Source organism: Micromonospora sp. WMMD734, from assembly GCF_049178975.1.
Classification (GTDB): domain Bacteria; phylum Actinomycetota; class Actinomycetes; order Mycobacteriales; family Micromonosporaceae; genus Micromonospora; species Micromonospora wenchangensis.
On sequence record NZ_JBMHMK010000001.1, the window covers coordinates 5,349,259 to 5,405,141 of the forward strand.

The following is a 55,883-nucleotide window of genomic DNA, read 5'->3' on the forward strand; positions in this document are numbered from 1 at the left end:
GGGTGGTTGACCAGCAGCAGCTCCATCACCCCCTCCTGCGCCTTCTTGGCGACCGGGGAGGTGAGCTGGGTACGGACCACCATGCCCTCGGCGACGGTCTGGGTGCAGGAGGCGACCGGCTTGCGCTGCCCCTCCACCTCGACCAGGCACTGCCGGCAGGCGCCGGCCGGGGCCAGCAGCGGGTGGTCACAGAACCGGGGGATCTCGGTGCCCAACTGCTCGGCGACCCGGATCAGCAGCGCCCCCTTGGGGGCGGTGACCTCGACGCCGTCGATGGTGAGCGTGACCGTCTCGGTCTGCTTGGCTACGTCGGTCATCAGAGTCGCCTTCCCTTCGCGACTACAGGACTCGCGTTCATCAGTGCGCCCCCACCAGCTGCTTGTCCGACAGCTTCGGCGCGGTACGCCCCTCGATGTAGTCGAGGTAGTCCTGCTTGAAGTACTGCAACGACGAGGTCACCGAGCTGGTCGCGCCGTCACCCAGACCGCAGAACGAGCGGCCGAGGATGTTGTCGCAGGTGTCGAGCAGAGTGTCCAGGTCCTCGTGGGTACCCTGGCCGGCCAGGATGCGCCGGTAGACCCGGACCATCCAGTAGTTGCCCTCCCGGCACGGGGTGCACTTGCCGCACGACTCGTGGTGGTAGAACTCCAGCCACCGGTAGGTCGCGTAGACCGGGCAGTCCTGGTCGGAGAAGATCTGGGTGGCCGTGGTGCCCAGGATCGAGCCGGCCGCCGCCACCCCCTCGAAGTCCAGCGGCACGTCCAGGTGCTCGGCGGTGAGCAGCGGGGTGGACGATCCGCCGGGCGTCCAGAACCTGAGCTGGTGACCGGGCTGCATCCCGCCGGCCAGCTCGATCAGCTCGCGCAGGGTGACGCCCAGGCCGCACTCGAACTGGCCCGGGTTGACGATCCGCCCGGAGAGCGAGTAGATCATCGGTCCGGACGACTTTTCGGTGCCCATGGACTTCCACCAGTCCGCGCCGCCCAGCACGATGTACGGGACGCTGGCGATGGTGCCGACGTTGTTGACCACCGTCGGGCTGGCGTACAGGCCGTGGGTGGCCGGGAACGGCGGGCGGAGCCGGGGCTGACCCCGGAACCCCTCCAGCGAGTCCAGCAGCGCCGTCTCCTCGCCGCAGATGTATGCCCCGGCACCGGAGTGCACGACCAGTTCCAGGTCGAACCCGGTGCCCAGGATGTTGCGCCCGAGGTAGCCCTTGGCCTGTGCCTCGGCCACCGCGTTGCGCAGCCGGCGGGCGGCGTGCACCGCCTCACCCCGGATGTAGATGTAGGCCCGGCTGGCCCGGATCGCGTACGAGGCGATGATGACCCCCTCGACCAGCGAGTGCGGGTCGTGGGTCATCAGCGGCAGGTCCTTGCAGGTGCCCGGCTCGCCCTCGTCGGCGTTGACCACCAGGTAGTGCGGCTTGCCGTCGCCCTGCGGGATGAAGCCCCACTTCAGGCCGGTGGGGAAGCCCGCGCCACCCCGGCCACGCAGGCCGGAGTCCTTGATCAGCTGGATCAGGTCGTCCGGGTGGGCCCTGAGGGCCTTGCGCAGCGCGGCGTAGCCGTCGAGCTTCTCGTAGCCGCCGATCCGCCAGGCGTCCGGGGACAGCCAGCGGCGGGTCAGCACCGGGGTCAGCTTGGCCAGGGTCTCCGGCCGGGGAGTGGTCACTTCTGGGCCCCCGTCTCGCTCGCGACGGCGGAGCCCGCGCCGGCAGCGCCCGTTTCCGCCTCGGCTTCCTTGAGGTTGCGCTCCTGCGCACCGGCCTCGTCGCCGGCGGGCTTGCCGTCACCGGCGGGGGCGTTCGCGGCCACCCCGGCCGCCTGCGCCGCCTGCGCGTCGCGGGACGCCGGTGGCGTGCCGTCGGCCGGGACCCTGGTGCCGGGGGCGTCCGGCACGGCGGTGGCCGCGTCGGGCTGCCGGGTCTCGGCGGTACGCACCTGCGGCGACTTGTCGTCCGGGGCCTTCACGTCCGGCGCGGTGCTGCCGGTGACCTGCTCCGGCTTCGCCGCCGGAGCGGCCGGGGCGGGGGCCTTGGCGGCCTCGGCCTTCGCCTTGGCCTCGGCGGCGGCCCGGTCGGCCTCGGCCTTGCTGCGGATCGGGGTCTTCGGGTCGTAGCCCGGTGCCGTGATGCCGTGCTGCTCGGCCAGGCGCAGGCCACGCAGGGTGGCCTCGCCCGGCCCGCCGTCGGCCACCGCGCCGTCGCGCTCGTCGGCGAAGCCGGCGAGCTGGACCGCCATCTCCTTGAGCGTGCAGAGCCGGGCACCCCGGGTCGGCATCGGCCGGCCCCCGGCGCGCAGCTCGTCCACCACACCGACCGCGCCCTGCGGGTCGACGCCGTCGAAGAAGTCGTAGTTGACGGTCATGACCGGGCCGTAGTCGCACGCCGCCAGGCACTCGGCGTGCTCCAGGGTGATCTTCCCGTCGGCGGTGGTCTCGTCGTGCCCGACGCCCAGGTGCTCGACGAGCGTGTCGTAGACCTCCTGCCCGCCGAGCACGTTGCACATCGTGTTGGTGCAGACGCTGACCAGGTAGTCACCGGTGGGCCGGCGCTTGTACATGGTGTAGAAGGTGGCCACCGCGCCGACCTGGGCCTTGTTCAGTCCCAGCACCTCGGCGCAGAACGCCACCCCGGCCGGGGAGACGTAGCCCTCCTCGGCCTGCACCAGGTGCAGCAGCGGCAGCAGCGCCGAGCGGGACCGGTCGGCCGGGTAGCGGGCGATGATCTCCCGCGCCCGGACCCGGGTCTCTTCAGTAAACGTCGTCATCAGAGTCGCCTTCCGTTCGCGACTGCGGGGCTCCGCTTCGCTGCACTCCTCGCGCTCACCGGTCACAACCACCCATCACGGGGTCCAGCGAGGCGCCACCGGCGATCACGTCGGCGATCAGGCCGCCCTCGGCCATCGCCGGAAGGGCCTGGAGGTTGACGAAGCTCGGCTCCCGGTAGTGCACCCGGTACGGCCGGGTGCCACCGTCGGAGACCGCGTGCACGCCCAGCTCGCCCCGGGGCGACTCGATGCCGACGTACACCTGGCCCGGCGGGACCCGGAAGCCCTCGGTGACCAGCTTGAAGTGATGGATCAGCGACTCCATCGACTGACCCATGATCTTGGCGACGTGCTCCAGCGAGTTGCCCATGCCGTCCACGCCGATGGCGAGCTGCGCCGGCCAGGCGATCTTGCGGTCGGCGACCATCACCGGGCCCGGCTTCAACCGGTCCAACGCCTGCTCGACCAGCTTGAGCGACTCCCGGATCTCGGCGAGCCGGACCAGGTAGCGGCCCCAGACGTCACCGTCCGGGTGGGTCGGCACGTCGAACTCGTACGTCTCGTAGCCGCAGTACGGCATGGTCTTGCGCAGATCCCAGGCCAGGCCGGCGGAGCGCAACACCGGGCCGGTGACGCCGAGCGCGACACAGGCGGTCACGTCGAGCACCGCGACGCCCTGGGTGCGCTCGGTCCAGATCGGCTGACCGGAGAGGAGGTCCTCGTACTCCTTGAGCTTCTTCGGCATCATCGCGAGGAAGTCGCGGATCTTGGCGATCGCCGCGTCCGGGACGTCCTGCGCCACCCCGCCCGGCCGGACGTACGCGTGGTTCATCCGCAGGCCGGTGATGGTCTCGAAGATGTCGAGGATGTACTCCCGCTCGCGGAAGCCGTACAGCATGATCGAGATCGCGCCCAGCTCCATGCCGGTGGTGGCCAGCCAGACCAGGTGCGAGGAGATCCGGTTCAGCTCCATCATCAGGACCCGGATCGTGGTGGCCCGCTCGGTGATGTCGTCGGTGATGCCGAGCAGCTTCTCCACCGCGAGGCTGTACGCCGTCTCGTTGAAGATCGGGGAGAGGTAGTCCATCCGGGTCACGAACGTCGAACCCTGCACCCAGTTGCGGTATTCGAGGTTCTTCTCGATGCCGGTGTGCAGGTAGCCGACGACCGAGCGGGCCTCGCGGACCGTCTCGCCCTCCAGCTCCAGGATCAGCCGGAGCACGCCGTGCGTCGACGGGTGCTGCGGACCCATGTTCACGACGATCCGCTCGTCGTTGATCGGGTCGGTGCCGGAGACGACCTGGTCCCAGTCCCCACCGGTGACGGTGAAGACCCGCCCCTCGGTGGTCTCCCGTTCGGTCGCGTAGTTGGACGTGGTCACTGGTATGACCTCCTACGGTCCGGCGGCGGGATCTCCGCGCCCTTGTACTCGACGGGGACGCCGCCGAGCGGGTAGTCCTTGCGCTGCGGGTGGCCCTCCCAGTCGTCCGGCATCAGGACCCGGGTCAGGTTGGGGTGGCCGTCGAAGATGACCCCGAACATGTCGTACGCCTCGCGCTCCTGCCAGTCGGCCGTCGGGTAGACGGCGGTGACGCTGGGCAGGTGCGGGTGCTCGGCGGAGACGGCCGCCTCCAGCCGGACCCGCCGCCGGTAGGTCATCGAGGTGAGCTGGTAGACCACGTGCAGCCGGCGCTCGTCGGCACCGAGGTAGTCCACCCCGGACACCGAGGAACACAGCTCGAAGCGCAGCGCGAGGTCGTCCCGCATCACCTGGCACACCTCGGCGATCCGCTCCGGGCGTACGTGCAGGGTCAGCTCGCCCCGGTCGACGACGACCTTCTCGATCGCGTCGCCGAACTGCGGGTACGCCTCCTCCAGCGCGTCGCGCACCTCGTCGAAGTAGCCCCCGTACGGCCGGGGCGCCTCCTCGATCGGGGTGCGGTGGCGGACCAGGCCGCCGTAGCCGGAGACGTCGCCGGTGCCCTGCATGCCGAACATGCCGCGCCCGGCCGGGCTGGACGGCGGCAGCTCGGCGGGAGCACCGCTGGTCGCACCGGCCGGGGTGACCGGCACCGGCACCCCGCCGTCGTTCTTCCTATCGTTGCTCATTTGGGGCCAGCCTGGGTCTGGAGGTGGTTCTGGGCGTTCATCCAGTTCTCGATCCGCAACTGCTCCTCGCGCCCCTCACGGACCGCCTTCGTCCATTCGGCACGGCGGGCCTTGTCGTTGCGGTACGACGACGGCATCGAGCCGTACGGCACCACGGGCACGTCACCGCGCTCCAGCCGGGCCGCCTGCATCTTGCGGCCGTTCGGGCCCAGCGGCTCGTACATGATCTTCTCGCGGAGCTTGAGGATCGCGTCGATGAGCATCTCGGGGCGGGGCGGGCAGCCCGGCAGGTACATGTCGACCGGGACGACGTGGTCGACGCCCTGGACGATCGCGTAGTTGTTGAACATGCCGCCGCTGCTGGCGCAGACGCCCATGGAGAGCACCCAGCGGGGCTCGGCCATCTGGTCGTAGATCTGGCGCAGCACCGGGGCCATCTTCTGGCTCACCCGGCCGGCCACGATCATCAGGTCGGCCTGGCGCGGCGAGGCGCGGAAGACCTCCATGCCCCAGCGGCCCATGTCGTAGTGCGGGCCACCGGCCGCCATCATCTCGATGGCGCAGCAGGCCAGGCCGAAGGTGGCGCCCCAGACGGACGACTTCCGCGACCAGTTGACCAGCTTCTCCACGGAGGTGAGCAGGACGCCGGCGGGGAGTTTCTCCTCGATGCCCATCTGACGTTCCTCCCTCAGTCCCAGTCCAGCCCGCCGCGCCGCCACACGTAGGCGTACGCGACGAAGACCGCGACGATGAACAGGACCATCTCCACGAAGCCGAAGATCGGCAGGGCGTCGAAGGAGACCGCCCAGGGGTAGAGGAAGATGATCTCGATGTCGAAGACGATGAAGAGCATCGCCGTCAGGTAGAACTTGATCGGGAACCGTCCCCCGCCCACGGGCTGCGGGCTGGGCTCGATCCCACACTCGTACGCCTCGAGCTTGGCCTTGTTGTAGCGCCGGGGACCGGCGAAGCGGGCGGCGGCCACGGAGAACAGCGAGAACGCCGCGGCGAGGGCGAACAGCCCGATGATCGGTGCGTAAGGCGAGAGCGACATCTTTTCTCCTGCTCGTCCTTCCCCTGCCCCAGGTGCTTGACAAAATTCACACTATTCACGTCCCTCGTGACTGCCGTCAGCGGGGGTCGATCCCTGTCCGTGCCGGTGCCGCCGTTGGCCCTGGCCCGGTCACGCCTCACACGGCCGGGGCCGCCTTCGTCATCGCGTTGATGACCCGGTCCATCGCGTCCCCGCCGCGCGGGTCGGTCAGGTTGGCCAGCAGCTTGAGCACGAAGCGCATCAGCATCGGGTGCGGCATGCCGTGCTTGGTCGCCATCCGCATCACCTCGGGCCGGCCGATCAGCTTGACGAAGATCCCGCCGAGCCGGTAATAGCCACCGAAGCGGGCCTTCAGCTCCTGCGGGTACGCGGTCAGCGCCCGCTCCCGCTCCGGGCCGGCCGGCCGGGCCAGCGCCTGCACGATGACCTCGGCGGCCAGTTCACCGGACTCCATCGCGTACGCGATGCCCTCGCCGTTGAACGGGTTGACCATGCCGCCGGAGTCGCCGACCAGCAGGACCCCCCGGGTGTAGTGCGGCACCCGGTTGAAGCCCATCGGCAGCGCCGCGCCGAGGATCGGGCCGTCGGCGTTGGTCTCGTCGGTCATCCCCCAGTCCGCCGGGGTGTTGGCCAGCCAGTCGGTCAGCAGCCGCCGGTAGTTCGTCTTGCCGAACGCGGAGGAGGAGTTGAGCACGCCGAGGCCGACGTTGACCCGGCCGTCACCGAGGCCGAAGATCCAGCCGTAGCCGGGCAGCAACGCGTCGCTGCCCTTGCTGCGCAGCTCCAGCCAGGACTCCAGATAGTCGTCGTCGTGCCGGGCCGGCGAGCGGTAGTAGCGGCGGACGGCCACGCCGATCGGCCGGTCCTCCCGCTTGGCCAGGCCCAGGGCGAGCGGGAACCGGCCGGAGACGCCGTCCGCGGCGACCACCAGCGGGGCGTGGAAGGTGGCCGGTTCCCGGTCCGGGCCGACCTCGGCGGTCACCCCGACCACCCGGTCGGCCGCGTCGAGCACCGGGCCGATGACGTTGACGTTGGTCCGCAGTTCGACACCGGCGGAGACCGCCCGCTGGGCGAGCAGGTCGTCGAAGTCCAGCCGGGTGCGGACCAGGCCGTAGTTGGGGAAGCTGGCCAGGTCGGGCCAGTCCAGTTCGAGGCGTACCCCGCCGCCGATCACCCGCAGGCCCTTGTTGTGCAGCCAGCCGGCCTCGGGCGAGGTGTCCACGCCCATCCGGATGAGCTGCCGGGTCGCCCGGGGGGTGAGCCCGTCCCCGCACACCTTCTCGCGGGGGAACTCGGTCTTCTCCAGCAGCAGCACGCGTACGCCGTGCCGCGCCAGGTGGTACGCCGTCGCCGATCCACCGGGACCGGCGCCCACCACGATCACGTCGGCGTCGTTCTCCACCGATGTCATCTGCGCCTCCTCCCGCACGCTCGTGAAATGCTTCACAAGCCGATCGGGTTGGAGTCTATGACCGTGGTTACACAGCTGCCGGGTGAGGGGTACCTAACTTCCTGGAAACAGGCCGGTCGGGGTGGGTTCGTCCCTCAGTTCCGGGCGACGTCGAGCCCGTCACCGGTCCGGATCGCCCCCGCCAGGTGGTCACGCAGCGCTCCACCGGCCGCCTTGTCGAGGGCACCCAGCACCTCGGCCACCACCTGACGGACCTCGGCCGGGTCCGCACCGGCCAGCTCCCTGAGCTGGGCGACCAGCTCGGCGGCATCGTCGTCGGCGGGGATCGCGGGGTCGGTGGGCACTACTCCGGTCATGCCGGGGAGCTTACGCCCCAATTTAGACCAAAGGCAGACATTAAGGAAAAAGCGGCTTCACCCTCGGTCACGTCCGGGTGGCCCGGTGCAGGGCCACCACCCCGCCGGTCAGGTTGCGCCACGCCACCCGGCCCCAGCCGGCCGCGCCGACCCGCGCCGCCAGGGCCGCCTGGTCCGGCCAGGCCCGGATCGACTCGGCCAGGTAGACGTACGCGTCGGGGTTGCTGGACACCGTCCGGGCCACCACCGGCAACGACCGCATCAGGTACGACAGGTAGACGGTACGGAAGGCCGGGTGCACCGGCGTGCTGAACTCGCAGACCACCAGCCGGCCCCCCGGCCGGGTCACCCGGGCCAGTTCCCCCAGCGCCGCATCGGGATCGTTGACGTTGCGCAGGGCGAAGGAGATCGTCACCGCGTCGAACGAGGCGTCGGCGAAGGGCAGCCGCAGCGCGTCCCCGGCCAGCAGCGGCACCTCCGGCCGGACCCGCTTGCCGGCGTGCAGCATCCCCTGCGACAGGTCAGCCCCCACCGCGTACGCCCCGGAGCGGGCCAGTTCCTGCGTCGACACCCCGGTGCCGGCGCCCACGTCCAGCACCCGCTCACCGGGGAGCAGCCCGAGCGCCGCCCGGGTGGCCCGTCGCCACGACCGGTCCTGCCCGAAGGACAGCACCGTGTTGGTCAGGTCGTAGCGGGCGGCCACCCCGTCGAACATCGCGGTGACCTCGTGCGGGGACTTGTCCAGGCCGGCGCGCTGGCCCTGCGGGGTACGGCTCACCCCTCCACTCTGCCAGCCTGACCCCACCCACCCGCCGGTGGGTCCGACCGACCCGGGGGTCGGCGACGGGCGGCACGCAAGGCGGGGCGGACGCGCGGCGGGCGGGGTGGTCGCCCACCCCGCCCGCCGTCCTGCCGTGGTGCGGAAAACCTGCCTCCGGTCAGCTCTGCGGCTTCTCGTCGCCCGGTGCCACCAGCACCAGCCGACGCCGACGGGCGAGCATCAGCATCGCGCCGCCCGCGAGCAGCACGACGACGCCGATGCCACCGATCAGGGTGGCCTGCGCACCGGTCACCGGCAGACCGCCGTCGCCGCCACCCGTGCCGCCACCGGTCGTCGGGCTGACGCTGGTGCTCGGGCTCGGCTGACCGCTGGTGCTCGGGCTCGGCTCACCGGTCGGGCTGGGGCTCGGGCTCGGGCCGGTGCTCAGGTCGACGAACACGTCGAACAACGAGGTGTTGTCCCCGTCGTCGGTCTCGGTGAAGACCTTGCGCTGCGCCTTGCTGGCGACCTGCGGCTCCTCCTCCGGGGTGCCCTCGGCCTCGGTCAGCCCGGCGGCGAACAGGACGCCCGGGGTGAGCACCTTCTCGGTGACGCCCGTGCCGACCTTGATCCGGACGTCGGCCGTGTAGAACTCGCCCGGCCGCAGCACCGCGCCGGAGTCCTCGCAGTACGCCACCACGCCGCCCAGGTCCTGCGTGACGCAGCTCTCCGGCAGGTCGACGAAGCTGGCGCCCTCCGGCAGGGCGATCCCGTAGAAGACGCCGGTCGCGCGGCGGCTGCCGCCGTTGTAGACCGCCCAGTCCAGCGGGGCGGTCCCGCCGGGCTTGACGCCGGTCAGTCCGCTCTCGCCGGCCTCGTCGCCGTCGACCACCACGTCGGCGTAGACGTCCTGCACCCAGGTGGTCAGGTCGTAGCCGGGCTTGACGACCATGATGTCGTGGTCGACCGAGTCCGACGTGGTGTTGGACCCGCTCACGGTCACCTTCAGCACGCCCGCCTTGCCGCGCGAGTCGGTGCCGAACAGCGGGATGCCGAACTCCTCGGTGGTGCCGGCGGCGATGTCGTCGGTGGTGCCCCCCAGGTCGGACAGGGAGCAGGTGAAGGCGGTGCCGCTGACGTCGCAGGCGTCCGGTTTGAGCACCCCGACCTTGTTGGGCTTCAGGCCCGCGGTCTCGACGGTGACCTTCACGTTCTTGGCGTCGACCGTGCCGCGGACGTTCTGCACGGAGAACTTGAACGGCTTGGCCTTGGCCTCCTTGACGCCCAGGGCCAGCTGGGAGCTGAGCGGGACGAGGTCGAGCTGCGCCTGGTCGGCGGCGCTGGCCGGGGCGGCGACGGTGGCCAGGCCACCGACGGCGAGCAGGGCCACGGCGCCGAGGCGGGCCAGGGCCGAGCGGTGGAACAGAGTCATCGATCCCCCGGGGGGCTAGGGACTGCTGGGAAAGGTGGGGCTGATGTGGCGAACCGAGCGGACGTTATCCGAGATCGACGCCGGTACGCCAGCCGTGACGTGCGTTTTTGTCCGAGACGGGGCCGAACGGAGGAGGAGCGGGGGCGGGACGGTCACCCGTCCCGCCCCCGTTTTATATGAACGGCCCTCCCGGGCCGATGGAGGACGTACGACACTCGTCATCCGCTCGCCGCAGGCGGTCAGCGGAGGTACGTCGGGCGCACGTTAGCGGGCACCGCCGCGCCGCGCCAACCCCCGCGCCGTAGCGCCGGCTGCGGAATATCCGCCCAGCGTGCCGCACGCCGCCCCAATTGCCGCGTCTTGTGGGGGCTGGTCCCGCGCCGCCTCGGCCGAACGGCGACCACGAATATCCCCTGGGCCGACACCCGGACCCGTTCAGCCAGTCACGATTCCAGCCCGACCGGTGACTCCCCGCGACAATCGGCCGGGCTCAGCGTGCCTCGACGAGCGGCAGCGTACGGCCGGCGCCCCCGCCGGGCATGGCGATCGAGGAGAAGTGCGACACCACCCGGTCGTCGGTCGGGTCGTCGGCGGGGGTGTGGTGCACCGCCAGCCGCCGGTAGAGGGTGTCCCGCTGGGCCGGGATCCGGTCCGCCGAGCGGATCATGCCGATCAGCTCGTGCAGGTTGGACCGGTGCCGCGCGCCGGCCGAGGAGATGACGTTCTCCTCCAGCATGATCGAACCGAGGTCGTCGACGCCCATGTGCAGGGCGAGCTGGCCGACGTCCTTGCCGGTGGTCAGCCAGGACGCCTGCAGGTGCGGCACGGTCTCGAAGAACAGCCGGGCCACCGCCACCAGGCGCAGGTACTCCAGGGTGGTGGCCTGGGTGCGGCCCTTGAGGTGGTTGTTCTCCGGCTGGTACGTCCACGGGATGAACGCCCGGAACCCCCGGGTGCGGTCCTGCACGTCGCGGATCATCCGCAGGTGCTCGATCCGCTCGGCGTTGGTCTCGCCGGTGCCCATCATCATCGTGGCGGTGGACTCCAGACCCTGCCGGTGGGCCAACTCCATGACCTCCAGCCAGCGCGCGCCGGACTCCTTGAGCGGGGCGATCGCCTTACGCGGGCGGTCCGGCAGCATCTCGGCCCCGGCGCCGGCGATCGAGTCCAGCCCGGCGGCCTTGATCCGGGCGATGGCCTCGTCCAGGCTCACGCCGGAGACCTTCGCCATGTGCAGGATCTCGCTCGGCCCGATCGAGTGGATCGCGAGCTGCGGGTACGCCGTCTTGACCGAGGAGAACAGCTCCTCGTAGTACTCCACGCCGTAGTCCGGGTGGTGGCCGCCCTGGAGCATGACCTGGGTGGCGCCCAACTCGACCGCCTCGCCGCAGCGACGCAGGATCTCCTCGGTCGGGTGGGTCCAGCCCTCGGCGTGCTTGGGGGCCCGGTAGAAGGCGCAGAACTTGCACGCCGTCACGCAGACGTTGGTGTAGTTGATGTTGCGGTCGATCAGGTAGGTGACGATGTTGTCCGGGTAGCGCCGCCGGCGTACCGCGTCCGCCGCCTCGCCCAAGGCGTGGAAGGGCGCCTCGGTGTAGAGCAGCAGCGCCTCCTCGGGCGTGATCCGCCCGCCGTCAGCGCCGCGTTGCAGGATGTCGTCGATCTCCCGGTTCGCCGTCACAACCCGAGCGTACGCCGGACAGCCCTCCGGTTCCGCACAGCACCGGCGACGGGTGACAAGCACCCCACCGGCGCCCGGTGCGCGCCGGGAGGCCCCCCACCTCGCCCGGCGCTGGCCGACGGGCCCGTCCGGGTGACCTGCCCGTGGCTCCGCACGCCATCAGGCGGCGAGATGACTTCTCAGCGCCATCAACCTGCCACGCATCTCCTCGATGTCGAAGGTGCGCCGACCCACCCGCGCCGGCACTGTCTCGGTGGTGTCCACCAGGACCGACGACCAGTCACGCGACAGCCGTCCCTGGAGCATGAGGGTGACGGTGGTGGTCGACGCCGCCTCCACCCGGTGCAGCAGGTCGTACGGCATCGAGTAGGACGAGCCCGGTGTGAGTTGGACTGCCAGGGTCTCCCGTACGGACACCACGTCCACGAGGTCGAAACGCCAGGCCGACTCGCCATCCCGGCTCGACTCCCGGTAGCGGGTGAGGACCGCTCCGCTCCTGGCCGGGTGGTAGTAGCGGCAGTCGAGTCGACCGGCGACCACCACCGAGGAAAAGTCGAAGCGGTGATCGTGGACATGTTCGCGCATCCTGGGCCGCCCAGGCCACCAGACGTGCATGCGCAACTGGCCGAATTCACCGAAGGTAGCCAGAATGAACTTGTCGAAGCCGAGAGCATGCGGATGCGAACGAGCGGCCACCGCGTCCGCGCGGGAGTCGTCGTCCAGCAACTCGGTGAGCAGGGCACTCAACCGTTCCGGCCGTCCCAGCCCTCGCAGGATGCTGATGGCGGACCCGGACGGCTGCCCCGCACTGTCGGCGAGTGCCGCCATGATCTGCCGCTCAACAGCCGACATCGAGTTTGTGCCCAGCACGAGCGACGACATGTCACCACCTCGACACGAGATCCACCACACATAGTTCGTGATCCGAGAAATTGGTCACCAGCTTTGGCTCGGCACCTCGCGACAGGTCGGCCGAGAAGAGAATGTCGTCGATCGCCATCCCGTTGTGCGTCGCCATCTCGCCGAACGCCCGCACCATCGGGCTCGCCATCGAGCCCAGCACCAGGTCGCGATCCTCCGTGTTGAAGTCACCACAGATGACCACCTGCCCCCCGACAGACCGGGGCAGTGCTGCCGACACCGACTTCCATATTCCGGAGAACGCCGGCTCGCGAGCGTCCCGACCAAACCGGTGGAAGGGGAATGAATGCAGCGAGGCGACGGTCACCTCGGTAAACCCGAAATCGAGCGTGCAGGACACCATTCCCTTGTCGTGCAGCGCCATGACGGTGCGGCCCCTGGTGGCGGAAAGCTGCGGGTTGGGCAGCACGACTCCACCGATCCGGCTGACCGGGTAGCGGCTGGCGATGGCGACACCCGCCCGCTTGCCCTGCTCGAACGACGACTCGGAGAGCGGCAGGGTGGCCGCATACTGCAACGCCGTTCTGGTGAGCAGCGCCGACAGGACCTCCGACTCGCCCTCAGTCGTGAAGTCCACCTCCTGCAGGGCAAGCACGTCGATGTCGAACTCGTTGACGAGATCGACCATCTCGGCCAGCGCCTCCGGCCGACGGGTCACGTCGTCACTGGCGGCGGGCAATCCCTCCCGGACGTTCCAGGTCGCAACCCGGATCCGATCGGTCAAGGTGGCCAGGGCAGATTCAGCATCGAGTAGTCCCGTACGACCAGCACCCCCTGATAGGTCATCCACGTGGGCTCCTTTCGCTCCTCTTTCCACTTCCACACCCCATTCTCTTGAAGGTCGAGCACTGCCCTGACCGCCTGCTGCAGGTGCGGCAGGCGCCGCTCATCGACCGCGCGACACATGAGCGCCCGCGCCACCCAGGCCGGCGTGAAGTGGCCGACGATGATGGTGTCCATCGCGTCGCCCGCACTGGTCAACCGCCGTAGCTGCTCGTCAGTGACGTCGTAGTGGGAGTTTCGGATCAGCCATTCGATGCCCGCGTCCACACACTCGTCGAGCTTCTCCCGTCGGTCACCGCGAACCGCCTGAGCGGCCTTGCGGAGAGCCACCACGGCTCTCGCGGTGTGCGGTACGGATGGCGCACTTCCGTGGTTCACCGTCATGCCCCAGGCCATGCAGGCCGGCTCCCCCTCCGCCTGCTGCCGGACGGCGCCCTCCACCAGGTGGGTCGTCAACTCATCGAGCTTGGCCGAGGCGGGCGCAACCTCGGCGAGCGCCGAGATCGCCGAGCTGAGAACCGTCACGCGCTGCCAGCCGACACCGTCGACCTCCGGCGTCATCATGCGTTCGAGTTGTCCCACCAACTCGGAGCGGATGGCGGGATCCAGGCCGGTTCGTACGAGTGCGGTGAGCACCCATGCCGTGACTTCCGGTCGGGCGACATCCTGTTGGGAGCGGGCGACCCAACCCCCTGCCGGCCGTTGTAGCGCCACCACGTTGTCCACCAACCGCCGGCGGTCGAGCCGCGCCTCCCTGAGGTCCAGTGCGAGGGCGATACGAAGGCCGTACGACGTCCCGATGGCGCTCGGCGGGACCTGCTCCCCCATGAACTGCGACCACCCGAAAACCTCACCCCGGGTCCCGCTGGCGGTACGCAGATCGGCCATCAGCCGGCTCCGGGTGCCCTCCATGATCTGCCGTGCGGAGACGAACGACCTCGGCCGCGGTTCCCGGGCCCCGGGCAGCATCGTGCCGGCAGCCAACGAGGGGCCCACGAATCTCTGCAGCCCCGGTCGCTGGACGAGCCATTTGAGGGTGATCCCCATACAGAGGGCGGCCAGCACGGCAAAGGCATAACGCACCCAGTCCTGGCTGAACCACTGATTGGGCAGGTGATCGACCAGAAGGCTGTACGTCGCGAAGATGAGCGCGAAGGGACCCAGATCGGCTATCCGCCGTCCGAGGCTCCGCAGCCGGCCACGAGTCGGGCCTGCGGTCTCACGCTGAGGTTCAAGCGCCGACAACGGCTCGTTGCCACGGGCCGTCTTCTCACTCAGCGTCACGCGCTCTCCGATCACATCGCCCAGAGTGTGCGCCTTGGGACACAGCGTTTGATTGCCGGAGAACCCTAGCGAGACGCGTCAATGAAAAACATCGTGCGAGGGTACGGGGCAGGAATGGCCGAACGGGCATGGTTCTTCACCACTGTTGACATGTGTACGCCGATCTGATTTTCGCCGCCGGAGACCGGACACGCCGGCTCTCCCGTCCCGGCCCGTTACGCCGGCAGACCATTCCCGATCAGCGGCAATGGGCGCGACGGCCGTCCCTCAGTCGTACACCCGACTGCCACATCCATGGCCCGGCTGACCCACCAGACGCCTGGGTTGTCTCCAAACCGACACCCGGCTGGCTCCGTCAATCCCAGGATCCGAGCCCGGTCACCACTGCGTTGGGCGGCGGCACAGTCCGCCCACCGGGACCCGATACCGACCTACCCACCGTCACCCGCCGTAGTCGACCGTCAGCGCTTCGGTCACCGGGCTGGCCTGGCAGGTCAGCACGTAGCCGGCTGCCACCTGCCCACCACCCCGTCGAGGATGACCATCAACCGGGTGCACAGAAGTCAAAGAACGCGAACGGTTCGCCCGAACCGATGCCCGCGCCGCGACTCCGGTCGGCCGGCTTCGCCTCGGTCGCGTCGACCGGCGGCCGGCAGTTCCCACGATCAGTTCGACCGCCCGGAACGGCGCACCATCCACCCGACCTTCGTCCGCCGACACCGCCGCCGCGCCCCGACCCAGAACTCAAGATCCGATTGGGAAATAGGGAGAAGACACGCCGATGAAGATGCCCAAAAAGGCAATGTGATCACGCACCCCCACCCCTCAACCGCCCACAGCCGCCGTCAGAACCCGGAACGCACCGGCGGATGGGCGACGAACGCGCCCCAGGACCGGCGGTCGAAGGCCAGCACCGGCCCGGCCGGATCCTTCGAATCGCGTACGCCCACCACCTGAGCCACCTCGGCCACCTCGACACAGTTGGCGTTGGAGCCGCTGCGGGTCGACTTGCGCCAGGCCACACCGGAGAAGTCGGGGATGATCATCCGAGGCTCACTCTCGCTCGTGCTCCGTTGCGTACCGCGCAACGAGTTCCACCGAATCGACGGGGCTCAGTGCCACCTCCGCCAGCCTATCCACCTCCCGCCGGAAGTGCGCCACCTGCGCGGCCTCTTCCAGGAACAGCCCGGTCAGCTTGTGGTCGAGGAAGACCACCGACCGGTTGCGCGGAAAGTCGAAGAGCGCGAACGACCCGTCCAGCCCGGTGTGCCCGCCCACGGCCAGCGGCACCACCCGCAGGGTCAGGCCCGGCCGGTCGGTCGCCTCCACCAGATGCCGCAGTTGCCGGGCCATCACCCGGGACCCGCCGAGCGCCCGGCGCAACACCATCTCGTCGAGCAGCACGTGCAGGGTCGGCGGGGTGGGCCGGGTCAGGACCGCCTGCCGGCCGAGCCGGGCGGCCACCCGCCCCTGCGCCTCGTCGGCCGGCACCCCGCAGCCGACCATCACCGCCTGGGCGTAGTCCGCCGTCTGCAACAGGCCGGGCACCAGCATCGGCTCCCAGTTGACGATGGCGGTCGCCTCCGCCTCCAGCCGGATCAGGGTGCGCGACTCCTCGGAGAGCCCGCCGATCGCCTCCCACCAGCCGACCTCGGCCGACCGCTCGGCCATCCCGAGCAGCCGCTTGCGCGCGTCCCCGGTGACCCCGTAGATCACCAGCAGGGACGCGACGTCGGCGGCTGAGACGCCCTGGATGCCGTTCTCGATCCGCGACAGTTTGGACGGTTGCCAGCCGAGCCGGATGGCCACCCGCCGTTGCGCCAGGCGACGAGCGTCCCGCAACTCACGCAGTTCTCCACCGAGCCCCCGGCCGACCACCGTGGGCTGACCCGCCTTGGCCATGCTGATCCTTCCGATCGCACCGTGACCCGCCCGACCGACGGTCTCGGCGGCAACATGCGGCCGTGTCGCCACACCATCACCGTGGCGACATGGGCAGTGACGTTGAGTATTGACTCTCGACCGATCTCGCGCACGCATGAGCAGCAACGTTGCTATCGACCGTGCACAGCTTGGAGGCCGTCATGCAGATTCCACAGCCCGCCTGGCTACGGCCGTACGATCCGGCTGACTCGCCCGGCCCGATCCCGTCGGTGGTGGAGCGGTTCCGGCGGCGCAGGCGGGACGAGCCGGAGCCGCCCAGCGAGGCCGAGCGGGAGGCCGCCCGCTACACAGTGGTGCTGGTGTCACCCGAGGGCGCGCAGGCCCTCGGTGACGACCGGGGCGAGGTCGGGCTGCAACTGTTCCGTGACGACGACTGGGACGGCAACCCGCCACACCTGGACGAGGCGGTCAAGCTGATCGAGGAGGCCTGCGGCGAGCGGGTCGCCCTCACCGAGCACCACTCCGACCTCACCTACTGGACCGCCCACCTCCGCCCCGGCTGACCGGTCGCGGGAACAGCGAAACCGGTGCAGATCGGTCGATCCCGGGTGAGTCGCTGACGTCATCAGCTCCATAGGACCCGCAACAGACAACAGGCCCGCCCGCCGGGGCGGGGCGGGGCGCGGCCGGCGACGCTATCCGTCGTAGTCGACCGTCAGGGTGTCGGTGGTCGGGCTGGACTGGCAGGTCAACACGTACCCGGCGGCCACCTCGTCCGGCTCCAGAGCGTAGTTGCGGGCCATCGTCACCGCGCCGGAGACCACCTTCGCCCGGCAGGTCGAGCAGACCCCACCCTTGCACGCGTACGGCAGTTCGCCGCGCACCTTCAGCGCCGCGTCCAGCACCCGCTCGTCGCGGCCCATCGTGAACCGGGACGACCGGCCGTCCAGCACGATGGTCACTTCCGCGCCGCCGGTCGACTCGCCGCTGCGGCGGACCGGCTCCGGTGGGGTGTCGACGTGGAACAGCTCGGTGTGCACCGCCGACTCGGGCAGGCCCCGGCCGGTCAGCACCGCCTTCGCGTCCAGCACCAACTGGTAGGGGCCGCAGAGGAACCACTCGGCGATCGCGTCGCCGGGCACGATGGTGTCCAGCAGCCGGGTCAGCCGGTCGACGTCGATCCGGCCGGACAGCAGCGGCGACTCGCCCGGCTCCCGGGACAGCACGTGCACCAGGTGCAGCCGGGTCGGGTAGCGGTCCTTCAGGTCGGCCAGCTCCTCGGCGAACATCACCGTGCCGGCCGTGCGGTTGCCGTACACCAGGGTGAAGGTGCTGGCCGGCTCGACGGCCAGGGCGGTCGCGGCCAGCGCGAGCACCGGGGTGATGCCGGAACCGGCGGCCACCGCGCCGTAGTGCCGCACCCGGTCCGGCGCGAACGCGCTGGTGAAGTGCCCCAGCGGGGGCAGCACGTCGACGGTGTCGCCGTGCCGCAGCGCGCCGCAGGCGTAGCTGGAGAAAGCGCCGCCGGGGATCTCCCGCACCCCGATCCGCAGCCGGCCGTGCCGGGCCAGGTCGTCCGGCGTCGAGCAGATCGAGTACGACCGCCGCACGTCCGCACCGGCCCCGGGCCCGCCGCCGGTGCCGGCCGCGTCCGACGGCGGCGCGGGCAGCCGTACGGTCAGGTGCTGGCCGGCGGAGAACGCGAAGGTCGCCCGCAGCTCCTCGGGCACCGCGAAGGTGATCGCCACGGCGTCGTCGGTGAGCCGGTCCACGGCGGCGACCGCAAGCGGGTGGAAGGACGGCCGGCGACGGACCGGGCGGGTGATCGTGACAGTCACAGCGCCTTCAGGTGGTCGAAGGGTTCGGAACAGGACCGGCAGCGCCACAGAGCCTTGCACGCGGTGGAGCCGAACCGGCTGAGCTGTGCGGTCTCCGGCGACCCGCAGCGCGGGCAGCGCACCGCCAGGGTCACCGGCACCGCCGTGCCGTCGCCGCGCGGGGCGGGCGGGGCGATGCCGGCGGCGGCGAGCTTGGCCCGGCCGTCGGCGGAGATCCAGTCGGTGCTCCAGGCGGGGCTGAAGACCGTGCGGACCTCGGCGTCGGGATACCCGGCGACCGCCAGCGCCCGCCGGATGTCGTCCCGGATCACGTCCATCGCCGGACAGCCGGTGTAGGTGGGGGTGATCGTGACGACCACCCGGCCGGTCTCCCGGTCCCGGTCGACCGCCCGCAGGATGCCCAGCTCGTCGATGGTGATCACCCGGATCTCCGGATCCACCACCGCCGCCACGGCCGCCCTCGGGTCGGTCACCGCTGCCACCCCAGGCCCGCCCGGCTCACCACCGGGCCCCGGGGTGGGCGCGGTGCAGCACCTGCATCTCGGCCAGCAGGAAGGACAGGTGCTCGGTGTGCACGCCGGCCCGGCCGCCGCCCGGCGTCCAGCCGGTCTCCGGCCGGGTCAGGGTGGCCTCGGCCAGCACCGGGTGCACCACGGCGTCGAAGTCGCCCCGCAGGGCGGCCGGGTCGACCGGGGCCGCCGGGTCCGCCGTGAACAGCTCGTGGTGGTACGGCCAGATCTGGTCCACCGCAGCCTGGGCGCGGCGGTGCGACTCGTCGGTGCCGTCGCCGAGCCGCTTCACCCACAGCGCGGAATGGTCCAGGTGGTAGGCGGACTCCTTGCGCGCCTTCGCGCCGATGGCGGCGAGCCGCTCGTCGGAACAGCCGGCCAGCGCGGTGTAGAGCGGCACCTGGTACGCCGCGAGCAGCAGCAGCTTCACCATGGTCACCGCGAAGTCGCCGTTGGGCAGCTCGACCAGCAGGCAGTTGCGGAACTCCCGGTCGTCGCGCAGGTACGCCAACGCGTCCTCGTCCCGGCCGGCGCCCTCCAGCTCCCCCGCGTACGACAACAGCAGGCGGGCCGCGCCGAGCTGGTCGAGGGCGATGTTGGCCAGCGCGATGTCCTCTTCCATCTCGGGCGCACGGGTGGCCCACTCGCCGAGCCGCTGGGCGGCCACCAGCGCGTCGTCGCCGAGGGCGAGGGTGAAGTCGAAGGGGCCGTTCACAGGGCCGGTCTCCGTTCGCGACTGCGGGGCTCGCAAACCCGGCTCACTCCTCGCGCTCACAGGTGGGCCACGCCATCAGGCACCTCGTAGAAGGTGGGGTGGCGGTAGACCTTGTCGGCGGCCGGGTCGAAGAAGGCGTCCTTCTCGTCGGGGCTGGACGCGGTGATCGCCGCGGCCGGCACCACCCAGATGGAGACGCCCTCCTGCCGGCGGGTGTAGAGGTCCCGGGCGTTGCGCAGGGCCAGCTCGGCGTCGGGGGCGTGCAGGCTGCCGACGTGGGTGTGGGACAGCCCCCGTCGGGCCCGGACGAAGACCTCCCACAGCGGCGAGGTCGCCGAGGCCCGGGGCGGTTCGTTCTGCTCGCTCACGCGGCCACCTTCTCCCGCTGCGACTCGGCCCGCTGCTTCGCGGCGTACGCCGTGGCGGCCTCGCGGACCCACGCGCCGTCGGCGTGTGCGCGGCGGCGGTGTTCCATCCGCTGCCTGTTGCACGGGCCCTCCCCCTTGATCACCCGCATCAGCTCGTCGTAGTCGGGCTGGGTGAAGTCGTACGCCTGCCGCTCGTCGTTCCAGCGCAGGTCGGGGTCGGGGATGGTGAGGCCGAGGACCTCCGCCTGCTGCACGCACATGTCGACGAAGCGCTGCCGCAGCTCGTCGTTGGAGAACCGCTTGATCTTCCAGGCCATCGACTGGGCGGAGTGGGTGGAGTCACCGTCGGGTGGGCCGAACATCGCCAGTGACGGGTACCACCAGCGGTCGAGCGCGTCCTGCGCCATCGCCCGCTGGGCCGGGGTGCCCTGCGCCAGGGTGTGCAGGATCTCGAAGCCCTGCCGCTGGTGGAACGACTCCTCCTTGCAGACCCGGATCATCGCCCGCGCGTACGGCCCGTAGGAGCAGCGGCAGAGCGGGACCTGGTTGACGATCGCCGCGCCGTCCACCAGCCAGCCGATCGCGCCCACGTCGGCCCAGGTGAGGGTGGGGTAGTTGAAGATCGAGCTGTACTTCTGCCGGCCGTCGAGCAGCAGCTCCACCAGTTCGTCGCGGCTGACGCCGAGGGTCTCGGCGGCGGCGTAGAGGTAGAGACCGTGGCCGGCCTCGTCCTGGACCTTGGCCAGCAGGATGGCCTTTCGCTTGAGCGAGGGGGCCCGGCTGATCCAGTTCCCCTCGGGCTGCATGCCGATGATCTCCGAGTGGGCGTGCTGGGCGATCTGCCGGACCAGGGTCCGCCGGTAGGCCTCGGGCATCCAGTCGCGGGGTTCGATCTTCTGGTCGGCGTCGATCACGTCGGCGAAGTACGCCGCCGGATCCGCACCGGGCGTGGTGGCACCCTCCCGGGCGCGGGCCGCCGCCTCGCGCAGCGCCGCCTCGGCGGCCTCGACCTGACCGAGCAGGCCACCGCCGGGCGTGTCCTGCTCCGGGGCGAAGTCGTTGCCATACATTCGTCAAGTGTTACAGCTCGCCTCCGATGACACCAGAGGGTGTAACAGGATTTGAGTAGCGGCTTCCGTTACCAGGTGGATGCGCTCGGTCGACACCAGGACACCTGCTCAGATATGACTTGGGTCACTGATCAAAGATGAATACCTACAAGGGGCGCAAACCGTGCCTTTATCTCGACTTACCGGCAGTTTGCCGTGCGTCGGATTCTGGCGAGTCGGCTGTCCGGACGTAGACTTCCCCGGTCACCACCGATCGGCTACCGACGATCGCCAGCGAGACACAGGCCATTCCCCCGGCCTCGGCGGTCGAGCCGACACCCGCGGAAGCAGCCGGTCCCCCCGGCCTGACATCTGGAGTTCACCCACGCATGCGATCTCGCGTGATCATGGTGCTCGCCGTCATGGCGGTGCTGCTCGGCACCGGCCTGCTGGTGCCGACCGCGTACGCCAAGCTCGCCGGCGACGACCCGACAGGCGGTACCGGCGGCGGCACGGCGGAGAAGGTGCCCGCGCCCGCGCCTACCGCACCCCCGGCACCCACCCTGGCCGCCGGCCCGGTCACCGTGAACTTCAAGGGGGAGTTCTTCGCCTGGGCCCTGCAGGACCGCAAGACCGGTCAACTCTCCGGCTCGAAGAACATGACCTCGACCAGCTCCACCGAGTCGATGCTCAAGGTCTGGATCGTCTCCGACTACCTGCGCGAGCTCGGCGACCAGAAGCCACCGGCAGCGATGTTGAAGAACGCGAGCCTGGCCATCCGGGACAGCAACGACGACGCCACCAACCGGATCTACGCGAAGTCGGGCGGCTCGTACCGGGCGCTGGACAACGGCCAGCCCGGCCCGGTGCTCAAGCGGGCGATCACCACCTGCGGCCTCAAGGACACCAAGCCCGGCAACGTCTCCGGCTACGAGGGCTGGTGGAGCTTCACCCGGATGTCCCCCCGCGACGCCGCCCGGCTCGGTGACTGCATCGCCGACGGCACGGCCGCCGGCCCCCACTGGACCAAGTGGGTGCTCAACGAGATGGCCCAGGTCCGGGGCAGCGTGAGCAAGCAGCTGGCCCGCGCCGGCGGCGGCCGGTGGGGCATCATCGACGGCCTGCCCGACGAGATCACCAAGCAGGGCCCGGTTGCCATGAAGAACGGCTGGACCCCCCTCAGCTACGACGGCAACTGGCACGTCAGCTGCCTCGCCGTCACCGACAAGTGGAGCCTCGCCGTGATGATGCGCTACCCGATACGCCAGCAGTTGACCTATGGTGCCAAGGTGTGCGCCAGCGTCGCCACCCAACTGGTCACCCCGCAGCCCGGTGCCGCACTCAAGGTGCCCCAGCCGCTCGGGAAGCTCTGATGCCGGGCAGCCGGCGGCCCGGCCGCTCCACCCGACGGGACCACCGACCGTTGAAGATCATCGCGGTCGCCGCGGTCCTCACCGGTCTGGTGCTCGTCTCGCTGCGGCTGCTCCCCGGCTCACCGATGGAGTCCACCGCCGCCTCACGCTGGGGTGACGCGTCCACCGAGTCCCGGTCCACCGGGTCGGCCGTCGACCGCCGCAGCCGGCCGACCCCGGCACCGTCGCCGACCCCCTCGCTCACCCCGCTGCCCTTCGCGGACCGGGACCTCGACCTCGACATCAAGGGCTGGTACGCCTGGAGCGTGCTGGACCGCCGCACCGGCGCGATCATCGGCTCGGACAACATGGCCGAGACCAGCACCACCGCCTCGCTGATCAAGTCGTGGATCGTCGCCGACTACCTGCGGCGGGCCGACGAGAGCGGGCAGACCCCGAGCGACGCCAAGCTCGCCGACGCCACCCGGATCATCCGGGACAGCGACAACACCCGGGCCGAGCAGTTCTACAACGGGGTCGGCCGGTCCGCCTCGATCAAGCGGCTGATCTCGCTGTGCAAGCTCACCGACAGCAGTGTGGCCGCCGACGGTGGCTGGAGCCGGACCAACCTCTCCCCCCGTGACGCCGCCCGGCTCGGCAACTGCATCGCCGACGGTCGCGCCGCCGGCCCCGAGTGGACCAAGTGGCTGCTCAACGAGATGCGGCTGGTCCGGGGCTCGGGTGACTTCGGCATCCGCAAGGCGTTCCCGGCCGCCCAGCAGAAGAAGATCGCCATCAAGAACGGCTGGATCGACCGGACCCGCGAGCAGGAGATGCACATCAACTGCCTGGCCATCGGCGACACCTGGACGATGGGTGTGATGGTCCGCTACCCGATCAACCTGGGCTACGAGTACGGCATGAAGAACTGCCAGAAGATCACCGAAGCCCTGATCGGCCCCAGCACCTGACCGGGTTGATCGACTCCGGGTTGATCGACTCCAGATCGCCGATGTAGCGGTATCCACGGCCGGGGATACCGCTACATCGCCACACCACCGGCTGGGTCAGCCGGCGAAGAACTCCGGGCCGCCCTCGGGCAGGGCGGGGGCCTCGCCGGTCGCCGCCGCCCGCCTGGCGAACTCGCGCAGGCCGGCGACCTGCCGCCCGCCCAGCGAGAAGTCGAGGGCGCGGAAGTACGTGGCCAGCGTCGCCGCGTCGAACGGCTCCCAGCGGGCCGCCGCCTCGGCCACCTGGTCCAGCTCGGCCAGGCACAGGTCACGGGAACGCAGGAACGCCTCGTGCACCTCCTTGACCAGGCCCGGGTGGGCGGCGGCGAAGTCCCGACGGACCGCCCAGACGGCGAAGACCATCGGCAGCCCGGTCCACTCCCGCCACGCCTGCCCGAGGTCGGTCACCGCCAGCCCCCGACCCGGCGCCTCGTAGAGCGCACGCAGCGCCACATCGCCGATCAGCACCCCGGCGTCGGCCTCCAGCAGCATCTGGGTCAGGTCCGGCGGGCAGCGGAAGTACTCCGGTTGGACGCCGTACCGGTCGGCGAGCAGGAGTTGCGCCAGCAGCACCCCGGTCCGCGAGGTCGAGCCGAGCGCGACCCGACGGCCGTCCAGCTCGGTCAGCGGCCTGGTGGAGACCACGTTGACCGAGAGCACCGGCCCGTCGCTGCCCACCGCCAAATCCGGCAGGAGCAGCAGTTCGTCGGCGTGCCGCAGGTATTCCACCTGGGAGATCGGGCCGATGTCCAGGTCACCGGCGACCAGCGCCGCGCTGAGCCGGTCCGGCGAGTCCTTGTGCAGGTCGACGTCGAGCAGCGCGCCGGAACGCATCAGCCCCCAGTAGATCGGCAGGCAGTTCAGGAACTGGATGTGCCCGACCCGGGGACGTGCCACGCGCTCAACCATGCCCCGACCGTATCCCCGCCGGCCCGTACCGGCTCACCGGGAGTCCCGGACAGTGGCCAACCCCGCACCGCCGGCCAGCGCCCGGGGCCGCCCCGTCAGGGGCCGTCACACCACCGGCGACGCAGCAGGGCGCGGGTGTCGATCTCGAACGGAAACGGGCCGTCGGCGGTCAGCGTCTCGCCGCCCTTCGCCACCACATGCTCGACATAGTGCCCACCGTCGAGGCGGAACAACCGCAGCGTCACCGAATCCGGCTGCTCGGATTCGACGAGTAGGTACCACCCGATCCGCGCAGCGGCGTAGAGCTGCATCTTCAGTAACCGGTCAGCGCCCGCATTGCCTGGTGAGACCACCTCACCGACCAGCACCACGTCCGAGGCGTCAATGATGGTGACGTCGTCGATCGGAGTCACCACGAGGTCGGGGATGAAGATCCGACCGGTGGCGAGGCGAACGTTCACCGCTTCGTAGGCCCAGAGGCCGACCTCGTCGGCCGACGGGTCGATCAGATTGGCCAGCCGTCGCGAGATGTGCTGATGGCGTGTGGTGGGTGCCGGACTCACCAGCAGACTCCCGTCGAACAGCTCGATCCGATCGGCGGTCTCGCCGAGCGCGAGATACTCGTCCTCGCGCCACGGACCCACATGCTCAAGCACGGCTACGCTCATCGACGACTCACCTCCTGACGAATCCTGTCACAAGGGTGCCACGCGGACCGGCGCAGACGGCCGAAAAACGGGTGGAGCGGGAGGGAGGGCGGGGCGTAGTGTGGTTGACCGCTCGACGGCCGTGGTGAGGTAGCCACCGCAGCGGACGTCCCCACGCGCCAGGAGACCCTTCCTGGATACGCGGGCGAGCCGATCGAGACCGTCAAGAGGATCACCGTGCCCGCAACCGAAGAACGCGGCAGCGCACACCCCCGACCAGCACACCCCGGACAAGCACACCTCGAAACAGAACTGGACGCCGAGCGGGCCCACCTGGCAACCTCCCGGCAGGCCCTGGGCCGGATGCGCGACCGCGCCGAGTCGCTCTTCGCCACCGGCGACAAGGTCGCCGGGGACGCGTACACCGCCGAGCAGCTCGGCCGGCACCTGGCCCGACGGGTCGCCGAGCTGGCCGACGACCCGACCACCGCGCTCTTCTTCGGCCGGCTGGACTTCGGCCCCGCCGACCCGGAGCACGCCGGCCGGGGCTACCACGTCGGCCGGCGGCACGTCACCGACGACCGGGGCGAACCGCTGGTGCTGGACTGGCGGGCCCCGGTCTCCCGATCGTTCTACCGGGCCAGCGCCCGTGACCCACAGGGTGTCGCGGTACGACGGCGGTTCGGGTTCAGCGCCGGGTCGCTGACCAGCTTCGAGGACGAGCACCTGGACCGGGGTGAGGAGTTGGGCACGGCCAGCCGCATCCTCACCGCCGAGATCGAACGCCCCCGGGTCGGGCCGATGCGGGACATCGTCGCCACCATCCAGCCCGAGCAGGACGAACTGGTCCGGGCCGACCTGGCTGACTCGATCTGCGTCCAGGGCGCCCCGGGCACCGGCAAGACGGCGGTCGGGCTGCACCGCGCCGCGTACCTGCTCTATCTGCACCGGGAACGGCTGCGCCGGGCCGGGGTGCTGATCGTCGGACCGAACCGGGCGTTCCTGTCGTACATCGCGGCGGTGCTACCCGCCCTCGGCGAGGTCGAGGTGGCCCAGGCCACCGTGGAGGACCTGGTCGCCCGGGTGCCCGTCCGGGCGGTCGACGATCCGGCGGTGGCCGCGCTCAAGCATGATCCCCGGATGGCCGAGGTGCTGCGTCGGGCGGCGGACCAGCTGATCACCGCGCCGACCGAGCCGATCATGGTGTCGGACGGGTCGTTCCGCTGGCGGATCGGCCTGGAGCCGCTGCACCTGGTGGTCGAGGAGACCCGGCGGGAGGGTCTGCCGTACGACACCGGGCGGGAGCGGGTGCGGGCCCGGGTGGTCGGGTTGCTGCAACGGCAGGCCGAGGCCCGCCGGGCCGAGTCGCCGGGCGATGCCTGGCTGCGCCGGATGGGCAAGGCCCGCCCGGTCACCGACTTCCTCGACGCGGCCTGGCCGGCGCTCACCCCGGAGGGGCTGGTGCACGCGGTGCTCGGTGACCCGGCCGTGCTCGCCGCCGCCGCCGACGGCCTGCTCACCCCCGCCGAGCAGGCCCTGCTGCGCGGCCCGGCAGCCACCGACCCGACGGGCACCGGACCCACCGGCACCGGACCGGCAGGCACCGGGTCGGTCAGGCGTCGGTCGGGGGCCGGCCCGGCGGTGGGCACGAAGCTCGGCCGCACACCGAAGGCGACCCGGTGGACCGCCGCCGACACGGTGCTGATCGACGAGGCGGCCGGGCTGATCGAACGGCCCGTCGGGTTCGGGCACGTCGTCGTCGACGAGGCGCAGGATCTGTCGCCGATGCAGTGCCGGGCCATCGCCAGGCGCAGCGAGCACGGTTCGATCACCCTGCTCGGCGACCTGGCCCAGGGCACCGCGCCGTGGGCGGCCACCGACTGGCGGGAGTCCCTGGCCCACCTGGGCAAGCCGGACGCGGTGGTGGTGCCGCTGAGCGTCGGGTTCCGGGTGCCGGCCGTGGTGGTCGCGTTCGCCAACCGGCTGCTGCCGGCGCTGGCGGTCGACGTACCGCCGGCGGTGTCGCTGCGCCGCGACGGCGCGCTCGACGTGCGTACCGTGACCGATCTGGCGGCGGCGACGGTGGCCGAGGTGCGCACGGCGCTCGGGCACGACGGTTCGGTCGGGGTGATCGCCGCCGACGACGCGGTGGAGGGGCTACGGGCGGCGCTCGCCGCGGCCGGGGTGCCGACCGCGACCGCCGACGACGTCGCGGCCTCGGCGCGGGTCACCGTGGTCCCCGCGACCCTGGTCAAGGGCCTGGAGTACGACCACGTGGTGGTCGTGGAGCCGGCCGCGATCGTGGCCGCCGAGCCGCGTGGCCTGCACCGCCTCTACGTGGCGTTGACCCGGGCGGTGTCCCGGTTGTCGGTGCTGCACACCGCCCCGCTGCCCGGCCCGCTGGCCGATCCGGCGGACGGCCCGACGGCCTGACCGCACCTGGCCGCCGGCCGACCCAGCGCACGCCGCCGGCTGGCCCACCGCACGCCGCCGGCCCGGGCCCCGCTGTCCGGTGGCCGACCCGGACGGCCGACCGCTCGACTTTGTGTTTTAAAGTAGTTTGCATGACCCCCGAAGACGACGCCCCGATCGACGCCGCCGCCGCGATGCGGCTGATCCGCGAGCAACAGGCCAGCACCGTCCGCGGGCTGGAACCCGACCCCCGGGTGCACTACTGGCCATGGGGGTTCGCCTGGCTGATCGGCTTCGGGGTCTACTTCCTGCGCTTCTCCCCCGACGGCCGGGCCCTCGTCCCGATGCCCGCCTGGCTGCCGCTGACCCTGCTCTTCGTGCTGCTCGTCGCCGCCGCCGTGGTGTTCGGCGTGGGCAGCGCCCGCGCCTACCGGCACGTCGCCGGCGAGTCGGCCCGGCGCGGCAGGTGGTACGGCACGGCGTGGGGCCTCGGATTCTTCGGCCTGTCCGTGGTGATCGGCCGGGTCACCGACAGCCTGCCGCCCGAGCTCGCCGGGCTGCTCTGGTCGGCGCTGTCGGTCGGGCTCACCGGTGCCCTGCACATGGCCGGCGGCGCGATCTGGCTCGACCGCACCCTGTACCGCCTCGGCGTCTGGCTCACCGCCGTCAACATCGTCGGCGTCGTCGCCGGCCCCGGCTGGCACGCCCTGGTGGTGTCGGTGGCCGGCGGCGGCGGACTGCTGGTGGCCGGCGCGCTCGCCCGACGGCGGCACGGATGAGCGAACTGGACCCGGTCATCCACGCCCAGGCCCGGCTGCGGGTGGTGGTCACCCTGGCCACCCTCGCCGACGGCGACCGGATCACCTTCCCCCGCCTCCAGGAACTGCTCGCGATGACCGCCGGCAACCTCTCCGTCCACCTGCGCAAGCTGGAGGACGCCGGCTACGTCGAGATCGACAAGACCCACCGCGGACGCACGCCGACCACCCTGGTCCGGCTCAGCCGGCGCGGACGGCGGGCGTTCGAGGAGTACACCGAGAACATCCGCGCCCTGCTCGACCCCGCCGACCCCCGGGAGCCCCGATGATCCTCGCCCATGCCGACCAGGCCACCCGCCGGTACGGCGACGTCCTCGCCCTCGACCGGGCCGACCTGACCGTCTCCGCCGGCGAGCTCGTCGGCCTGCTCGGGCCGAACGGCGCCGGCAAGAGCACCCTGATCAACCTGCTGGTCGGGCTGCGCCGGCCCACCGCCGGGCAGGTCGAGCTCTTCGGCGGCGACCCCCGCCGGCCGGCGTCGAGGCGGCAACTCGGGGTCACCCCGCAGGAAACCGGACTGCCCGGCACCCTCCGCGTCGGCGAGGTGGTCGACTTCGTCTCCGCGCACTTCCCCGACCCGGTGCCCCGGGGCGAACTGCTCGACCGGTTCGGCCTCACCGACCAGGTACGACGGCAGACCGGCGGGCTCTCCGGCGGGCAGCGGCGGCGGCTCGCCGTCGCGCTGGCGTTCGTCGGCCGGCCCCGGCTGGTCGTCCTCGACGAGCCGACCACCGGACTGGACGTCGAAGCCCGGCACACCCTGTGGGAGGCCATCCGGTCGTTCCACGCCGACGGCGGGACGGTACTGCTGAGCAGCCACTACCTCGAAGAGGTCGAGGCGCTGGCGCAGCGGGTGGTGGTGCTCGGGCACGGCCGGGTGCTCGCCGACGACAGCACCGACGCGATCAGGGGCATCGTCGGCGTCCGCCGGGTCAGCCTCGTCGCCGACGACCTGCCCGCGCTGCCCGGCGTGGTCGCCACCGAACACACCGAGGGACGTACCCACCTGCTCACCACCGACGCCGACCAGCTGGTCCGCGACCTGGTCACCGCCGGGGTGACGTTCCGCGAGCTGGAGGTCCGCCCCACCTCGCTGGAAGAGGCGTTCCTCGCCATCACCGCTGACCCGGCCACCACCGACCCGGCCACCCCCACCGGCGCAGCCGTCGCCGCCCGACCCACCGCCTGAGGAGCCGACGCCGTGCCGCTCACCCTGGTCCACGCCCGCTACCAGCTCCTGGAGACCCTCCGCATCCCCGTCGCCGTGGTCGGCAGCGCGTTCTTCCCCGCCGCCGCGATGCTCTTCTTCGTCGTCCCGTTCGCCGGGGACGATCCGACCGGCGCGACCTACGCCACCGCCGCAATGGTCACCTTCGCGGTGATGAGCGCCAACATCTTCCAGTACGGGATCGGCGTCGCCGAGGACCGCGACCAGCCGTGGAACCCGTACACCCGGACCCTGCCGGCCGGGCCGGGACCCCGCCTGGCCGGGCGGATCCTGGCCGGGCTGGTGCTGACCTACCTGTCGATGCTGCCCGTCGTGGTCATCGCGGCGGTCGCCACGGCCGCCCGGGTCACCCCGGTCGGGCTGCTGCTCGGCGCGGCCACCGTGGCCGTGGTGTCGGTGCCGTTCACCCTGCTGGGGCTCGCCATCGGCTACTCCCTGCCGAGCAAGGCGGCGATCGTCGTCGCGCAGGTCATCTTCTTCCCGCTGGCCTTCGGCGGCGGCCTGCTCTCCGCGCCGGGTGACGCGCCCGGCTTCATCCAGACGATCGCCCCGTTCCTCCCCACCCGGGGCGCGGTCGAGCTGATGTGGGCGGCGGTCGGCGACTGGCGACCCGACCCGCTCGCCCTGGCCATGCTCGGCGTCTGGATCGTGCTGCTCGCCACGGTCTCCGGCTGGGCGTACCGGCGGGACGAGGGTCGCCGGTTCAGCTGACCTGTACGCCGCTTCGGCCCGGGTGGCCGCCGCCCGGTGCCACGATGCCGGCAGGGCGTCCACCCGTACGCCCCACAGCCGAGAGGGGCCGACGTGCGCACCGTCGCCGCGGGCACGCCCTGCTGGACCGACCTGGCGACCCCCGACCTGGACGCCGCCAGGCGGTTCTACCCGGAGCTGTTCGGCTGGACCGGCCGGATCGCGCCCGAACCCGAGCGGGCCGGCTACACCACCTTCCACCGGGACGGCCGGGCGGTGGCGGGTGCCGGCCCACCTGCCGACCCGGGCCGGGAGCCGGTCTGGTCGACGTACGTGGCGACCGACGACGCCGACCTGGTCAGCACCCGGGTCGGGGCGGCCGGCGGTCAGGTGCTGGTCGCCCCGTTCGACGTCCTGCACGCCGGTCGGATGGCGGTCTTCGCCGACCCGGCCGGCGCGGTGTTCAGCGTCTGGCAGCCGATGCGGACGCCCGGGGCGGAACTGCTCGACGCGCCCGGGGCGATGTGCTGGAACGAGCTGGTCAGCCCCGACCCGGAGGGCGCGAAGGTCTTCTACGAGCTGGTCTTCGGCTGGCACCCGGAGGAGCAGCCCGCCGGCGGATCCGGCTACACCGGCTGGCGGTGCGGGGCCCGGATCGTGGCCGGGATGCTGCCCACCCCCGACCCGGCGCGGCCGGCGTACTGGTCGGTGTTCTTCGCGGTGGCCGACGTCGACATGGCCACCGCCCGCGCCACCACCCTCGGCGGCACCATAATCACCCCGCCCCGGGACACCCTGCTGGGCCGCCGGAGCACCCTGCGGGACCCCGCAGGGGCCCGGTTCTCCCTGCTGTGCCCCGCCACCGAACCCGCCTGACGACGCGCCGCAGGTCAGCGGCGCGGTGGGCCGGGTCGGCTGGGCACCACCAGCGGACCGTGGTCGCCGGGGACGACCCGGACCCGGGCCCGGTAGTGCCGGGACAGCAACTCCTCGGTGAGCACCTGGTCGGGCGGGCCCGCCGCGACGACCCGGCCGTCGGCGAGCAGCACCATCCGGTCGGCGTACTCGCCGGCGACGGAGAGGTCGTGCATGGTGGCCAGCACGGTCAGGCCGTGCGTGCGGCGGAGCTGGTCGACCAACTCCAGCACCTCCTGCTGGTGGCCGATGTCCAGCGCGCTGGTCGGCTCGTCGAGCAGCAGCAGGGTGGCGCCCTGGGCGAGGGCGCGGGCCAGGAACACCCGCTGCCGTTCCCCGCCGGAGAGGGTGGCCAGCTCCCGCCCGTGGAACCCGGTCAGGTCGAGTCGGTCGAGGACGTCGTGCACGACCGCCAGGTCGGCCGCCGACTCCCGGCCCAGCGGCGCGACGTACGGGGTGCGCCCCAGCAGGACGTAGTCGAACACCGACATCCCCGCCGGCACCACCGGGGACTGCGCCACCGTCGCCACCACCCGGGCCCGCTCCCGGCGACGCAGCGCGCCGGACGGCGTACCGAACAGGGAGACCGCGCCCGGGGCGGGCAGCAGGCCGCCGACGGCGCGCAGCAGGGTCGACTTGCCGGCGCCGTTCGGCCCGATCACGGTGACCCACTCGCCGCTGTCGACCGTCAGGTCGACGCCGGCCAGGATCACCTCCCCACCGAGCCGCACGTGCAGCCCCCGCACCTGCACCGCCGGCGCACTCATGGAAATACCCGGCGGGCGGTGCGCAGGACCAGGACGAAGAACGGGCCGCCGAGCAGGGCGGTGACCACGCCGATCGGGATCTCGGCGGGGGCGGCGGCGGTCCGGGCGACCACGTCGGTCAGCGCCAGGAACGCCGCGCCGAACAGCAGCGACAGCGGCAGGATCACCCGGTGGCTCGACCCGGCGAGCAGCCGTACGGTGTGCGGCACGATGATCCCGACGAAGCCGATCAGCCCCGAGGCGGAGACGGCGGCGGCGGTGCCCAGTGAGGCGGCGGCGATCAGCAGGTAGCGGGAGCGTTGCGGGTGCAGCCCGAGGCTGCTCGCCTCGTCGTCGCCGACGGAGAGCACGTCGAGTTCCCGCCGGTGCAGCAGCACCACCACGGTGGTCAGCACGAAGTAGGGCAGGATCAGCCGCACGTCACCCCAGCCGGCGGTGCCGAGCCGGCCGAGCAGCCACGAGTAGACCTGCTGGATGCTGTCGGAGTGCCGTTGCAGCAGGTACGTCTGCCCGGCGGCGAGGAACGCGGACACCGCGACCCCGGCCAGGATCAGGGTGGCCGGGGAGCGGTCCCGCCCGCCGGCCGCCCCGAGCAGGTACGTCAGGGCGACCGCACCGAGCGAGCCGACGAACGCGGCGAGCGGAATGGTGACCGGCATCCCGGTCAGCGCGCCGCCCGCCCCGATGCCGCCCAGCGTGATCACCGCGGTCACCGCGAATCCCGCGCCGGCCGCCACCCCCAGCAGGTACGGGTCGGCCAGCGGGTTGCGGAACACCCCCTGGTAGCAGCCGCCGGCCAGGGCGAGCAGACCGCCGACGAGCAGGCCGAGCACCACCCGGGGCAGCCGCAGCTCGGTGACGATCGCGATCTCGCGTTCGGTGAGCCCGCTGTCCAGGCGTACTCCGGGCAGCAGGTTGAGCAGTTCGGCGGCGACGCTGCCGGGCGGCAGGCTGACCGGCCCGAGGGACACCCCGGCGACCAGGGCCACCAGCACGGCGAGCACCCCGGCAGCGAGCCAGCGCTTGCGCAGGCCGGCCGGCCGGGGCGTACCGGTGACGCGGGCCGGCCGGGACGCGTCGCGCGTCCCGGCCGGTGCGGGTGTGGTGGACCGCACGGTCACCGGACCGTCACGCGGGCACCTTGGCGGTGGCGTCGACGATCGACCGGAGCAGGTCGACCACGCGCGGGCCCCAGCGCGAGGCGACGTCGTCGTCGAGCGCGACGACCTGGTTGTTCTTGACGGCGGTGACGCCGGCCCAGCCGCTACGGGCCTTGACCGTGTCGGCGCTCTGCTGGCAGCACTTGACGTCGGCGAGGAAGACGAAGTCGGGGTTCGCCTTGACGATGACCTCCTGGGAGAGCTGCGGGTATCCGCCGTTCTTGCCGTCGGCGTCGGAGGCGTCGGCGATGTTCTCCAGGCCGGCCAGCGCGTAGATCGAGCCGATGAAGGTCTTGCTGGTCGCGCTGTACAGCTCCGGCCCCAGCTCGTGGTAGTAGGTCAGCTTCGTCGACCGCTGCGGCAGGTCCTTGGTGAGCTTGCCGATCTCGTCCTTCATCCGGGCGGTGACGTCGGCGGCCTCGGTCGGGTGGCCGGTGAGGGTACCCAGGTCGGCGAGCTGCCGGTAGGTGTCGTCGAGGGTGGTCGCCGCCGGGGTGAGCAGCACCGGCACCTTCAGCGCGGTGAGCTGGGCGATGATCTTGTTGGTGTCGTTGGCGAGGACCACCAGGTCGGGGTTCTTGCCGGCGATCGCCTCGGCGTTGGGCTGGAAGCCGGACAGCTCGCTCTTGGGCGCGTCGGCCGGGTAGTTCGACTGGTCGTCGACGGCGGTGACCTGCTTGCCCGCGCCGATGGCGAAGAGCATCTCGGTCGCCGTGGGCGACAGCGAGACGATCTTCTCGGGCCGCTTGTCGAGGGTGAGGTTGCCCACCGTGGCCGGGAAGGCCGCCGCGCCGGAACTGCTGCCGCCGGTGGCGGGGGTGTCGTCCGAGGTCTTCTCGGCGCACGCGCCGAGGGCGAGGGCCGCCACCGCGAGGGTCGCGGCGAACAACCGGGGGGTACGTCGGAACATCTGGCCTCCTGTCGGTCGAGGAGCGTGGTGCTTCGCCGACAGGGAGCGTGTGCGCGCCCGTCCGCGAGGCGCCCTTCCTCGAGAGCGCGTGTCGCGACCGACCACAGGCGACCTGGCTCGTCCCCACACACGGCGACGCCGGCCACGTCGGGCCGGGCGTCGCGGCGGCTCCGGCGCAGGGCGGGGAGCCTCGGTGGGTCATCACAGTTGCGGGACAGCGCCGGTTTCGCACCGGCTTCGCTGCGGTCGATCGGGTGCCACGGTAGCGCACGACCAGCGAAGATCGTCCGGACGGGAGGGGTGGGTGGGGCCCCGTCGGGGGCTTACGGGACCCCACCCGGAGTCAGGTCAGCGGGGTCAGCAGTACGTGCTCTGCTTGTTGATCACCCGGTAGGGGCAGTCGGCGTACTCGGACAGGAGCAGCACCGCCTCCTTGTTGCGGGAGGTCTGCGCGGGGATCACCTCGTCGGGCGGGTAGAAGCCGCCGCCGGCCCCGGACTCCCCGGGGTACATCTCGAAGGTGTACGCCCAGATCTTGTGGGTCGCCCACATCCAGTCGAGGCTGTCGCCGTCGGTGATGTAGAGGTCGCTGGACTGCTCGGGGGTGTAGCCGTTGGTGGCCGCCATCCGCTGTCCGAGGGTGGCGAAGGTGTTGTACTGGTCGGCGGTCATCCCGCTGGGGGTGTTCGCCGTGGTGTAGCCGAACGGCCAGAGCACCAGCTGCGAGTAGGTGTGCCAGTCGATGTTGGCCTTGATCTGCTGCACCCCGCCGACGACCCGGCTGTTGACGAAGTCCCGCAGCGCCTTGGTCTCCGGCGCGGAGAACGCGGACGGCCCCCGGTAGGTGCTCGACGACGGCGCGCCGGACGAGCCGCCGCAGCAGCCCCAGTTGTAGCCCCAGTTGCGGTTCAGGTCGGTGCCGACCGCCGCCGCACCACTGTTGGGCTGCCGGTTCTTGCGCCAGGACCGGTAGGAGCCGGTGGCGATGTCGTACTCGCTGCCGTCCGGGTTGACCGTGGGGACGATCCAGATCTCCCGGGAGTTGACGATGCTGGTGATCCGCGAGTCGCTGCCGTAGCTGTCGGTGAACAGGTTGAGCAGGTAGATCGCCATCTCGACGGTCAGGTGCTCGCGGGCGTGCTGCTGGGCGTTGAACAGGATCTCCGGTTCGGCCTCGTCGGTGCCGACGTTGTCCGAGATCTTCACCGCCATCAGGTCGCGGCCCTCGTACGACCGGCCGATGCTGATCTTGCGGGCGATCGCCGGGTGGTCGGCGACCACCTGGTTGACCACGGTGGTCAGCTCGGCGTAGTCGTGGTAGTTCGAGTCGGCCGGCGGGAAGGCGTTGGCGCGGGCACCCTCGGCGGGGGCCGGCTCGACCTCCCGTTCCAGTCGGAAGCCGAGCCGGGTGATGGCGGCGGCCTCGGACCGATTGGCCGAGACGTACAGCACGCCGTGCTCGGCGGAGTCGATGGCCGCGCCGGTGCGGGCGACCGCGTTGCGGTCGGCGAGGGTACGCGGGCCGAGCACGCGGTAGCTGACGGCGGTGGGCTCGGGCTCCGGGGCCGGGCGGGCGGAGACCGGCCCGGTGGCGACGGCGGTGAGGCCGAGGCCGGCGACGACGGCCAGCGCCAGGCGACGCCGGAAGGGGGAGGTGCGGAAGGCCATGGACATCCTCCTCGGGGTACGGGGTATCCCGTTGTGCGCCCACTTCACCAGCAGTCACATGGTCATATCAATATCCGTGACTATCTCCCACCATCCCGACCGGATCGTCATACCGGCAATGGTTTTCCTGACGACGCCCTCTGGCGAAACTTCCTGCCAGGCGGGACAGTGAACGGCAACGATTCCCCACCCTGCGGAGTTGCCATGTCCAGCAGAGCCCTGCGCACCGTCGCCCTGGTCGGCGTCGCCACCCTCACCCTGCTCGCCAGCACCGCACCCGTCCGGGCCGGCGGCCCCACGCCCGCCGGGGCGCACCCACCCGCCGGGGACCGTCCACCCGCCGGGGACCGCCCGCCTGCCGGTGGGCACGACGAGCAGATCACCTTCCAGGAGTGGTCCCGCTACCCCGACTGGCGGGCCGGCACCCACCGGGGCACCCACGCCGCCCCCGGCGACCACGCCGGCCTCACCATGGGCCGGCCCGCCGGCACCACCGAGTTCACCGACGAACACACCGGCACCACCCGCACCTGGGAATACGCCACCTGGACCTCCCCGCCCACCCCGATCGGCTTCGACGCCACCGAACTGGTCGCCTCCTGGAACGCCGACACCCCCGCCGGCACCTGGCTCCAGGTCGAACTCCAGGGCACCTACTCCACCGGCGACCACACCCCCTGGTACGTGATGGCCCGCTGGGCCTCCGGCGACCGGGACATCGCCCGGGCCACCCTGGACGGTCAGGGCGACCCCTGGTCCAGCGTGTGGACCGACACGTTCGCCATCGACGACGCCGACGCCGGGGTGCTGCTGCGGTCGTACCAGCTCCGGTTGACCCTCTACCGCGCGCCCGGCCAGGCCGCCGCACCCCGGGTCCGGATGCTCGGCGCGATGAGTTCGTCCGTGCCGGACCGGTTCACCGTCACGCCGAGCCGGGGCCGCATCGCCTGGGGCACCGAACTGCCGGTGCCCGCCCGCTCCCAGATGATCCACCGGGGCAGCTACCCCGAGTGGGGCGGCGGCGGCCAGGTCTGGTGCAGTCCGACGTCCACCGCGATGGTGCTGGAGTACTACGGCAGGCTCCCGTCGGCGGCCGACCTGTCCTGGATCGACCCCGGCCACCCCGACCCGCAGGTTGTCCAGGCCGCCCGGATGACCTGGGATAACGAGTACGAGGGCGCGGGCAACTGGCCGTTCAACACCGCATACGCGGCCAGCTTCCCCGGCATCGAGGCCCGGGTGACCCGGCTGCACTCCCTCGACGAGGTGGAACGCTTCATCCGCGCCGGCATCCCCGTGGTCACCTCACAGTCCTTCCTCGACACCGAGCTGGACGGCTCCAACTACGGCACCTCCGGGCACCTGTTCGTGGTCGTCGGCTTCACCGCCGACGGCGACGTGATCGTCAACGACCCGGCGTCCGCGTCCAACGCCGAGGTGCGCAACGTCTACCGACGCGACCAGTTCGAGCAGATCTGGCTGCGGACCAAGCGGCACCGGGCCGACGGCACGGTGGCCGGCGGGTCGGGCGGCATCGCCTACCTGATCAAGCCGACCGACCGCCCCTGGCCGATCGTCCCCGGCTCGACCAACTGGTGACCCAACTCAAGATCCACTCTCGGGAGCCGAAGTAGCGGTATCGCCAGACAGCGACACCGCCCCTGAGTCAACCTGGAGTGGATCACGCCCGGTAGGACGCGGTGCATCGCTGGTGCTCGGTGATCAAGAGGTATGCGTCAGGTTGACGATCGAAGTTGGCGCAAACCTCTTGATCACCGGGGCGGGCGGGGGCCGGAGAGGGCGCGGGGCGTGTCCGCGCGGGGGGGCGGGGATCAGGGGCGCGGGGCGTCCCCGCCGGGGTGGTCGTCGCCGGCCAGGGCGGAGCGGAGCCGCTCCTTCTCCGCGCGTCGCCGCTCGGCGGCGGCGGCCACCTCCTCGGCCATCTGGTCCCGCCAGCCCCGGAGCAGGAAGAACGACGCGGCGGCGGAAAAGATCAACGCCACCATCAGCTTCAGGAAGAGGTTCATCCCGACCGGCCACAACGCCGCCACGACCACCAGGAACAGCCCGATCCGGGCCAGCGTGTACTTCACCGCCGCGCTCACCGGACCATCCTCATCCGCGACCGCAGGGCTCGCACACCCCGCTCGCTGCTCGCGCCCACGTTGCCCACTCCTTGCTTCTGCGTCGGAACGCCGCCGTCGGGTGTGGCTCAGCCCGTCCGTCGGGCCAGCCAGTGCACGCCCTGGAACCAGAGCACCGCGTACCCGACGGTGAACGCGAGCGCGGCCAGCCCGCCGGTGAACAGCGGCGCGAGCCCGGCCGCCAGGCCCGCCACCAGCAGCCCGGCGAGCACCGCGACCACCGCGGCGGACAACGCCGCGACCACCCTGGCCGCGCCGAAGTCCCAGGCCCGGAAGTCGTCCCAGAACAGCCAGGCCGGCAGGATCACCGCGAGCCAGCCGTTGGTCCGGCCGAAGTCACCCGCGCCGGCCACGGCGAACGCCCAGTCGAAGAGCACCAGCGCCAGCAGGCCGATCAGCCAGCCGGCCAGGCTCACCCCGAGCAGGTCACCCAGGGTCAGGATGCGTCCCTCGGCGTCCCGGCGGGGAAACCCGCTGCGCTGCTGCGCGGTCGGCTGCTGTCCGGTCATGGTGTGACGAGCATACGGCCGGGTCAGGCCCAGACCTGCTGCGGCTCGGCACGCCGAGACGAAAGCGACGGCGCCCGGTCGTACTCGCGGACGACGTTGTAGCGGGTGTCCCGCTCCACCGGCTGGAAACCGGCGTCCCAGATCAGGTGCAGCAGGTCGTCACGGTGCATGGTGTTCGGGGTGCCGTACGAGTCGGCGTCGTGGGTGATCTTGTATTCGACGACCGAGCCGTCCAGGTCGTCCACGCCGAAGTTGAGCGAGAGCTGGGCCACCGACAGGCCGTGCATCACCCAGAAGTTCTTCAGGTGCGGGACGTTGTCGAACAGCAGCCGGGAGACCGCGAACGTCTTGAGCGACTCGGCCGGCGACGCCATGGTGGTGCGCGCCTGGATCCGGTTCCGGATCTTGCCGTCCGCCGAGTCGACGAAGTCGTGCTGGTAGCGCAGCGGGATGAAGACCGCGAACCCGCCGGTCTGGTCCTGCAACTCGCGCAGCCGCAGCACGTGGTCGACCCGGTGCCGGGGCTCCTCGATGTGGCCGTAGAGCATCGTCGCCGGGGTCTTCATGCCCTTGGCGTGGGCCAGCGCGTGGATCCGCGACCAGTCCTCCCAGTGGCAGGCGTGGTCGACGATGTGCTGGCGGACCTCCCAGTCGAAGATCTCCGCGCCGCCGCCGGTCAACGACTCCAGGCCGGCGTCCATCAGCTCGTCGAGGATCTCGTCGGCCGACAGGCCGCTGATCTTCTCGAACCACTGCACCTCGGTCGCGGTGAAGCACTTGAGCTTGACGTTGGGCAGCGCCGCCTTCAGCTCGCGCAGCACCTTGGGGTAGTAGCGCCAGGGCAGGGTGGGGTGCAGGCCGTTGACGATGTGCAACTCGGTGAGCTGCTCGTCCTCCATCTCCTTGGCCTTGCGGACCGCCTCCTCGATCCGCATCGTGTACGCGTCCTTCTCGCCCGGCTTGCGCTGGAACGAGCAGTACGCACACGAGGCGGAACAGACGTTCGTCAGGTTGAGGTGCCGGTTGACGTTGAACATCACCCGTTCGCCGTTCAACTCGGTACGCCGGTGGTGGGCCAGCCGGCCCAACCAGGTCAGGTCGTCGCTCTCGTAGAGGGCGATCCCGTCCGAGCGGGTCAGTCGCTCCCCCGCGTACACCTTCTCTTCGAGCTCACGCTTGAGTCCGGCGTCCATCGAAAAGCCACGTCCCTTCCACCTGCGGTCCGATCGAGCCTACGTCGGACGACCGACAGGTCGGCAGGACGGGCACCGCCAGCGACCTACCTCACCCGTACTCCCAGGCTTCTCCAAGCCGTCTCCGCATCGACATCGTTGTCCCGGTGCGGTAAGACAGGATGGGACGCGGCGCACACCGGCGGCGTTCCGGGTCGCCGCGCCCCACCTCACGCGGTGACACCATCACGCGGCACAGGGAGCGGAATGGTCGACAGCGGGCACGGGCGACGACAGCGACGACGCAGGGTCCCGGTGGTCTCCCCGGTGCTGCGGCCGGCGCTCTGGTCGGCGCTGCTCGGCGCGGTCGCCGCGATGGCCCTGGCCACCCCGGTCTACGCCGACCCGGCACTGCCCAACACCGTTCCGGACACCGGTTCCCGACCGGTGGCGACAGGCACGCTGCGACTGCCCGGTGCGGCGGCCCCCGGCTACCCGACCGTGGGCCAGCCGGGCAGCTCGACCGCGCTGCCCGTCGGCGGGCTGCCGACCAGCCCGCTGCTGTCCCAGATCGACACCCTGACCGCGCAGAACGGCCAGCTCGCCGACCAGCTCCTCCAGCTCGAAAAGCAGCGCGACGACGCCCGGGTGCAGCTCACCGGTGTGCAGGGCGAGCTGACCCGGGCCCGGAGCGCGCTGACCGTTGCCGAGCAACGGGCCAACGCCGTCGCCGCGGATGCCTTCAAGGCCGCCGCCGCCCTGCCGCCCGGCGAGTTCGCCCGCGACCTGCACGGGCTGAGCGTCCTGCAACGGGTCTCCCGGGGTGAGCAGGCCGACGGCGAGACCACGGCGGCCTCCGGCGAGCTCTCCCGGGCCCGTACGGCCGAGCAGGTCGCCGCCCAGGCGGTCACCGCCGCCACCGACCGGGTCCGGCGGGCCGAGGACCAGTTCGCCGCGGTGCAGAAGGCGCTGCGCGACAACGATGCCAAGATCGCCAAGCTGCGGGCCGACAACCAGGCCCAGCTCATCGCCCTGGAGAAGCAGCAGGAGGCCGCCGAGCAGAAGCTCGGGTCGGCGTACGTCGAGGGGCAGAGCAGCAGCGGCCTGAACGCCAGCCCGCAGGCGCTCGCCGCCGTGCGGTACGCGCTGGCGCAGCTCGGCGACCCGTACCTCTGGGCGGCCGAGGGGCCGGACCGGTTCGACTGCTCCGGCCTGATGTGGGCGGCCTACCGGTCGGCCGGCTACTACGACCTGCCCCGGGTCGCCCGCGACCAGTACTACGCCACCCGTGGGCGGACGGTCTCGCAGAGCGCCCTGCTCCCCGGCGACCTGCTCTTCTTCGCCTCGGGCAGCAGCTGGACGACCATCCACCACGTCGCGATGTACATCGGCAACGGGCGGATGGTGCAGGCGCCGCGCAGCGGGGACGTGGTCAAGATCTCCCAGGTGCGGTGGTCCGGCCTCTACGCCTCCACCCGGGTCGTCGGCGCGGTGACCACCCCCGGGGCCCCGGTCACCCAGCCCCCGCCGCCCACCCCGAAGCCCACCACGGCCTCGCCGAAGCCCACCACCCCCACTCCGAAGCCCACCACGGCGTCACCGAAGCCGACCACGCCCACGCCCCGGCCGACCGGCGGGTCGACCACCGCGCCGACGAAGCCGCCGGTCACCCCGAGGCCGTCGGCCACCACGGCGACGCCGACCCCCACGCCGACCAGGACCGCCGACCCGACGCCGAGCCTCACCGGTTCCGGCACCCCGGACCCGGAGGACAGCGGCACCGTGGAGAGCAGCCGGTCGGCGTCCGCCCCGGCGTCGGCGGGAGCCTCGGCGAGCACCGGGAACTGACCGGCCGGCACCGCCCCGACCGTCCCATCGGCACTCCGGCTGTGCCGACGGGACGAGATGTGGCACGGTGACACGAGGCACATCCGGTCACCGTTCGCGGGACGCGGATGCGAGGGGGCACGGAGGGCGATCATGGGCGAGCAAGAGGTTCCGGTGGGGCACGTGGACCAGGGACCGGTGCCCGACCCGGCCGGCCCCACCGCTCGCGCCGACGAGGCCACCCCGGCACCCGGCGACGCCCCGCCCCGCCCCGGCCGGGTCACCAGCACCCCGGTCCGGCCCGGCCCGGCCGTGGAAGGCACGGCCCGCGCCACGGCCAGCGTACGTACCGTGACCGCCCCGCCCGGGGGTGGCGACCTGCCGGCAGGGCCGGGCACCGCGACCACCTACCGGGCCGGCACCCCGACCGCCGCCGAGCCGGCCGTCCCGGCCTCCCGAACACCCGAGCCGGACGGCTCCGCCGGCGGCGACCCCATTCCGGGCGGCCCGGTCACCGTCCCGACCTCCCGAACATCCGACCCGGACACCGCCGGCAGTCCGGCCGGCCCGGCGAGTGTCCCCGGGCAGCGTGACGGCTCGGACGGCGGCCCGGCACGGGCCAGCGTCTCCGTCCCCGGGCTCAGCCGGGTCTCCGCCGCCGAGGCCGAGGACGCCGCAGCGGACGCGGGCACCCGGCCCGGCGACGCGGCCCCCGGGGTGTACCGGTCGACGCCGGTCAACCCGGAGCCGCCCGAGCCCGTGCAGCCCCCGGAGCCGGCACAGCCCCCCACCCCGCCGACACCGGAGCCGGAGCCCGCCCCCGAACCGTCGCCGGCCCCCACGCCCGAGCCCTCGACGCCGGGCACTCCCGAGCCGCCGGCCCCCGGTCCGTTCCCCGCACCGGTCCCGCCGCTGCCCGGTCCACCGCCGGGCCCCGTTCCGGTTCCTCCCGGCCCGGTCCCACCCGTACCGGGGCCGCCGCTGCCGCCCCCGGGCCCGGCGGTGCCCCCGCCCCCACCGCCGCCCGGCCCGATGCCGGCACCCCCGTTCCCCCCGCCGCCGGCCATGCCCGGCGCCCCGACGGCCTTCCGGGCCAGCGCCTCCGTCACCGCGCCCGCGACCGGCGGCACCGTCGCCCCGCCCACCTCGGCACCCCCGGCCGGCAGCCTCCCGACGCCTGCGGCTGCCGCACCCCCGGCCGCCACCTCCCCCGCCTTCAGGCCACCCGCCTCCGCGCCCCCGGCCACGACCCCCTCCGGGTCGACCCCACCGACTTCCGCACCCCCGGCCCCCGCCGCCTTCGCTCCGCCGACCTCCGCACCCCCGGCGGGTACCGGTGGAACGGGTGCCGCCGGCGTCAGCGCAGGCAGCGCGGAAACAAGCCGCACCGGAGCCGGCAGCGCGGGAGCAGCAGGTACGGCCATGCCGACGTTCCGGGCCCCGGTCGTACCCGATCCGGTGGGTGACGGCGCGACCTCGGTGCTGCCGGTGGTGCCGGCCCCGGCGCTGCCCACCTGGCCGGCGTCCGGGTCCGCGCCGCGCCGCACGGCCGGCGACGCCGCCCGTCCCTCCTCCGGTACGCCCTACCGGGGCGGCCCGAACCTGGCCAGCGTCGGCTACGGCGGCACCGACGGCCCGGGGCACGCCACGGTCGCCTTCCCGGCCGCCAACCCGGTGGAGAACTCCGGCTCGCTGACCGGGCACATCCTGGCCCAGGGCTGGTCCGACACGCCGGCACCGCGATCCAGGACCACCCGGGTGGTGATCGTGCTCGCCGCCTCGCTGGGGCTGCTGGTGGCGATCAGCGTGCTGGTCGTCCTGCTCGCCAACGACGTGATGGACGGGCTGGTCGGCGGCATGCTGTCCCAGTGAGGCCGGGCGGCGGGTGACGCCGGTGGAGGGGGCCGCCGGCAGGTGGCTGACGGCCCGGAACGGGTGAGTCCGCCCACTACCGGCTCGGGGCCCACTGGCGACGTCACCGGATCGCCGTACACTTGTCGGGATCACTGACCCGGCACGCGTGGCGTGCCCCTGGGCGATCTTGCGGGCGATTCGGCGGCGTACCCATGCTGCGGCGGGCCATCGCGAAGATGCGCCCCGCTCGAAAGGCTTTTCTTGACCACCTCCGTTGACCCCGGCACCAGTCCGTCCGCCCACGACCTCCCGACCGACGACCTCGCCGTCCCGGCCGCCCCCGTCGGCTTCGCCGACCTGGGGCTGCCCCGGCAGCTCGTCGACGCCCTCGCCCGGCAGGGCATCACCACCCCGTTCGAGATCCAGCGGGCCACCCTGCCCGACGCCCTCGCCGGCCGGGACGTCCTCGGCCGGGGCCAGACCGGCTCCGGCAAGACCCTCGCCTTCGGCCTGCCCATCGTCGCCCGGCTGGCCGAGCTGAACCGGGCCCGGCCGCTGCACCCGCGCGCCCTGGTCCTCGTCCCCACCCGCGAGCTGGCGATGCAGGTGAACGACGCGCTGCTGCCGCTGGGCAAGGCCGTCGGGATCTTCCTCAAGACCGCCGTCGGCGGCGTGCCGTACGACCGGCAGATCGACGCGCTGCGCCGGGGCGTCGAGATCGTCGTGGCCACCCCGGGCCGGCTCGGCGACCTGATCAGCCGGGGCGTCTGCGTCCTGGACGACGTCGAGGTGACAGTCCTCGACGAGGCCGACCAGATGGCCGACATGGGCTTCCTTCCCGAGGTCACCGAGCTGCTCGCCAAGACCCCGGCGGGTGCCCAGCGGCTGCTGTTCTCGGCCACTCTGGACGGTGACGTCGACACCCTGGTCAAGCGGTTCATGACCGACCCGGTGACGCACTCGACCGCGCCGTCGACCGCCTCGGTGTCCACGATGGACCACCACCTGCTGCTGATCCCGCCGCACGACAAGTTCGCCGTGGCGGCGTCGATCGCGGCCCGGTCCGGTCGGACGATGCTCTTCGCCCGTACCCAGCTCGGGGTGGACCGGCTGGTGGAACAGCTCGGCGCGGTGGGCGTACGGGCCGGTGGGCTGCACGGCGGCAAGACCCAGCGGATGCGTACCAAGACCCTCGCCGAGTTCCGTGAGGGACGGATGGACGTGCTGGTCGCCACGGACGTGGCGGCCCGGGGCATCCACGTCGACGGGGTGTCGCTGGTGCTGCACATCGACCCGCCGAAGGACCCGAAGGACTACCTGCACCGGGCGGGGCGTACCGCGCGGGCCGGCGAGTCCGGCGCGGTGGCCACGTTGGTGCTGCCCAAGCAGCGGCGGACCACGCTGGCGATGCTGGAGAAGGCGGGCGTGGAGCCGGCCGAGACCCGGGTGCGGGTCGGCGACGCGGTGCTCGCCGAGCTGACCGGTGCCCGCGAGCCCAGCGGTGTCCCGGTCCGTGACGAGCCCGAGCCGCGTCGGCACGGCGACCGCCCGCGCCGCTTCGGCGACCGGGACGCCCGGGGCTACGGCGGCGACCGGGGCCACGGCGGCAGCCGGGACGGCCGTGGCGGCTACGGCGGGGAACGGCCGCGCGGCAGCTACGGCGCGGAGCGACCGGCCCGGGAGCGGAGCTACGGCGACCAGGGCGGCGACCGGCAGACCGGGGACCGCCGTTACGGTGACCGCCCGTTCGGTGACCGCGCCGCCCGGGACGACCGCCCCACCGGCGACCGGGGCTACGGCGACCGGGGCTACGGCGACCGGACCGGGGGCGGCGACCGGGGCTACCGCGAGCGCACCGGCGGCGAGCGGGGCCACCGTGACCGCCCCACCGGCGGCTACGGCGACCGGACCGCCGCCGGTCAGGGGTACGGCGAGCGTACCGGCGGGGGTTACCGGGAGCGGCCGAGCGGCGAGCGCGGCTACGCCGAGCGGCCCCGGACCGACCGGAGCTACGGCGACCGGGGCGACCGGGGTTACGGCGACCGGCGGTTCGGCGAGCGCAGCGAGCCGCGTTTCGGCGACCGGGACGCCCGGGGCGAGCAGCGGTCCGGTGAGCGCCGGTTCGGCGGCGGCGATTCGCGGGGCACCGACCGTCGGGGCGGGTTCCGCACCGAGGGCCGGGTCCGTGACGACCGGCCGCGTGACGACCGGCGGGGTTTCGGCGGCCGGCCGCCGGCGCGTACCCACTGATCGGACGGGAGCGGGCCGGCCCGGCCACGGTCCCCCGCGGTTTTCCGACGCCGCCCCGGAGCACCTGCTCCGGGGCGGCGTTCGCGCATGCGCTGCCGTCGACGCCCTGCTGGCGTAACGTCCGGACCATGCCGAGGTCACTTTTCTGGAGCCGGACCGACACCGCCGGGGCCGAGCACGCCGTCCTCGACGACGGGGCCGGATTCGCCGCGCACGGGACCCAACTGGCCGTCGACCCGATCCCCTACACCTGCCGCTACCGGTTGGAGACCGGCTCGGACGGGGCCACCACCTCGCTCGCCGTGGAGGTCGAGGGCGCCGGCTGGTCGCGGAGCGTACGGCTGGAACGCGGCGCGGACGGGTGGCGGGTGCGCACCGGCGAGCAGGGTGACCTGGACGCGGCGCTGCGGGCGGCCGGGCAGCCACCGGCCGGCCTACCCGGCATCGAGGACACCGACCGGTTGCACCCGGCGCTCGACGTCGACCTGGGCGGCTCGGCCCTGTTCAACAGCCTGCCGATCCGTCGGCTGGGGCTGGCGGGGGCCGCGTCCAGCACCGAGCACCGGATCACCGTGGCGTGGGTGCTGGTGCCCAGCCTGGAGGTGGTGGCCGGCGAGCAGGTCTACACCGCGCTCGGGCCGGGGCGGGTGGGGTTCACCAGTGACACGTTCCGCACCGAGCTGGAGGTGGACGGCGAGGGGCTGGTCCGGCACTACCCCGGGCTGGCCGACCGGGCCGACCTGGGCTGACGGCGGAACCGGGCGGGCAGGGCCGGGTGTCGGCCCGGCCGGCTCCGGGGGTCAGCCGGGCCAGCTCCCGGTGCTGAGGAACCGGTCGATGGTGGCCAGGTACGGGGCGAGGTCGAGGCCCTGTGCGGCCACCCAGTCGTCGTCGTAGTAGGTGTCGGCGTACCGGTCCCCGGCGTCGCAGATCAGCGTCACCACCGAGCCGGGTCGCCCCTGGGCGAGCAGTTCGGCGATCAGCCCGAACGCCCCCCACAGGTTGGTGCCGGTGGAGCCGCCGACCCGCCGGCCGAGCACCGCCGATCCGGCCCGCATGGCGGCCAGCGAGGCGGCGTCGGGCACCTGGGTCATCCGGTCGACCACCGAGGGGAGGAAGGACGCCTCGACGGTGGGTCGGCCGATCCCCTCGATCCGGGAGCCCCGGCCGGTGCGTACCGACCAGTCGGCGGCCTGCCACGCCGGGTAGAACGCCGAGTTCTCCGGGTCGACCACGCAGAGTTTGGTGGGCAGCCGCTGGTAGCGGGCGTACCGGCCGATGGTGGCGCTGGTGCCGCCGGTGCCGGCACCGACCACGATCCAGGCGGGCACCGGGTGCCGTTCCAGGGAGAGCTGGGCGTAGATCGACTCGGCGATGTTGTTGTTGCCCCGCCAGTCGGTGGCCCGTTCGGCGTAGGTGAACTGGTCCATGAAGTGCCCGCCGCTGTCCTCGGCGAGCCAGCGCGCCTCGACCACCACCTTGGCCGGGTCGTCGACCAGGTGGCAGCGCCCGCCGTGGAACTCGATCTGGGCGATCTTCTCGGGTGAGGTGGAGGCGGGCATCACGGCGACGAACGGCAGCCCGAGCATCCGGGCGAAGTACGCCTCGGAGACCGCCGTCGAGCCGGAGGACGCCTCGATCACCGTGGTCTCCGGCCCGATCCAGCCGTTGCACAGCCCGTACAGGAACAGCGAGCGGGCCAGCCGGTGCTTGAGCGAGCCGGTGGGGTGCACCGACTCGTCCTTGAGGTAGAGGTCGATCCCCCACTGCCGGGGCAGCGGGAACGGCAGCAGGTGGGTGTCGGCGGACCGGTTGGCGTCGGCCTCCACGGCGGCGATCGCCTCGGTCACCCACACCCGGCTGGCCTCGTCGCACCGGTCGAGATGAGTCACGTCGGCAACGGTACAAGCGAGGTCGGCTCGGGTTCGGGCCGACCCGGCGTCGTCGCCGCTCGCACCAGCCGGTCAGGAGGCCGACGGCTCGATCGGCTGGGGCCGGTTCTCCCACTTGGTCGACAGGGCGATGCCGGTACGGGTGGAGGCCACCCCGGGGGTACGGCTCAGCCGTACGATCAGCTGTTCCAGCTCGGCGATGGTGCCCACCCGAGCCTTGAGCAGGAAGGACTCGACGCCGGCCATGAAGTAGCAGGATTCGATCTCGGGCATCTGCCGGAACGTCTCCAGCACGTCGTCGGTGTCCCCGCCGGAGTCCTCGACGATGCCGATGAGCGCGGTCACGCCGAGGCCGATCGCCTCCGGCTCGACCTCGGCCCGGTAGGCCCGGATGACGCCGCTGGACTCCAGCTTGCCGACCCGTTCGTGCACGGCCGGCGCGGAGAGGCCGACCTGCCGGGCCAGCTCGGCGTACGACAGGCGGGCGTTACTCCGCAGTAGTTCGACGAGGCTCCGGTCGATCGCGTCCACGGAGGGTGAGCCTATCCGTTGGGGCGTAACGTCCGGCGACCGGCATCCGTTGGATCTGACAGCAGGTGACAGTTCGCAGACCGACGGTCAAGGGAGTCCCGCGCCGGTACCATTTACTAACTTCCCACTCCGTGCGTTTTTCGCGTTTGGCGGACAGGCCAGTTCGCTGGTGCTGTAATTGCCATACGTCCCTCATGACGGCTCTGGGCTCGCACCGGCCGGGGGCAGTGTGTTCAGCCGAGGGCTTCGTCGACGCGAGGAGGGGGCTGTGGACACTGGAGATCGCCTGCTGACACCGGGTGAGGTCGCCGCACTGTTTCGGGTGGACCCGAAGACTGTGACGCGGTGGGCGGCGGCCGGCCGGATAGGCAGCATCCGGACTCCAGGCGGGCATCGCCGGTTTCGGGAATCCGAGGTGCGGGCCCTGCTGGAAGGGGAGGGCATGTTGGACGAGGCGGACGACATGGGCAAGCCACGCAACGTGGGCCCGGCCGCCTCGACCGGGCCGGGTCCGGCCAATGCCGGGATGTACTGAATGGTGCGAGACGGACGCACGGGCCGGCCGACGAGGCCGGCCCGTCGCCGCTTGGACGGCCCCGGGCAGCGCCACCTGCTCGCCGTCCGGGCCCTGCGCCAGGGCCGGCGGGCAGCGACCCGCGTGGGCTGAGCACGGGCCGGCCAGCAGTCGGGGGCGGGTCAGCGGTCGGGGGCGGGTCAGCGGTCGGGGGCGGGTCAGCGGTCGGCGGCCAGCTCGCCCGACCAGCGGCGGAACAGGGTGTGCGGCACGCCCAGGGCGTCCAGCACCTTGCCCGCGACGAAGTCGACAAGTTGTTGGGCGGTGGCGGACGCACCCGCGCCGTAGAAGCCGGGGCTGGCCGGCAGCACCACCGCGCCGGCGTCGTGCAGCGCGATCAGGTGTTCCAGGTGGCTGCGGGTCACCGGGGTCTCCCGGGGCACCAGCACCACCGGGCGTCGTTCCTTGAGGTTGACCTCGGCGGCGCGTTGCAGCAGGTCCTTCGACAGGCCGATGGCGATGCCGGCGCAGGCCGCCGTGCTGGCCGGCACGACCGCCATGCCGCGTACCCGGTAGGAGCCGCTGCTCGGGCCGGCGGCGATGTCACCGGCCGGCCAGTGCCGCACGTCGTCGCCGGTGAGGTCGCGGCCCAGCCAACCGGCGAGGTCCTCGGCCCAGTGGCCGTCCCGGAACGGCCGGCCGGTCTCGTCCAGGACGGTCAGCCGGGCGGCCCGGGACACGATCAGGTCCACCGGCTGCCCGGCGTCGAGCAGGCCCCGGACGACGGCCGCCGCGTAGGGGGTGCCGGACGCCCCGGAAACCCCCACCACCCATGGTTCGCGCATACGCCCAGCCTGCCTGGTGTACGCCGACCGCCGACGCCCACCCCCGTGATCGCCCCGTCGGCACGGTGCGGGACCGGCCGGTCGACCCACCGTCGCCGTACCGGTGGGCCGCGCCTCCGACGGCGGGCCCGGCCGGCAGGTCAGCACTCGACCTGCGATGCTGCGGACTAAAGATCCACACGGCACGGGGGAGACATCGATAATGGTCGACAAGATCCTCTGGTCGTTACGGTCGACCTGCCCGATCCCGCCCCGGCTCTCCCCGTACGCCGACGGCGTGCAGGAGTGGTTGCTGAAACTGCTACCCCGGCTGGGTCTGCCGTTGAGCGTCGAGGCGTTGCACCGGCTCGACCGGGCCGGCTTCGCCAGGTACGCGGGCCGCCTCTACCCGGACGCCAGCGAGCCGGACCTGCGTACCGTGTCGGCCCTTTTCACCTGGTTCTTCCTGGTCGACGACGCCTGCGACGGGCCGGACCGGCTGCCCTCGGAGCAGATCCGGGCACTGCGACGCGGGACGCTGACCCTGCTGCACGACGGGCCCCGACGGCGGCACCCGGGATTCGGGGGGCCGCTGCGCCGGCTGCTGGTCGAGGCGTGGCGGGTGCCCCGCCGCCGGATGCCGGCGCGCTGGCGGCTGCGGTTCGCCGACGCGGTCGGCGACCACCTGGACGGCAACTGGCGGGAGGCGGTGGCGAAGGAGAGCGGCCGGCCGCCCAACGTGGCCGAGTACGTGACGCTGCGCCGGGCCACCTCGGCGGCGTACGTGTCGTACCCGCTGATCGAGTTCGTCGGGGGTCGGACGCTACCGGACGCGGTCTACCACCATCCGCTGCTACGCCGGATCGGTGACCTCGGCAACGACCTGCTCTCCTGGTACAACGACCTTGCCTCGATGGAACGGGACCGGACCACCTCGGGCGGGCACAACCTGGTGCTGGCGCTCGCCGACGAACAGGCCGTGCCGGTGGAACGGGCCGCCGAACTGGTCGCCGACCGCTGGCGGGACACGATGACCCGGTTCCAGGTGCAGTGCGCCGCGGTCCCGTCGTTCGGCCCGGCGCTCGACGGTGCCGTCGCCGCCCACCTCGACGGCATCGCGAACGCCGTCCGGGGCACCATCGACTGGACCCTGGAAAGCGCCCGCTACCCCGTCCACCCCCACCCCTGACCCATCCCCCCACCCGCCCCACCGACCCCCGCCCCACCGACGCCCACCCCGCCCCGGTGATCAAGAGCTTTGCGTCAAGTTTGATCTTCGAGTTGACCTGAACCTCTTGATCAACTGACGCAAACTTCTTGATCATCAAGGACAGCGGGCGGGGCGGGGCAGAGCGGGGCGCAGCACGGTGCAGCGCCGGAGATGAGCAGCCGGAAGGAGGCGGGATCAGGGGCGCAGGTCGAGGCGGATCACCAGGTCGAGCAGGGCGAAGACGAACAGGGCGATGCCGACGAAACCGTTCGCCGTGAAGAACGCCCGGTTGACCCGGCTCAGGTCGGTCGGGGTGACCACCACGTGCTGGTAGCCGAACGCGACCGCGGTGAACGCCAGCCCGATCCACCAGGGCCAACCGAAGCCGACCAGCGCGCCGAACCAGATGAACAGCGCGAACGTCACCACGTGTGCCCCGGTGGAGGCGTGCAGGGCGAAGCGCCGGCCATAGCGGGCGGGAACGCTGCGTACCCCGATCTGCCTGTCGACCTCGTCGTCCTGGCAGGCGTAGATCAGGTCGAAGCCGCCGATCCACAGGCCGACGGCCGCGCCGAGCAGCCAGGCCGGCCCGGACCCGGCGAAGGTGCCGGTGACGGCGAGCCAGGCGCCGACGGGGCCGACCGCCTGGGCGACGGCCAGGATGGCGTGCGGCCAGTCGGTGAACCGCTTGCCGTAGGGGTAGACGACCAGCGGGATGACGGCGAGCGGGGCGAGCACCAGGCAGAGCGGGTTGAGCAGGGCGGCGGCGGCGAGGAAGACCACCAGGGCGACGGCCGCGCCGGTCCAGGCCGTCCGCACGCTCACCGCCCCGGTGACCAGTTCCCGCCCGGCGGTACGCGGGTTCCGGGCGTCGATCCGCCGGTCGAGGATGCGGTTGGCGGCCATGGCGAACGTGCGTGCACCAACCATCGCCACGGTGATCAGCAGCAGGTCTCCCCACCGCACCCGACCACCGTTGACCTGCATCGCGGTCAGCGCCGACAGGTACGCGAACGGCAGCGCGAAGACGGAGTGCTCGATCGCGACGAGCTTGAGGAAGGATTTGACCCGGCCAGGGCGGGGGGCCGGGGCGACGGCGGTGGCCATCAGATGCCGTACTCCTTCCAGCGTTTGTCGACCAGCGAGGTGACCTCCGGCGACATCGTCATCTCCTCGGGCCAGCCCCGGGTGTAGCCCTCGGCGGGCAGTTTACGGGTGGCGTCGACGCCGACCTTGCCGCCCCAGAACTGCTGGTAGGAGGCATGGTCGAGGTGGTCCACCGGCCCTTCGGTGAGCAGCAGGTCGCGGGCGTAGTCGACGTTGCCGAAGGCACGGAACGCGACCTCGTTGTAGTCGTGCACGTCGCAGTCGGCGTCGACGATCACGATCAGCTTGGTCAGCGACATCAGGTGCGCGCCCCAGATGGCGTTCATCACCTTCTGTGCGTGCTTGGGGTAGCGCTTGTTGATCGACACGATCGCGCAGTTGTGGAACACCCCGGCGGCCGGCAGGTCGTAGTCGACGATGTCCGGGATCAGCAGTTTGAGCAGCGGTTGGAAGATCCGCTCGGTGGCCTTGCCGAGGCCGTGGTCCTCCTGCGGCGGCTTGGACGTGACGATCGAGTGGTAGACCGGGTTGCGCTGCGTGGTCATCGTCTCGACGTGCAGCACCGGGAACGGTTCGACCGGGGTGTAGAAACCGGTGTGGTCGCCGAACGGCCCTTCGGGCAGCCGCTCGCCGGGTTCCAGGTAGCCCTCCAGCACGATCTGCGCGTGCGCCGGCACCTGCAACGGCACGGTCAGGCAGTCGACCATCTCGACCCGTTCGCCGCGCAGGAACCCGGCGAACAGGTATTCGTCGATGTCTCCGGGGAGCGGCGCGGAGGCGGCGTAGCTGACCACCGGGTCGCAGCCGATGGCGATGGCGACGGGCAGCCGCTGGCCGAGCCGTTCGGCGACCGCGTGGTGGGCGGTGGAATCCTTGTGGATCTGCCAGTGCATGCCGAGGGTGTTGCGGGAGTGCTGCTGGAGGCGGTAGAGCCCGAGGTTGCGCTTGCCGGTCTCCGGGTGCTTGGTGTGGGTCAGCCCGTAGTTGTGGAAGATCCCGCCGTCGCCGGGCCAGACCTGGAGGCCGGGCAGCCGGCCCAGGTCGACGTCGTCACCGGAGTAGACCACCTCCTGGCAGGGCGCGGTCTTCACCTTGCGCGGCGGCACCGACTTGAGCTGCATGACCTTGCCCAGGCCCTCGCGGATGCCGGACCAGCCGACCGGCAGCTCCGGCTTGATCAACGCGCCGATCCGGTCGCCGATCTCGTCGAGCGAGTCGACGCCGAGCGCCATCGCCATCCGCTTCTCGGTGCCGAACAGGTTGATCGCCACCGGCATCTCACCCCGGGTGGGCCGCTCGAACAGCAGCGCCGGCCCGCCGGCCCGGACCGTCCGGGTGACCACCTCGCTGATCTCCAGCGTGGGGTCCACCGGGACGGTCACCCGCCGCAGCTCGCCCGCGCGCTCCAGCGCCGCGAGAAAGTCCTTGAGATCGGTGTACGGGAAGCCACGAGCCGCCATACGGCCAGTCTCCCGCACCCCCGCCGGCCCCGCCCACGCCGGGTGGGACCCGGCGGTGTGCGTCTCCCCACCCGGCGGCTGCTCGTTGCACGGGTGACGGTGGGGCGGCTGGTCGGGCCGGCGACGTCGGGACGGGGGCGGGGATGGGCGACGGAGGGGTTCCGGCGGGCTTCACCGAACAGCGGGCGCAGGTCGGTGACGTGGCGATCAACTATGTCCGGGGCGGCCGTGGACCGACCCTGGTGCTGCTGCACGGCTATCCGCAGTGCTGGCGGATGTGGCGGGCGCTGCTGCCGGAGCTGGCCGCGACGTACCAGGTGGTCGCCCCCGACCTGCGCGGTTTCGGCGGCAGCGACGCCCCGCCCGGCGGGTACGACAAGAAGACCGTCGCCGCCGACCTGCACGGGCTGTTGACCGGGCTGGGCCTGGCCGACGACATCCGGCTGGTCGGTCACGACGTGGGCACCATGGTCGCGTACGCCTACGCCGCCGCCCACCCGGACGCGGTGTCCCGGCTGGTGCTGTCCGAGGCGCCGATCCCGGACGAGAGCATCTACACGTTTCCCGCGTTGACCGAGGCGGGGCCGGCGGTGTGGAACTTCGGCTTCTTCAACCTCACCAACGGCCTGCCGGAGGAGCTGGTCACCGGCCGGGAGGCACGCTGGGTGGACCGCTTCACCGACTCGATCATGGTGCACAAGGGCAGCATCGGTGCGGACGACATCGAGGAGTACGCCCGGCACCTGACCGACCCGGCCCACCTGCGGGCCAGCTTCAACTATTTCCGGGCCTTCGCGCAGGACGTCAAGGACAACACCGCGTACCGGAAGAATCCGCTGCCGATGCCGGTGCTGGCCATCGGCGCGGCGGCCAGCCTCGGCGGCCAGGTCGCCGACCAGGTGCGCCGCTACGCCCGCACGGTCGACGGCCGGGTGGTCACCGACTGCGGCCACTGGCTGTTCGAGGAGCGCCCGGCCGAGCTGACCGCCCTGCTACTCCCCTTCCTGCACGACTGACAGCCCCGGTCCGGCGGGAACTGCCCGCGACAGCGGGCCCTGCCACAACGACGTCCGGGTTCGCGTCCCGTGTGGTGTCACTGATCCCCTGCGGCACGAGCCTGCGCCCAGTGCCCTGAAACAATCTTGTGTGCCTCGATGGCAGACGTCACCGCCAGCCCGATCTCCGCAGCCAGGACTTCGTACCGGGCGTTCCACGATGGCGGTGGTTCGGGGAGATCATCCGGCACGGTGTGGGTACCTCGGATGGAGAAGACGTGGTGCACCCGCCTGACCAGCGCTTCATCAGCCGGCACACCGTCCTCCACCAGCAGGACGAGGTCGACCAGATCCCTGACCCGGGTGGACAGCCCGGTTTCGTAGAGCCGCGTCAGGGCGTGCAGCTTTTCGGCGTACTGCTGCCGCAGGTCAGCTACCCAGATCACCCGGGTGGGGATCGCGGCGAATGCCAGGTCGTCCAGGTCGACATCGCGGGTCGATCGTGCAAGCCCGGGCCGTCGCAGCTCGACCGCCATCCCGCCCTTGAGTACCCAGGCATCGGTGTTCTGGTGAACGAGGCGCACCAGGAGCCGGGTGAAGGCAAGGCGACGACGGAGCCAGTTGGGGTCCCTGCCGAGCAGTCGCGCACGTCCGAGGATGCGGTTGTCGACGGCAGCACGCAGCGCGGAAGCCGTCGAGTATCTCCTGCTCATCGACCTGTCGCCGCCAGGGCGATATGCGCACCCAGCTCCGCCGTCGGACCCAACTCCGTGGCGGCGGCACGCAGACGCCGTGCAGTGGTGAGGCCCCGGCTGAGCGCCTCGGCGACAGCACCGTCGAGCCACTGTTGCTCGATCCTTGCCTGTGCGCACTCGGCAAGTGCGCGACTCGGGGTCGTCACCCGGAACCCTTCTCGATCTTCGATGTCCGCCTCGGGGGGAAGCGGTCGGTGCAGGACGATCTCCGGAGCCGAGCGTCGGAACCGCGCGGGAACCGACAGATGCACCCTGGCCGGGTCGAGATCACCAAGGTCGTGCACGGAGAGCGCGCTGGCATGACTCACCACGCCCACCGCCCCGCTCCACAGCACCCAACGGACGAGATGGTCCGCCGGATGCGCCGGCCAATCCCTCAGCCGGAAAACTCCCCGGTCGACCCGCACCCAGTTGCCGTGATCAACGTGGTGTTTCTGCGCCTGATACGAGTATCCAATTTCCCGAGCCTGCGCGGCGGTGACGTAGCCGTGCTGACGGGCAGCAAGCTGGAACAGCGCTCGCCGGTTCGATGTTGACACTCGCCAAGGCTACCAACCTAAAGAAAAGATTTAGTTTCCGGTCAGGTGAAGCCGAAGAACTAAAGTTGTGTTTTACTTTCGTGCCAGCGCAAGGTGTCCGTCCTCGACGGCGGCCGCTCGGTCAGGCCGCCGGCTCCCAGGCGTACGCGGCGAGGGGCGGGTCGAGCGGGGCGCGGGTGAGTCGGTTGGCGAGGGTCGAGATGGTGTACGTCCCGACCCCGAGCACCACGTCCAGGGCGTGCCGGGGCCGGTAGCCGGCGTCGAGGAAGGCGGTCAGCTCCTCGTCCGGCACGTCACCGGCATGGTCGAGGACGGCGAGGGTGAACCGGCGCAGCGCCGCCAGCCGGGGTTCGGGCAGGTCAGTGCCGTCGCGCAACGCGGCGACGAGGGCGGGGGCGGCATCCAGCCGGTGCAGGGTGGCGGTGTGCATCGCCACGCAGAGGTGGCACCGGTTGCGGGTGGCCACCGTCAACACCACCACCTCCCGCTCGACCGGTGCGAGGTCGGTGGCCTCGAAGGTGGCGGAGGCCGTCAGGAAGCCCTTGAGCAGTTCCGGGGATTCGGCCATCAGCCCGACCGCGCCGGGCAGGTGGCCGAGCTTCCGCCGTACGCCGGCCATGGTCGGCCGGGCGGCGTCGGGCGCGGTGTCGAGGGTGTGGGTGGTGAAGCCGGGTCGGGACATGGCGGTACCCCTCACGTACGATAGTCAACGTGGTTGTCGAAACAGTAAACCAGGTTGTCGAACATGTCGACGGGTGACCCCGAGCGGCCCGGCTTCGTGCTGCCCCTGCTGCTGCTCGCCGGGTTCCGCAGCCTGGTCGACGACCTGCACGCCGAGTTGGCCCGGCAGGGGCACCCCGAGCTGCGGCCGGCACACGGCTTCGTACTC

Annotated in this window: 56 protein-coding genes and 1 pseudogene (2 of these 57 only partly in view); 18 read left to right on the top strand and 39 right to left on the bottom strand. The window is 71.9% G+C overall.

Annotated features, from left to right (window positions below):
• The 17 genes from ACN267_RS22940 to ACN267_RS23020 all read right to left on the bottom strand — a co-directional run.
• Positions 1-317, bottom strand: partial view of an NADH-quinone oxidoreductase subunit G gene (locus ACN267_RS22940; RefSeq protein ID WP_204958668.1) — the 5' portion only. Its footprint begins 2,110 nt before the window's first position; only the first 317 of its 2,427 coding nucleotides appear in the window; it begins with the start codon at positions 315-317; its stop codon lies beyond the left edge, outside the window.
• Between the two features lie 40 nt (positions 318-357).
• Positions 358-1,674 carry an NADH-quinone oxidoreductase subunit NuoF gene (gene nuoF / locus ACN267_RS22945; RefSeq protein ID WP_204958667.1) on the bottom strand — a complete coding sequence of 439 codons (1,317 nt, stop codon included), beginning with the start codon at positions 1,672-1,674 and terminating at the stop codon, positions 358-360.
• The gene (gene nuoE / locus ACN267_RS22950) at positions 1,671-2,771 is read right to left on the bottom strand and encodes an NADH-quinone oxidoreductase subunit NuoE (protein WP_204958666.1); all 1,101 of its coding nucleotides are present in this window, start codon (positions 2,769-2,771) and stop codon (positions 1,671-1,673) included. The genes nuoF and nuoE overlap by 4 nt, the downstream gene beginning before the upstream one ends.
• Before the next feature lie 55 nt (positions 2,772-2,826).
• Complete coding sequence (locus ACN267_RS22955) at positions 2,827-4,152, bottom strand: NADH-quinone oxidoreductase subunit D (RefSeq protein WP_421489623.1); 1,326 nt, start codon at positions 4,150-4,152, stop codon at positions 2,827-2,829.
• Positions 4,149-4,880, bottom strand: a complete 732-nt coding sequence (locus ACN267_RS22960; RefSeq protein WP_421489624.1) for an NADH-quinone oxidoreductase subunit C — start codon at positions 4,878-4,880, stop codon at positions 4,149-4,151. Before ACN267_RS22960 ends, ACN267_RS22955 begins: the two co-directional genes overlap by 4 nt.
• A complete protein-coding gene (locus ACN267_RS22965) occupies positions 4,877-5,554 on the bottom strand; it encodes a NuoB/complex I 20 kDa subunit family protein (RefSeq protein WP_067300532.1) in 678 nt (225 codons plus the stop codon). The genes ACN267_RS22960 and ACN267_RS22965 overlap by 4 nt, the downstream gene beginning before the upstream one ends.
• Positions 5,555-5,568: 14 nt before the next feature.
• A complete protein-coding gene (locus ACN267_RS22970; RefSeq protein ID WP_067300536.1) occupies positions 5,569-5,934 on the bottom strand; it encodes an NADH-quinone oxidoreductase subunit A in 366 nt (121 codons plus the stop codon).
• Positions 5,935-6,070: 136 nt separating this feature from the next.
• On the bottom strand, positions 6,071-7,345 hold the full coding sequence (locus ACN267_RS22975) for a geranylgeranyl reductase family protein (RefSeq protein WP_204958663.1): 1,275 nt from the start codon (positions 7,343-7,345) through the stop codon (positions 6,071-6,073).
• A gap of 134 nt (positions 7,346-7,479) precedes the next feature.
• On the bottom strand, positions 7,480-7,701 hold the full coding sequence (locus tag ACN267_RS22980; protein ID WP_421489625.1) for a hypothetical protein: 222 nt from the start codon (positions 7,699-7,701) through the stop codon (positions 7,480-7,482).
• Between the two features lie 67 nt (positions 7,702-7,768).
• Positions 7,769-8,479 (bottom strand): demethylmenaquinone methyltransferase, encoded by a 711-nt coding sequence (locus ACN267_RS22985; RefSeq protein ID WP_421489626.1) that lies wholly within the window; start codon positions 8,477-8,479, stop codon positions 7,769-7,771.
• Between the two features lie 160 nt (positions 8,480-8,639).
• A complete protein-coding gene (locus ACN267_RS22990) occupies positions 8,640-9,893 on the bottom strand; it encodes an LPXTG cell wall anchor domain-containing protein (protein ID WP_421489627.1) in 1,254 nt (417 codons plus the stop codon).
• 490 nt (positions 9,894-10,383) lie between these two features.
• Complete coding sequence (mqnC, locus tag ACN267_RS22995) at positions 10,384-11,574, bottom strand: cyclic dehypoxanthinyl futalosine synthase (protein ID WP_421489628.1); 1,191 nt, start codon at positions 11,572-11,574, stop codon at positions 10,384-10,386.
• A gap of 159 nt (positions 11,575-11,733) precedes the next feature.
• Positions 11,734-12,456 (bottom strand): hypothetical protein, encoded by a 723-nt coding sequence (locus ACN267_RS23000; RefSeq protein ID WP_421489629.1) that lies wholly within the window; start codon positions 12,454-12,456, stop codon positions 11,734-11,736.
• Position 12,457: 1 nt separating this feature from the next.
• On the bottom strand, positions 12,458-13,219 hold the full coding sequence (locus tag ACN267_RS23005; protein WP_421489630.1) for an endonuclease/exonuclease/phosphatase family protein: 762 nt from the start codon (positions 13,217-13,219) through the stop codon (positions 12,458-12,460).
• Positions 13,216-14,562, bottom strand: coding sequence for a hypothetical protein (locus ACN267_RS23010; protein ID WP_421489631.1), 1,347 nt, complete (start codon positions 14,560-14,562; stop codon positions 13,216-13,218). Before ACN267_RS23010 ends, ACN267_RS23005 begins: the two co-directional genes overlap by 4 nt.
• An 845-nt stretch (positions 14,563-15,407) precedes the next feature.
• The gene (locus ACN267_RS23015) at positions 15,408-15,608 is read right to left on the bottom strand and encodes a DUF397 domain-containing protein (protein WP_421489632.1); all 201 of its coding nucleotides are present in this window, start codon (positions 15,606-15,608) and stop codon (positions 15,408-15,410) included.
• Between the two features lie 7 nt (positions 15,609-15,615).
• Positions 15,616-16,464, bottom strand: coding sequence for a helix-turn-helix domain-containing protein (locus ACN267_RS23020; protein WP_421489633.1), 849 nt, complete (start codon positions 16,462-16,464; stop codon positions 15,616-15,618).
• Positions 16,465-16,646: 182 nt separating this feature from the next.
• On the opposite strand from ACN267_RS23020, the gene ACN267_RS23025 reads away from it, so the two are divergent.
• On the top strand, positions 16,647-17,009 hold the full coding sequence (locus ACN267_RS23025) for a hypothetical protein (RefSeq protein ID WP_421489634.1): 363 nt from the start codon (positions 16,647-16,649) through the stop codon (positions 17,007-17,009).
• Positions 17,010-17,141: 132 nt separating this feature from the next.
• On the opposite strand, the gene paaE is transcribed toward ACN267_RS23025, so the two are convergent.
• Genes paaE through paaA form a run of 5 tightly spaced genes read right to left on the bottom strand, consistent with a single transcriptional unit; the run spans position 17,142 to position 20,946 of the window.
• Complete coding sequence (paaE, locus tag ACN267_RS23030) at positions 17,142-18,284, bottom strand: 1,2-phenylacetyl-CoA epoxidase subunit PaaE (RefSeq protein WP_421489635.1); 1,143 nt, start codon at positions 18,282-18,284, stop codon at positions 17,142-17,144.
• Positions 18,281-18,757, bottom strand: coding sequence for a 1,2-phenylacetyl-CoA epoxidase subunit PaaD (gene paaD, locus ACN267_RS23035; RefSeq protein WP_421489636.1), 477 nt, complete (start codon positions 18,755-18,757; stop codon positions 18,281-18,283). The genes paaE and paaD overlap by 4 nt, the downstream gene beginning before the upstream one ends.
• Positions 18,758-18,782: 25 nt before the next feature.
• Positions 18,783-19,544 (bottom strand): 1,2-phenylacetyl-CoA epoxidase subunit PaaC, encoded by a 762-nt coding sequence (gene paaC, locus ACN267_RS23040; protein ID WP_421489637.1) that lies wholly within the window; start codon positions 19,542-19,544, stop codon positions 18,783-18,785.
• Between the two features lie 20 nt (positions 19,545-19,564).
• Entirely contained in the window at positions 19,565-19,876 is a 312-nt protein-coding gene (gene paaB / locus ACN267_RS23045) for a 1,2-phenylacetyl-CoA epoxidase subunit PaaB (RefSeq protein WP_204958653.1), read from the bottom strand.
• Positions 19,873-20,946, bottom strand: coding sequence for a 1,2-phenylacetyl-CoA epoxidase subunit PaaA (paaA, locus tag ACN267_RS23050; protein WP_204958652.1), 1,074 nt, complete (start codon positions 20,944-20,946; stop codon positions 19,873-19,875). Before paaA ends, paaB begins: the two co-directional genes overlap by 4 nt.
• Before the next feature lie 368 nt (positions 20,947-21,314).
• On the opposite strand from paaA, the gene ACN267_RS23055 reads away from it, so the two are divergent.
• Both ACN267_RS23055 and ACN267_RS23060 read left to right on the top strand, forming a co-directional pair.
• Complete coding sequence (locus tag ACN267_RS23055; protein WP_204958651.1) at positions 21,315-22,298, top strand: hypothetical protein; 984 nt, start codon at positions 21,315-21,317, stop codon at positions 22,296-22,298.
• Positions 22,298-23,248 (top strand): hypothetical protein, encoded by a 951-nt coding sequence (locus ACN267_RS23060; protein WP_281901217.1) that lies wholly within the window; start codon positions 22,298-22,300, stop codon positions 23,246-23,248. The genes ACN267_RS23055 and ACN267_RS23060 overlap by 1 nt, the downstream gene beginning before the upstream one ends.
• 96 nt (positions 23,249-23,344) lie before the next feature.
• Here ACN267_RS23060 and ACN267_RS23065 read toward each other — a convergent pair whose 3' ends face one another.
• Both ACN267_RS23065 and ACN267_RS23070 read right to left on the bottom strand, forming a co-directional pair.
• Positions 23,345-24,196, bottom strand: a complete 852-nt coding sequence (locus ACN267_RS23065) for a menaquinone biosynthetic enzyme MqnA/MqnD family protein (RefSeq protein ID WP_204958649.1) — start codon at positions 24,194-24,196, stop codon at positions 23,345-23,347.
• A 95-nt stretch (positions 24,197-24,291) separates the two neighbouring features.
• The gene (locus ACN267_RS23070; RefSeq protein WP_421489638.1) at positions 24,292-24,864 is read right to left on the bottom strand and encodes a Uma2 family endonuclease; all 573 of its coding nucleotides are present in this window, start codon (positions 24,862-24,864) and stop codon (positions 24,292-24,294) included.
• A 216-nt stretch (positions 24,865-25,080) separates the two neighbouring features.
• Between ACN267_RS23070 and ACN267_RS23075 the strand changes: the two genes are divergently transcribed.
• The 6 genes from ACN267_RS23075 (at position 25,081) to ACN267_RS23100 (ending at position 30,867) form a co-directional block, all read left to right on the top strand.
• Positions 25,081-27,276: a HelD family protein gene (locus ACN267_RS23075; protein WP_421489639.1), complete on the top strand. Its 2,196-nt coding sequence runs from the start codon at positions 25,081-25,083 to the stop codon at positions 27,274-27,276.
• A gap of 131 nt (positions 27,277-27,407) precedes the next feature.
• Entirely contained in the window at positions 27,408-28,034 is a 627-nt protein-coding gene (locus tag ACN267_RS23080; RefSeq protein WP_421489640.1) for a transporter, read from the top strand.
• Positions 28,031-28,342, top strand: a complete 312-nt coding sequence (locus ACN267_RS23085) for a winged helix-turn-helix domain-containing protein (RefSeq protein WP_088646174.1) — start codon at positions 28,031-28,033, stop codon at positions 28,340-28,342. The genes ACN267_RS23080 and ACN267_RS23085 overlap by 4 nt, the downstream gene beginning before the upstream one ends.
• Complete coding sequence (locus tag ACN267_RS23090) at positions 28,339-29,262, top strand: ABC transporter ATP-binding protein (protein ID WP_421489641.1); 924 nt, start codon at positions 28,339-28,341, stop codon at positions 29,260-29,262. The genes ACN267_RS23085 and ACN267_RS23090 overlap by 4 nt, the downstream gene beginning before the upstream one ends.
• A gap of 12 nt (positions 29,263-29,274) precedes the next feature.
• The gene (locus tag ACN267_RS23095; RefSeq protein ID WP_204958645.1) at positions 29,275-30,012 is read left to right on the top strand and encodes an ABC transporter permease; all 738 of its coding nucleotides are present in this window, start codon (positions 29,275-29,277) and stop codon (positions 30,010-30,012) included.
• 93 nt (positions 30,013-30,105) lie between these two features.
• The gene (locus ACN267_RS23100) at positions 30,106-30,867 is read left to right on the top strand and encodes a VOC family protein (RefSeq protein WP_204958644.1); all 762 of its coding nucleotides are present in this window, start codon (positions 30,106-30,108) and stop codon (positions 30,865-30,867) included.
• Positions 30,868-30,881: 14 nt separating this feature from the next.
• On the opposite strand, the gene ACN267_RS23105 is transcribed toward ACN267_RS23100, so the two are convergent.
• From ACN267_RS23105 to ACN267_RS23120, 4 genes and pseudogenes are all read right to left on the bottom strand, one after another.
• The gene (locus tag ACN267_RS23105) at positions 30,882-31,673 is read right to left on the bottom strand and encodes an ABC transporter ATP-binding protein (RefSeq protein ID WP_281901227.1); all 792 of its coding nucleotides are present in this window, start codon (positions 31,671-31,673) and stop codon (positions 30,882-30,884) included.
• On the bottom strand, positions 31,670-32,704 hold the full coding sequence (locus ACN267_RS23110; RefSeq protein WP_204958959.1) for a FecCD family ABC transporter permease: 1,035 nt from the start codon (positions 32,702-32,704) through the stop codon (positions 31,670-31,672). Before ACN267_RS23110 ends, ACN267_RS23105 begins: the two co-directional genes overlap by 4 nt.
• 97 nt (positions 32,705-32,801) lie before the next feature.
• Entirely contained in the window at positions 32,802-33,743 is a 942-nt protein-coding gene (locus ACN267_RS23115; protein WP_421489642.1) for an ABC transporter substrate-binding protein, read from the bottom strand.
• A gap of 360 nt (positions 33,744-34,103) precedes the next feature.
• Positions 34,104-35,411 (bottom strand): annotated as a pseudogene (locus tag ACN267_RS23120) (M14 family zinc carboxypeptidase); the annotation flags it as partial.
• A 204-nt stretch (positions 35,412-35,615) separates the two neighbouring features.
• Here ACN267_RS23120 and ACN267_RS23125 point away from each other — a divergent pair.
• Positions 35,616-37,010, top strand: coding sequence for a C39 family peptidase (locus tag ACN267_RS23125; RefSeq protein WP_421489643.1), 1,395 nt, complete (start codon positions 35,616-35,618; stop codon positions 37,008-37,010).
• A 233-nt stretch (positions 37,011-37,243) separates the two neighbouring features.
• On the opposite strand, the gene ACN267_RS23130 is transcribed toward ACN267_RS23125, so the two are convergent.
• The 3 genes from ACN267_RS23130 to mqnE all read right to left on the bottom strand — a co-directional run bounded on the left by ACN267_RS23130 (position 37,244) and on the right by mqnE (position 39,257).
• Positions 37,244-37,516: a DUF4229 domain-containing protein gene (locus tag ACN267_RS23130; protein ID WP_204958639.1), complete on the bottom strand. Its 273-nt coding sequence runs from the start codon at positions 37,514-37,516 to the stop codon at positions 37,244-37,246.
• Positions 37,517-37,623: 107 nt separating this feature from the next.
• Positions 37,624-38,064, bottom strand: coding sequence for a hypothetical protein (locus ACN267_RS23135; protein WP_204958638.1), 441 nt, complete (start codon positions 38,062-38,064; stop codon positions 37,624-37,626).
• Positions 38,065-38,087: 23 nt separating this feature from the next.
• Positions 38,088-39,257 carry an aminofutalosine synthase MqnE gene (mqnE, locus tag ACN267_RS23140; protein ID WP_204958637.1) on the bottom strand — a complete coding sequence of 390 codons (1,170 nt, stop codon included), beginning with the start codon at positions 39,255-39,257 and terminating at the stop codon, positions 38,088-38,090.
• 246 nt (positions 39,258-39,503) lie between these two features.
• Here mqnE and ACN267_RS23145 point away from each other — a divergent pair, with 246 nt between their 5' ends.
• The 4 genes from ACN267_RS23145 to ACN267_RS23160 all read left to right on the top strand — a co-directional run bounded on the left by ACN267_RS23145 (position 39,504) and on the right by ACN267_RS23160 (position 45,916).
• Positions 39,504-41,084, top strand: coding sequence for a C40 family peptidase (locus ACN267_RS23145; protein ID WP_204958636.1), 1,581 nt, complete (start codon positions 39,504-39,506; stop codon positions 41,082-41,084).
• A 132-nt stretch (positions 41,085-41,216) separates the two neighbouring features.
• Positions 41,217-42,935 carry a hypothetical protein gene (locus ACN267_RS23150; RefSeq protein ID WP_421489644.1) on the top strand — a complete coding sequence of 573 codons (1,719 nt, stop codon included), beginning with the start codon at positions 41,217-41,219 and terminating at the stop codon, positions 42,933-42,935.
• 243 nt (positions 42,936-43,178) lie between these two features.
• Positions 43,179-45,167 carry a DEAD/DEAH box helicase gene (locus ACN267_RS23155; RefSeq protein WP_421489645.1) on the top strand — a complete coding sequence of 663 codons (1,989 nt, stop codon included), beginning with the start codon at positions 43,179-43,181 and terminating at the stop codon, positions 45,165-45,167.
• A 128-nt stretch (positions 45,168-45,295) separates the two neighbouring features.
• A complete protein-coding gene (locus ACN267_RS23160) occupies positions 45,296-45,916 on the top strand; it encodes a putative glycolipid-binding domain-containing protein (protein WP_421489646.1) in 621 nt (206 codons plus the stop codon).
• Between the two features lie 51 nt (positions 45,917-45,967).
• Here ACN267_RS23160 and ACN267_RS23165 read toward each other — a convergent pair whose 3' ends face one another.
• Together ACN267_RS23165 and ACN267_RS23170 are read right to left on the bottom strand one after the other, a co-directional pair.
• Positions 45,968-47,059, bottom strand: coding sequence for a PLP-dependent cysteine synthase family protein (locus ACN267_RS23165; RefSeq protein WP_204958632.1), 1,092 nt, complete (start codon positions 47,057-47,059; stop codon positions 45,968-45,970).
• A 72-nt stretch (positions 47,060-47,131) separates the two neighbouring features.
• Entirely contained in the window at positions 47,132-47,590 is a 459-nt protein-coding gene (locus ACN267_RS23170; RefSeq protein ID WP_204958631.1) for an Lrp/AsnC family transcriptional regulator, read from the bottom strand.
• A gap of 268 nt (positions 47,591-47,858) precedes the next feature.
• Here ACN267_RS23170 and ACN267_RS23175 point away from each other — a divergent pair, with 268 nt between their 5' ends.
• Positions 47,859-48,125 (top strand): BldC family transcriptional regulator, encoded by a 267-nt coding sequence (locus tag ACN267_RS23175; protein ID WP_084261470.1) that lies wholly within the window; start codon positions 47,859-47,861, stop codon positions 48,123-48,125.
• Between the two features lie 197 nt (positions 48,126-48,322).
• Here ACN267_RS23175 and ACN267_RS23180 read toward each other — a convergent pair whose 3' ends face one another.
• A complete protein-coding gene (locus ACN267_RS23180) occupies positions 48,323-48,949 on the bottom strand; it encodes a UbiX family flavin prenyltransferase (RefSeq protein WP_204958630.1) in 627 nt (208 codons plus the stop codon).
• A gap of 202 nt (positions 48,950-49,151) precedes the next feature.
• Here ACN267_RS23180 and ACN267_RS23185 point away from each other — a divergent pair, with 202 nt between their 5' ends.
• Positions 49,152-50,117: a terpene synthase family protein gene (locus ACN267_RS23185; protein WP_421489647.1), complete on the top strand. Its 966-nt coding sequence runs from the start codon at positions 49,152-49,154 to the stop codon at positions 50,115-50,117.
• 216 nt (positions 50,118-50,333) lie between these two features.
• On the opposite strand, the gene mqnP is transcribed toward ACN267_RS23185, so the two are convergent.
• Positions 50,334-51,245, bottom strand: a complete 912-nt coding sequence (mqnP, locus tag ACN267_RS23190) for a menaquinone biosynthesis prenyltransferase MqnP (RefSeq protein WP_204958628.1) — start codon at positions 51,243-51,245, stop codon at positions 50,334-50,336.
• Entirely contained in the window at positions 51,245-52,705 is a 1,461-nt protein-coding gene (locus ACN267_RS23195; protein WP_204958627.1) for a menaquinone biosynthesis decarboxylase, read from the bottom strand. The genes mqnP and ACN267_RS23195 overlap by 1 nt, the downstream gene beginning before the upstream one ends.
• Before the next feature lie 143 nt (positions 52,706-52,848).
• On the opposite strand from ACN267_RS23195, the gene ACN267_RS23200 reads away from it, so the two are divergent.
• Positions 52,849-53,721, top strand: a complete 873-nt coding sequence (locus tag ACN267_RS23200) for an alpha/beta fold hydrolase (protein ID WP_421489648.1) — start codon at positions 52,849-52,851, stop codon at positions 53,719-53,721.
• A gap of 77 nt (positions 53,722-53,798) precedes the next feature.
• Here ACN267_RS23200 and ACN267_RS23205 read toward each other — a convergent pair whose 3' ends face one another.
• From ACN267_RS23205 to ACN267_RS23215, 3 genes are all read right to left on the bottom strand, one after another.
• Complete coding sequence (locus ACN267_RS23205; protein ID WP_421489649.1) at positions 53,799-54,413, bottom strand: nucleotidyl transferase AbiEii/AbiGii toxin family protein; 615 nt, start codon at positions 54,411-54,413, stop codon at positions 53,799-53,801.
• On the bottom strand, positions 54,410-54,994 hold the full coding sequence (locus tag ACN267_RS23210) for a type IV toxin-antitoxin system AbiEi family antitoxin domain-containing protein (protein WP_421489650.1): 585 nt from the start codon (positions 54,992-54,994) through the stop codon (positions 54,410-54,412). Before ACN267_RS23210 ends, ACN267_RS23205 begins: the two co-directional genes overlap by 4 nt.
• A 121-nt stretch (positions 54,995-55,115) precedes the next feature.
• Positions 55,116-55,691, bottom strand: a complete 576-nt coding sequence (locus ACN267_RS23215) for a carboxymuconolactone decarboxylase family protein (RefSeq protein WP_421489651.1) — start codon at positions 55,689-55,691, stop codon at positions 55,116-55,118.
• Between the two features lie 48 nt (positions 55,692-55,739).
• Between ACN267_RS23215 and ACN267_RS23220 the strand changes: the two genes are divergently transcribed.
• Positions 55,740-55,883, top strand: partial view of a MarR family winged helix-turn-helix transcriptional regulator gene (locus tag ACN267_RS23220; protein WP_421489652.1) — the 5' end (the start) only. Its footprint extends 333 nt past the window's final position; 144 of the gene's 477 nt are visible here — the first part of the coding sequence; the start codon lies at positions 55,740-55,742; its stop codon lies beyond the right edge, outside the window.

Excerpts from the sequence above, each read along its gene's own strand:
- nuoE (WP_204958666.1), bottom strand. The coding sequence starts at position 2,771 with ATGACGACGTTTACTGAAGAGACCCGGGTCCGGGCGCGGGAGATCATC.
- ACN267_RS22960 (WP_421489624.1), bottom strand. The coding sequence starts at position 4,880 with ATGAGCAACGATAGGAAGAACGACGGCGGGGTGCCGGTGCCGGTCACC.
- ACN267_RS22965 (WP_067300532.1), bottom strand. The coding sequence starts at position 5,554 with ATGGGCATCGAGGAGAAACTCCCCGCCGGCGTCCTGCTCACCTCCGTG.
- ACN267_RS22970 (WP_067300536.1), bottom strand. The coding sequence starts at position 5,934 with ATGTCGCTCTCGCCTTACGCACCGATCATCGGGCTGTTCGCCCTCGCC.
- ACN267_RS22975 (WP_204958663.1), bottom strand. The coding sequence starts at position 7,345 with ATGACATCGGTGGAGAACGACGCCGACGTGATCGTGGTGGGCGCCGGT.
- ACN267_RS22980 (WP_421489625.1), bottom strand. The coding sequence starts at position 7,701 with ATGACCGGAGTAGTGCCCACCGACCCCGCGATCCCCGCCGACGACGAT.
- ACN267_RS22990 (WP_421489627.1), bottom strand. The coding sequence starts at position 9,893 with ATGACTCTGTTCCACCGCTCGGCCCTGGCCCGCCTCGGCGCCGTGGCC.
- ACN267_RS23000 (WP_421489629.1), bottom strand. The coding sequence starts at position 12,456 with ATGTCGTCGCTCGTGCTGGGCACAAACTCGATGTCGGCTGTTGAGCGG.
- ACN267_RS23015 (WP_421489632.1), bottom strand. The coding sequence starts at position 15,608 with ATGATCATCCCCGACTTCTCCGGTGTGGCCTGGCGCAAGTCGACCCGC.
- ACN267_RS23020 (WP_421489633.1), bottom strand. The coding sequence starts at position 16,464 with ATGGCCAAGGCGGGTCAGCCCACGGTGGTCGGCCGGGGGCTCGGTGGA.
- ACN267_RS23025 (WP_421489634.1), top strand. The coding sequence starts at position 16,647 with ATGCAGATTCCACAGCCCGCCTGGCTACGGCCGTACGATCCGGCTGAC.
- paaA (WP_204958652.1), bottom strand. The coding sequence starts at position 20,946 with ATGTATGGCAACGACTTCGCCCCGGAGCAGGACACGCCCGGCGGTGGC.
- ACN267_RS23055 (WP_204958651.1), top strand. The coding sequence starts at position 21,315 with ATGCGATCTCGCGTGATCATGGTGCTCGCCGTCATGGCGGTGCTGCTC.
- ACN267_RS23060 (WP_281901217.1), top strand. The coding sequence starts at position 22,298 with ATGCCGGGCAGCCGGCGGCCCGGCCGCTCCACCCGACGGGACCACCGA.
- ACN267_RS23065 (WP_204958649.1), bottom strand. The coding sequence starts at position 24,196 with ATGGTTGAGCGCGTGGCACGTCCCCGGGTCGGGCACATCCAGTTCCTG.
- ACN267_RS23070 (WP_421489638.1), bottom strand. The coding sequence starts at position 24,864 with ATGAGCGTAGCCGTGCTTGAGCATGTGGGTCCGTGGCGCGAGGACGAG.
- ACN267_RS23080 (WP_421489640.1), top strand. The coding sequence starts at position 27,408 with ATGACCCCCGAAGACGACGCCCCGATCGACGCCGCCGCCGCGATGCGG.
- ACN267_RS23085 (WP_088646174.1), top strand. The coding sequence starts at position 28,031 with ATGAGCGAACTGGACCCGGTCATCCACGCCCAGGCCCGGCTGCGGGTG.
- ACN267_RS23090 (WP_421489641.1), top strand. The coding sequence starts at position 28,339 with ATGATCCTCGCCCATGCCGACCAGGCCACCCGCCGGTACGGCGACGTC.
- ACN267_RS23105 (WP_281901227.1), bottom strand. The coding sequence starts at position 31,673 with ATGAGTGCGCCGGCGGTGCAGGTGCGGGGGCTGCACGTGCGGCTCGGT.
- ACN267_RS23115 (WP_421489642.1), bottom strand. The coding sequence starts at position 33,743 with ATGTTCCGACGTACCCCCCGGTTGTTCGCCGCGACCCTCGCGGTGGCG.
- ACN267_RS23125 (WP_421489643.1), top strand. The coding sequence starts at position 35,616 with ATGTCCAGCAGAGCCCTGCGCACCGTCGCCCTGGTCGGCGTCGCCACC.
- ACN267_RS23135 (WP_204958638.1), bottom strand. The coding sequence starts at position 38,064 with ATGACCGGACAGCAGCCGACCGCGCAGCAGCGCAGCGGGTTTCCCCGC.
- mqnE (WP_204958637.1), bottom strand. The coding sequence starts at position 39,257 with ATGGACGCCGGACTCAAGCGTGAGCTCGAAGAGAAGGTGTACGCGGGG.
- ACN267_RS23145 (WP_204958636.1), top strand. The coding sequence starts at position 39,504 with ATGGTCGACAGCGGGCACGGGCGACGACAGCGACGACGCAGGGTCCCG.
- ACN267_RS23150 (WP_421489644.1), top strand. The coding sequence starts at position 41,217 with ATGGGCGAGCAAGAGGTTCCGGTGGGGCACGTGGACCAGGGACCGGTG.
- ACN267_RS23160 (WP_421489646.1), top strand. The coding sequence starts at position 45,296 with ATGCCGAGGTCACTTTTCTGGAGCCGGACCGACACCGCCGGGGCCGAG.
- ACN267_RS23180 (WP_204958630.1), bottom strand. The coding sequence starts at position 48,949 with ATGCGCGAACCATGGGTGGTGGGGGTTTCCGGGGCGTCCGGCACCCCC.
- ACN267_RS23185 (WP_421489647.1), top strand. The coding sequence starts at position 49,152 with ATGGTCGACAAGATCCTCTGGTCGTTACGGTCGACCTGCCCGATCCCG.
- mqnP (WP_204958628.1), bottom strand. The coding sequence starts at position 51,245 with ATGGCCACCGCCGTCGCCCCGGCCCCCCGCCCTGGCCGGGTCAAATCC.
- ACN267_RS23195 (WP_204958627.1), bottom strand. The coding sequence starts at position 52,705 with ATGGCGGCTCGTGGCTTCCCGTACACCGATCTCAAGGACTTTCTCGCG.
- ACN267_RS23200 (WP_421489648.1), top strand. The coding sequence starts at position 52,849 with ATGGGCGACGGAGGGGTTCCGGCGGGCTTCACCGAACAGCGGGCGCAG.
- ACN267_RS23205 (WP_421489649.1), bottom strand. The coding sequence starts at position 54,413 with ATGAGCAGGAGATACTCGACGGCTTCCGCGCTGCGTGCTGCCGTCGAC.